The organism is Polycladidibacter stylochi, from assembly GCF_001562055.1.
Classification (GTDB): domain Bacteria; phylum Pseudomonadota; class Alphaproteobacteria; order Rhizobiales; family Stappiaceae; genus Pseudovibrio; species Pseudovibrio stylochi.
Genome location: NZ_LLWE01000019.1, coordinates 172,247 through 225,755, shown reverse-complemented (window position 1 = coordinate 225,755; position 53,509 = coordinate 172,247). Strand labels below are relative to the sequence as shown.

41 protein-coding genes and 1 pseudogene (1 of these 42 only partly in view) are annotated in these 53,509 nt (G+C 46.7%); 15 read left to right on the top strand and 27 right to left on the bottom strand.

Annotated elements, in window-relative coordinates; translation table 11 throughout:
• Window positions 1-358 precede the first annotated feature (358 nt).
• A complete protein-coding gene (locus AYK67_RS06135) occupies window positions 359-715 on the top strand; it encodes a hypothetical protein (RefSeq protein WP_068083758.1) in 357 nt (118 codons plus the stop codon).
• Between the two features lie 378 nt (window positions 716-1,093).
• Here AYK67_RS06135 and AYK67_RS06130 read toward each other — a convergent pair whose 3' ends face one another.
• The 11 genes and pseudogenes from AYK67_RS06130 to AYK67_RS06080 all read right to left on the bottom strand — a co-directional run bounded on the left by AYK67_RS06130 (window position 1,094) and on the right by AYK67_RS06080 (window position 19,364).
• Window positions 1,094-2,020, bottom strand: a complete 927-nt coding sequence (locus AYK67_RS06130) for an FAD:protein FMN transferase (RefSeq protein ID WP_068083753.1) — start codon at window positions 2,018-2,020, stop codon at window positions 1,094-1,096.
• The gene (locus tag AYK67_RS06125) at window positions 2,017-2,538 is read right to left on the bottom strand and encodes a nitrous oxide reductase accessory protein NosL (RefSeq protein ID WP_068083751.1); all 522 of its coding nucleotides are present in this window, start codon (window positions 2,536-2,538) and stop codon (window positions 2,017-2,019) included. The genes AYK67_RS06130 and AYK67_RS06125 overlap by 4 nt, the downstream gene beginning before the upstream one ends.
• Complete coding sequence (locus AYK67_RS06120; protein ID WP_068083749.1) at window positions 2,535-3,356, bottom strand: ABC transporter permease; 822 nt, start codon at window positions 3,354-3,356, stop codon at window positions 2,535-2,537. The genes AYK67_RS06125 and AYK67_RS06120 overlap by 4 nt, the downstream gene beginning before the upstream one ends.
• Window positions 3,353-4,240 carry an ABC transporter ATP-binding protein gene (locus tag AYK67_RS06115; RefSeq protein ID WP_068083747.1) on the bottom strand — a complete coding sequence of 296 codons (888 nt, stop codon included), beginning with the start codon at window positions 4,238-4,240 and terminating at the stop codon, window positions 3,353-3,355. The genes AYK67_RS06120 and AYK67_RS06115 overlap by 4 nt, the downstream gene beginning before the upstream one ends.
• Entirely contained in the window at window positions 4,237-5,490 is a 1,254-nt protein-coding gene (locus AYK67_RS06110) for a nitrous oxide reductase family maturation protein NosD (protein WP_156453069.1), read from the bottom strand. Before AYK67_RS06110 ends, AYK67_RS06115 begins: the two co-directional genes overlap by 4 nt.
• Window positions 5,491-5,493: 3 nt before the next feature.
• Window positions 5,494-7,422 (bottom strand): TAT-dependent nitrous-oxide reductase, encoded by a 1,929-nt coding sequence (gene nosZ / locus AYK67_RS06105; RefSeq protein ID WP_068083745.1) that lies wholly within the window; start codon window positions 7,420-7,422, stop codon window positions 5,494-5,496.
• 13 nt (window positions 7,423-7,435) lie between these two features.
• The gene (locus AYK67_RS06100) at window positions 7,436-9,631 is read right to left on the bottom strand and encodes a NosR/NirI family protein (protein ID WP_068083743.1); all 2,196 of its coding nucleotides are present in this window, start codon (window positions 9,629-9,631) and stop codon (window positions 7,436-7,438) included.
• 895 nt (window positions 9,632-10,526) lie between these two features.
• Entirely contained in the window at window positions 10,527-11,867 is a 1,341-nt protein-coding gene (locus tag AYK67_RS06095; RefSeq protein ID WP_082735668.1) for an HlyD family type I secretion periplasmic adaptor subunit, read from the bottom strand.
• Window positions 11,868-11,886: 19 nt separating this feature from the next.
• Window positions 11,887-13,608: pseudogene (locus AYK67_RS06090) on the bottom strand (type I secretion system permease/ATPase); the annotation flags it as partial.
• Between the two features lie 184 nt (window positions 13,609-13,792).
• Window positions 13,793-15,703, bottom strand: coding sequence for a hypothetical protein (locus AYK67_RS06085; protein WP_068083741.1), 1,911 nt, complete (start codon window positions 15,701-15,703; stop codon window positions 13,793-13,795).
• 67 nt (window positions 15,704-15,770) lie between these two features.
• Window positions 15,771-19,364 (bottom strand): beta strand repeat-containing protein, encoded by a 3,594-nt coding sequence (locus AYK67_RS06080; protein ID WP_068083738.1) that lies wholly within the window; start codon window positions 19,362-19,364, stop codon window positions 15,771-15,773.
• 731 nt (window positions 19,365-20,095) lie between these two features.
• Here AYK67_RS06080 and AYK67_RS06075 point away from each other — a divergent pair.
• Complete coding sequence (locus AYK67_RS06075; protein WP_068083737.1) at window positions 20,096-20,647, top strand: hypothetical protein; 552 nt, start codon at window positions 20,096-20,098, stop codon at window positions 20,645-20,647.
• A 49-nt stretch (window positions 20,648-20,696) separates the two neighbouring features.
• Here AYK67_RS06075 and AYK67_RS06070 read toward each other — a convergent pair whose 3' ends face one another.
• The 6 genes from AYK67_RS06070 to fucU all read right to left on the bottom strand — a co-directional run bounded on the left by AYK67_RS06070 (window position 20,697) and on the right by fucU (window position 26,636).
• The gene (locus AYK67_RS06070; RefSeq protein ID WP_068083816.1) at window positions 20,697-21,476 is read right to left on the bottom strand and encodes a DeoR/GlpR family DNA-binding transcription regulator; all 780 of its coding nucleotides are present in this window, start codon (window positions 21,474-21,476) and stop codon (window positions 20,697-20,699) included.
• A gap of 109 nt (window positions 21,477-21,585) precedes the next feature.
• Entirely contained in the window at window positions 21,586-22,608 is a 1,023-nt protein-coding gene (locus tag AYK67_RS06065; RefSeq protein ID WP_068083736.1) for an aldo/keto reductase family protein, read from the bottom strand.
• A 67-nt stretch (window positions 22,609-22,675) separates the two neighbouring features.
• Window positions 22,676-23,620 (bottom strand): ABC transporter substrate-binding protein, encoded by a 945-nt coding sequence (locus tag AYK67_RS06060; RefSeq protein WP_068083734.1) that lies wholly within the window; start codon window positions 23,618-23,620, stop codon window positions 22,676-22,678.
• Window positions 23,621-23,632: 12 nt separating this feature from the next.
• Window positions 23,633-24,664: an ABC transporter permease gene (locus AYK67_RS06055; RefSeq protein ID WP_068083733.1), complete on the bottom strand. Its 1,032-nt coding sequence runs from the start codon at window positions 24,662-24,664 to the stop codon at window positions 23,633-23,635.
• Complete coding sequence (locus AYK67_RS06050; RefSeq protein WP_068083731.1) at window positions 24,665-26,188, bottom strand: sugar ABC transporter ATP-binding protein; 1,524 nt, start codon at window positions 26,186-26,188, stop codon at window positions 24,665-24,667. It abuts the gene before it with no gap.
• 22 nt (window positions 26,189-26,210) lie between these two features.
• On the bottom strand, window positions 26,211-26,636 hold the full coding sequence (gene fucU / locus AYK67_RS06045) for an L-fucose mutarotase (RefSeq protein ID WP_068083728.1): 426 nt from the start codon (window positions 26,634-26,636) through the stop codon (window positions 26,211-26,213).
• A 660-nt stretch (window positions 26,637-27,296) separates the two neighbouring features.
• On the opposite strand from fucU, the gene AYK67_RS06040 reads away from it, so the two are divergent.
• From AYK67_RS06040 to AYK67_RS06015, 6 genes are all read left to right on the top strand, one after another.
• Window positions 27,297-28,817 carry a DEAD/DEAH box helicase gene (locus tag AYK67_RS06040; RefSeq protein WP_068083814.1) on the top strand — a complete coding sequence of 507 codons (1,521 nt, stop codon included), beginning with the start codon at window positions 27,297-27,299 and terminating at the stop codon, window positions 28,815-28,817.
• A 160-nt stretch (window positions 28,818-28,977) separates the two neighbouring features.
• On the top strand, window positions 28,978-30,813 hold the full coding sequence (locus tag AYK67_RS06035; protein ID WP_156453068.1) for a sensor histidine kinase: 1,836 nt from the start codon (window positions 28,978-28,980) through the stop codon (window positions 30,811-30,813).
• Window positions 30,813-32,192 carry a sigma-54-dependent transcriptional regulator gene (locus AYK67_RS06030; protein ID WP_068083723.1) on the top strand — a complete coding sequence of 460 codons (1,380 nt, stop codon included), beginning with the start codon at window positions 30,813-30,815 and terminating at the stop codon, window positions 32,190-32,192. The genes AYK67_RS06035 and AYK67_RS06030 overlap by 1 nt, the downstream gene beginning before the upstream one ends.
• A gap of 207 nt (window positions 32,193-32,399) precedes the next feature.
• Entirely contained in the window at window positions 32,400-33,401 is a 1,002-nt protein-coding gene (locus AYK67_RS06025) for a DctP family TRAP transporter solute-binding subunit (RefSeq protein ID WP_068083721.1), read from the top strand.
• 88 nt (window positions 33,402-33,489) lie between these two features.
• Window positions 33,490-34,122, top strand: coding sequence for a TRAP transporter small permease (locus AYK67_RS06020; RefSeq protein WP_068083715.1), 633 nt, complete (start codon window positions 33,490-33,492; stop codon window positions 34,120-34,122).
• A gap of 5 nt (window positions 34,123-34,127) precedes the next feature.
• Window positions 34,128-35,528 (top strand): TRAP transporter large permease, encoded by a 1,401-nt coding sequence (locus AYK67_RS06015; RefSeq protein ID WP_068083712.1) that lies wholly within the window; start codon window positions 34,128-34,130, stop codon window positions 35,526-35,528.
• A 70-nt stretch (window positions 35,529-35,598) separates the two neighbouring features.
• Here AYK67_RS06015 and speB read toward each other — a convergent pair whose 3' ends face one another.
• From speB to AYK67_RS05990, 5 genes are all read right to left on the bottom strand, one after another.
• Window positions 35,599-36,456: an agmatinase gene (gene speB, locus AYK67_RS06010; protein WP_068083708.1), complete on the bottom strand. Its 858-nt coding sequence runs from the start codon at window positions 36,454-36,456 to the stop codon at window positions 35,599-35,601.
• Window positions 36,457-36,501: 45 nt separating this feature from the next.
• On the bottom strand, window positions 36,502-37,677 hold the full coding sequence (gene nspC, locus AYK67_RS06005) for a carboxynorspermidine decarboxylase (protein WP_068083705.1): 1,176 nt from the start codon (window positions 37,675-37,677) through the stop codon (window positions 36,502-36,504).
• Window positions 37,678-37,680: 3 nt separating this feature from the next.
• The gene (locus AYK67_RS06000) at window positions 37,681-38,892 is read right to left on the bottom strand and encodes a saccharopine dehydrogenase family protein (RefSeq protein ID WP_068083703.1); all 1,212 of its coding nucleotides are present in this window, start codon (window positions 38,890-38,892) and stop codon (window positions 37,681-37,683) included.
• 21 nt (window positions 38,893-38,913) lie between these two features.
• A complete protein-coding gene (gene speA, locus AYK67_RS05995; RefSeq protein ID WP_068083812.1) occupies window positions 38,914-40,803 on the bottom strand; it encodes a biosynthetic arginine decarboxylase in 1,890 nt (629 codons plus the stop codon).
• Between the two features lie 365 nt (window positions 40,804-41,168).
• Entirely contained in the window at window positions 41,169-42,269 is a 1,101-nt protein-coding gene (locus AYK67_RS05990) for an Acg family FMN-binding oxidoreductase (RefSeq protein ID WP_068083701.1), read from the bottom strand.
• 303 nt (window positions 42,270-42,572) lie between these two features.
• On the opposite strand from AYK67_RS05990, the gene AYK67_RS05985 reads away from it, so the two are divergent.
• Window positions 42,573-43,058: a MarR family winged helix-turn-helix transcriptional regulator gene (locus AYK67_RS05985; protein WP_068083698.1), complete on the top strand. Its 486-nt coding sequence runs from the start codon at window positions 42,573-42,575 to the stop codon at window positions 43,056-43,058.
• Window positions 43,059-43,070: 12 nt separating this feature from the next.
• Here AYK67_RS05985 and AYK67_RS05980 read toward each other — a convergent pair whose 3' ends face one another.
• Window positions 43,071-44,051, bottom strand: coding sequence for a hypothetical protein (locus AYK67_RS05980; RefSeq protein ID WP_208976224.1), 981 nt, complete (start codon window positions 44,049-44,051; stop codon window positions 43,071-43,073).
• Between the two features lie 692 nt (window positions 44,052-44,743).
• Window positions 44,744-45,706: an arginase gene (gene rocF, locus AYK67_RS05975; RefSeq protein ID WP_068083806.1), complete on the bottom strand. Its 963-nt coding sequence runs from the start codon at window positions 45,704-45,706 to the stop codon at window positions 44,744-44,746.
• Between the two features lie 121 nt (window positions 45,707-45,827).
• On the opposite strand from rocF, the gene AYK67_RS05970 reads away from it, so the two are divergent.
• Window positions 45,828-46,265 carry an Lrp/AsnC family transcriptional regulator gene (locus tag AYK67_RS05970; RefSeq protein ID WP_068083696.1) on the top strand — a complete coding sequence of 146 codons (438 nt, stop codon included), beginning with the start codon at window positions 45,828-45,830 and terminating at the stop codon, window positions 46,263-46,265.
• Window positions 46,266-46,287: 22 nt separating this feature from the next.
• Here the strand turns inward: AYK67_RS05970 and AYK67_RS05965 are convergent, their stop codons facing one another.
• The 3 genes from AYK67_RS05965 to AYK67_RS05955 form a co-directional block, all read right to left on the bottom strand.
• Window positions 46,288-47,565 (bottom strand): glycerate kinase type-2 family protein, encoded by a 1,278-nt coding sequence (locus AYK67_RS05965; protein ID WP_068083693.1) that lies wholly within the window; start codon window positions 47,563-47,565, stop codon window positions 46,288-46,290.
• A gap of 145 nt (window positions 47,566-47,710) precedes the next feature.
• Window positions 47,711-48,355 carry a maleylacetoacetate isomerase gene (gene maiA / locus AYK67_RS05960; protein ID WP_068083691.1) on the bottom strand — a complete coding sequence of 215 codons (645 nt, stop codon included), beginning with the start codon at window positions 48,353-48,355 and terminating at the stop codon, window positions 47,711-47,713.
• 31 nt (window positions 48,356-48,386) lie between these two features.
• Window positions 48,387-48,842 (bottom strand): MarR family winged helix-turn-helix transcriptional regulator, encoded by a 456-nt coding sequence (locus AYK67_RS05955; RefSeq protein WP_068083688.1) that lies wholly within the window; start codon window positions 48,840-48,842, stop codon window positions 48,387-48,389.
• Between the two features lie 310 nt (window positions 48,843-49,152).
• Between AYK67_RS05955 and fahA the strand changes: the two genes are divergently transcribed.
• The 5 genes in view from fahA to AYK67_RS05930 are tightly spaced (at most 29 nt apart) and all read left to right on the top strand, a layout consistent with a single transcriptional unit that may run on beyond the window.
• Window positions 49,153-50,445, top strand: coding sequence for a fumarylacetoacetase (gene fahA / locus AYK67_RS05950; protein ID WP_068083685.1), 1,293 nt, complete (start codon window positions 49,153-49,155; stop codon window positions 50,443-50,445).
• Window positions 50,446-50,448: 3 nt separating this feature from the next.
• The gene (locus AYK67_RS05945) at window positions 50,449-51,399 is read left to right on the top strand and encodes an MBL fold metallo-hydrolase (RefSeq protein ID WP_068083681.1); all 951 of its coding nucleotides are present in this window, start codon (window positions 50,449-50,451) and stop codon (window positions 51,397-51,399) included.
• Window positions 51,400-51,428: 29 nt separating this feature from the next.
• Window positions 51,429-53,060 carry an FAD-dependent oxidoreductase gene (locus tag AYK67_RS05940; protein WP_068083678.1) on the top strand — a complete coding sequence of 544 codons (1,632 nt, stop codon included), beginning with the start codon at window positions 51,429-51,431 and terminating at the stop codon, window positions 53,058-53,060.
• A complete protein-coding gene (locus tag AYK67_RS05935; RefSeq protein WP_068083674.1) occupies window positions 53,057-53,269 on the top strand; it encodes a DUF2783 domain-containing protein in 213 nt (70 codons plus the stop codon). Before AYK67_RS05940 ends, AYK67_RS05935 begins: the two co-directional genes overlap by 4 nt.
• A 12-nt stretch (window positions 53,270-53,281) precedes the next feature.
• A protein-coding gene (locus AYK67_RS05930; RefSeq protein WP_068083673.1) for a VOC family protein crosses the window boundary here: on the top strand, window positions 53,282-53,509 show its 5' portion. 315 nt of this gene lie beyond the right edge of the window; 228 of the gene's 543 nt are visible here — the first part of the coding sequence; the start codon lies at window positions 53,282-53,284; the stop codon falls past the right edge of the window.

The following is a 53,509-nucleotide window of genomic DNA, read 5'->3' as shown; positions in this document are numbered from 1 at the left end:
TGATGAAATCGGAATACGCATCCAGCCCGTGTTCCTGATTTGGTCCAGAAATCTCTACCTCCCGACCGGGGGAAAATTGGGGAGCACATCAGTTAGGTAGAAGCCTATCATAAACTGGAGGAGATTATGGGGGGCAGGTCAACCGCATTCGTCTTTGGACAACCTAACCCCAGCCGAATTTGCGCGGCAAAACCGACTGGAAAAAATGGCCGCATGAGGCTTAAATAGAAAACAAGGATCCTCTCAAAACTTGGAGGGAACTTGGGGAGACGCAGTCCAGTTGAGAATAGGCAAGCAGAGTTCGTCTTTCCGCAATACTTATCCTAATGGCTCGCCTTTCACAGGATCTATAGATTAAATGGACGAACAGTTACTAAATGCCTCTGAGACACCTGCATGGTTCAACTATCCGAAAGATTTTTTAAGGGTAGTTGATCAAGGATTATTGGATTTTGATCCGTGGATTATCTTACAGTATGAGCAGCTCAGGGTTAGACTCAATGGTTTAGAGGAGCGTTATCCAACGCGCTCCCTAGTTCCGTTTGCCCGCCGAGAAGATAATGATGATGTTGCATGTTGGGAAAAAGATAGACCAGGAGTCGTTATAATACATGACTTTGCTAGTCCTGGTTATGAAGATAAGCAAGCAGAAGTCAATTTTTGGGATTGGCTAAGAAGTGCTTTAGAGACAACAATAGAGTATGATGGCGAATAAGAGGTTGCGGCGTTGATGGTTTGGATGCCCCACCCCGGCGGCATCAGAATGTGCCAGAATGGTGAGATCTGATCTCACGGACAAAGGGAGAGGCATCCAAACCATCAACGCCCATCGTAATTGCTCACACTTTTAATAGATAATTGAGTATTCATTTGCCCTATAACAAAGCGGGTCTGATACTTAAGTGTATCGGGCCCTGCTTATTGTGGGTATTTGTTATGGTTAGCGCAATTATATCGGGCATTTTAAGTTGGGCTGGCCAATGTTGTGACCACTCAAAATTATCCTTTCCTTTTAATGGGGTGTCTAAAGCACAATGGTATTTCATTGAAGCACACAAAAGGCATGTGGCCCGCAACGGGCCACAGCTATGAGTTAGGATTGCACGACCAGTCGGGCATTTGGGAAGTGCTCTAGAGCTTTTTGAGTACTTTGCTCATCCATTAAACAGAGGGCTGTCGAAAGTGCATCGGCAATTGCTGCCGAACTGTCTGTAACACTGATTAATTGCCACTTATCACCAGGCATACAATTTTGCGGATTAAGTATATGACCGGCGCCTGCTTGTTCAGAAAACAGTGTTGCATTGGGTGAAGAGGTGGCAACGGCTTGATTACTCAGGGCAATGGTCTCTACAGGCTTTGCGCCACCATTACTTATACCCACACGCCATGGCTTGGAGCCTGCTTTGTGACCGAGAGCATAAATTTCACCGGTTTCAATAAGGGCATTTTCTAATCCCTCTTCCACCAGTAGTTTTTTCACTTTATCTGCAATAAAGCCCTGGGCGATACCATTAAACGTAAGAGCCATTCCCGGTTTTTGAAAGGCAACGCGTTGGGCATTGAATTCAACACTTTCAAAACCTACAAGGTTGTGTACAGCAGATATTTCTTCTGATGTTGGTCGACGGCCTTGCATGGCCCGCTGCGCATATAGCTGCCATACGGGCTGAATTGTTGGGTCAAAATACCCATTCGTTGCGTTATGGACTTGCTGGGCTAATGAAAGCAATTCTAGCAACTCAAAGGGCACCTCTTCCACGTAGCCCTTACGATTTAGTTGGCTTATGACACTGGTATTAAGATAAAGGCTAAAAGTCTTTTCTAATCGGAGAATTTCATTATGCGCCAGCTTGATAAGACGGGAGGCATCAGGGTGATCGATATAAAGCGATGCTTTGGCACCCAATGCAACCCCATGCCATTGGTTGCTGTTTTGAGTACTAGCAAAAGCAAGGCTCGGTAACGCACAGCAGGCAGTGGCACTTGCCATTATTTTTATAAATCTTCTGCGCTTCATTGCTCATTCTCCTGAAAAAGATTAATTCCGCCTAAAACTGCCTCACTCGGAATTTCTTTAAGGGTCATCACGCGTCCACCTTTTCTAGCGGCATATAAATTGGCCTTTTCTAGGCTACCGAATGGCACCACCTCCGGGGCCCCCATACCACCAGCTTGATGAGCGCCAACAACAAACATTGCATTTTGCGCTAATATCCAGTTGTGGATGCCTGGGTGTTCCCAACTCTTTGCCTTGCCCATGTCAGAAACGTAAACAGCAACAACTTCACCTGGACGTTCTTCTGACTTAAGAAAGGCGATTGCATCGCGAACTTGCGCAAAAAACAAAGGTGCTGGTGCATCAGCAATATGTATTTGCGCCTTGGGTCCTGGATGCTCCAGTACATTCATTTGGCAGTAGTGGCTTACTGCATCAGCAGTGAGTGCAACGGCACCAGGTCGTTTTGTAGACTTTTCGCCATCGCTACTACAAGCTGTCAACAAGAGGCACAGAAGAGGTAATACGAACTTTTTCACGGCTCCACCCTCTGTATTGCTGTCCATGCGAGTACTAGGGTGAATACGGGCCATATTACTAAAGAGAGTAAAGGAGCCAACCCCACAGCATTAGCGGATGTTACGAAGCCCGAAGCCAATTCGGCTGCTTGCCCGCTGGGTAATGTTACCAAGCGAAATGCATCGGCTGGGTTGGCGATTAATAACCAGGGAAAGAATTCTTTCGTAAAAATGCCATCGCTGGCATCCACCATCAAACCAGCCAGTAAGCCAATATCGTAAAGCACCACAAAGACCAACCATACGCCAATGACATAACCAGCTGCCGCACCAGCACTTCGTGACCAAGCTGACAATGCATAACCGAGTCCTAAAAAGGCAGCTCCGAGCAATACAGCACCAAAAAGTAGCTTGAGCATAATCAGCAAACCAGCCACATTCACAGCGCCCATAAACATGGTAACAACTATCGCAGCGCCATAGCCCAAAACCAATGCCACAGCCAAAGAAAGTAAATGAGCAAATAACTTGCCAATGATGAGAGAAAAGCGAGGCGCTGGATATGTGAGAACAAGGGCGAGCGTGCCACGCTCTACTTCACCCGCTATCGCGTCAAAAGACAATAACAGCGCAATCAGGGGAACAATATAGACAGAAAGCGTTGCAAGGCTAGCGCTTGAAGCTGTGAGCATATCCACCCCTAGCGTACCTGTTGCACCAGAGCCTAATAGGGTTAAGGCGCAGGAGAACAGTACCATGATGACCACAGAAGCGCGTAGCAGATTATTGCGGCGGGATATTCTAAATTCACTTGCGGCAATTGCTAAAATGGCTCTCATTGTTGCTCCTCCGCGCTGAAATAACGATACAAGTCATCAAGGTGCGGTGGAATGATATCCACATCAAGAACCTTAGAGCCAAGTGATGTAATTTGAGAAAGCACTGCCAGTTTTTGCTCTGGTAAACAGCTTAATTCTATTTGTTGGCCATTAACCCGTTGTCCGCCCAGAGTAGTGGCAAATTCATCGGCGGCTTCAACAGTTGTTCGTATATGGAATCTAATGGGTAAGCCTGCCTCAGCTCGCAGCGCTGATAGGCTATCGCTTACAACAAGTTCTCCATGACGCAATACTGTTATCCGGTCTGTTTTGGCTTCGAGCTCGGTTAACGCATGCGAAGAAATGAGTACAGCGCAGCCTTTTTGGGCCAGTCCATCAACCAAGCGATAAAAATCACTACGTGAAATAGGATCAAGGCCGCTTGTTGGTTCATCTAGAATTGCCAGTTTTGGGTTTGCCAGTAAAACTTGGGCCAACCCAAGCCGTTGTCGCATACCCTTGGAATAGGTACCAACTCTTCGCTCTGCTGCTTCGTGTAATCCTACTATATCCAACAGATCGCGAATATTATCGTCAGCACCCTTGAGGGCTGCCAGCATAGAAAGAACTTCAATACCGCTTAGAGCAGGATGGAAACTGACATTTTCAGGCAGGTATGCCGTTGCTTCACGTGCTGCTGTTCCACCTGGTTTATCGCCGAGTACGCTTATGCTCCCAGAAAATAGGGGAAGTAAGCCCAGGCAAGCTTTCATGAGTGTGGTTTTACCAGCACCATTATGGCCAATAAGGGCAACTCTTTCGCCTGCCTTTATGTCAAATGATACGTTTTTTAACGTCTCCAATTTCCCGCGCCGTACACTGGCACCTTGAATTGATAGTGTCATTGTACAGCCTCCATGGCCTTTGGCTTGAAAGGTTTTATCAAAGGGTGCCGGTCAATAACACCACCTGGAAGGGTCGCAGGAAAGGCTTTTTGTCCCCAGCGAACCAGCTGCACAGCCGGGCTGCCCAGTAATAATTTTGCAGCGGGCTGCGTCCATAAAATATGATCCATTGTATCGTTTGGTCGATAAGGAGCATCGGCAAAGCCGTCGTTATTCATGTCATAGGCCGCATGATCCGACCAGTAATTACCTGTCCCCGATGCGCTCCAGTCTACCCATTTACTTCCGACATACTTAACCTGCTGTCTATTATTGATAAAAGCATTGCCAAAAATAGTATTGCCTTCGGAGCCGGCAGTAAAATGAATGCCAATTTCGCTATTTTCAAAACGATTTCCGGATATTACGTTTTTGTGGGCATTATATATAAAGAGCGAACGCCCTTTAATGCCACTGACATAATTGCCTTTAATTGTACCATTATTAGCATAATTCAACATTATGCCTTGGTCACGATCATGAAGTGAAACGTTGTCTTCCACTTTCACTCCTTTAGAAAACATAATCGCATAACCTAAGTGATTACCGATGGATATATTATGAGAAACGGTAGAGTTTTGTGTGTACATGTAATGCACAGCAAATCGTAAATCTTGAAAATGGTTATGTGTAAACAAGTTACGCTTGGAGGTATTTGTAAAAATACCATCGCGTCCAAAACGAATATTATTGTATGACACTTCTGCACCAGGTGCATTCCATACATAAACACCGTTACCACGGCTGTTCATGCGGTGGTTCTGACGGCCAATAATTGTATTGCCAATTACTTTTGCATCTGCCGCACCATGCACATCAATGCCGTATAAATTCCCTTCTAGTCTATTATTTTCAATTACAGCACCTTTGGCTGCTTTGCTTAATTGTACGCCAGAATCAATGGTGTCATGGCTGCTTCCAGAGCCGCTTATATGGCAACCACGCACAACGACACCTTCGCTATCAACGGATATAACAGAGCCCTTTTCTGTCCCCTTTATCGAAGCACCTTTCGAGCAGATAATCTTAACGGGGCGCGTTATACGGACAGGGCCATTATATTCGCCGGCGGCGAGACGTAATGTCCCGCCACTCGGTGTTTTTTCGATAAGCTTTGCAAGATCCTGACCTGTTGCTGGCAGCTCTTGGGCATGAAGAGCCGAAAATGGGCTGCTTAAAGCAAAAAGAACTGCCAGAAAACGTTGGATCATGAATTAGGCTCCTACTGGCTCAACCAACATGCGGCCGCGCATTTCCATGTGCAGAGCATGACAGAACCATTGGCAGTAATACCAGTGAACACCAGGGCGATCCGCAGTAAAGGTTACTGATGCAGTCGCTTGCGGTGCAAGTTCCATAGCAACACCGTAGTTACCCAATGTGAAGCCGTGGGTAAGGTCGTCGATATCATCGATGTTCGTCACATATACTGTGACTTCATCACCCTGTTTGACCGTGAACTTTTCCAAGCCAAAAACAGGTGCCATAGATGTCATGTAAACGCGAACCTTGTTACCATCGCGGATGACAACACTATCAGCTTCAAGATCAACTCCATCCGCTTTTGCCTGTGCAACGGCATCGGCGAACATCGGATCATCACGTTTCCACGCATTATCTGGGTTTACAATGTCACGGCGCACCAAGATAACATCATGTGGCTCCGCAAATGTTGGCCCATCATGAACCACTTTCATATCATCGGTTGAAATGTCGATGACCTGTTCATTTTCAGGCTTCAAAGGTCCAACATTGATAAAGCGGTCCTTAGAGAATTTGTTAAGTGAAATTAACCACTCACCGTCGGCCTCTTTGGTCTCACCCATTGTTGAGTGGTTGTGGCCTGGTTGATAATGCACATCAACCTTGGAAACGATAGGATCGACATCTTCGCCGGCATATTTGCGAATTGCTTTATCAATGTTCCATTTAACCATTTGGCTATCAAGGAACAGTGTAGTGTAAGCAAAGCCTTTACCATCGAAAGCTGTGTGGAGAGGACCAAGGCCCAATTCTGGTTCGGCCACAACAGCGGAACGTGGATCCACATCACTTTCAAACAATGCATCGAATTTAGTCACATCCAAGACAGAGCAAGTTGGCGATAGCTTACCGTTCACAACAACGTGTTTTTGGTCTGGTGCGGTGTTGATGCCGTGCGGGCTATTGGGAATAGGAATGTAGCGGGTATACTTTTTATTGGAGCCTTTACGGCCATCAATAACAGGAATTCCGTTCAGTTCCTTATAATCACCTTCTTTTACGGCACGTTCGATTTCAGCAATGTTGAATACGACTACATGGTCCATTTCAGATGCAGTCATTTCAGCCAGGTTCATACCCATCTCTGAGTTATAGCTGGTTGAGAATGCATACTTACCTTGGTAGTCACAATCTGTATTATCCAAGTTACCGGAAACCATTACCTGCCAGGCAACTTTCATTGTGTCGCCGTCAAGTGCTGTGAAAATATTCACATATTGTTTAGGATCATCCAGAATCTTACCGTCATTTACCAGTGGTGCTTCATGCTCGCCATTCGCGAATACGTAGCCGGTACGTGGGTATTTTTGCGGGCGTAACCCGTGGATGTCGTGGGCATTAGGGATTTCGGTAATCTTGTCACATTTCATGACATCGCAGCGTACACGGGCGACACGTGTATTCGCCTTGTCGTTCATAAACAAGTAACGGCCATCATACGTGCCGTCTGTGAATGACATGTGCGGGTGGTGTAAATCACCGTTTTCGTAAGCTTTTTTTCCCTGCTTTGCTAGAAACTCTTTGGTTTCCGGTAACATACCTTCAGTTAATACTTTAAGGCTTTCATTTGTCATACCCCAACCAGTTGCTGAGCAACGGTTGAAAACAGGCACACGCATTAATTCGCGCATGGAAGGAAAGCCTAAAATCCGTAGCTCGCCAGTTTGTCCAGACGACCAGAAGCCGTAGTAAGGGTCCAGCTCGCCAGGGGCCAGCTCTACCTTGCGGCCACCTGCTGTGGCAGCTTTAGCCGAGCTCATCGTGCCGCCGAGACCGCCAGCAGCACCAAGCAGAGCCAAGCTCCCGCCAGCGGCAGAAGCGCCTAGCATTTGACGGCGATTTAAGCCTTCTTGTTTGACCTTATTCACTTTGTCACCCATAGTTATTCCCCTTTTATGATTTGGAAGGTGCTGTTGATATGTGCACCGAAGGTTTCGAAGTTGACGCAGCAAGATGCGTACGTCGCTTCATTTTGCGTATGACGACAGGGCACTTCGTCTCGCAATTATAAAGTACTTGACAGTGGAGGCAGTTAACGCATTCGTTCGGATTAATCTCACCTGTTGGGTGTATGGCCTGAACGGGGCATTCGTTGCCACAAGTCTGGCATGGACGTCCGCACTCTGGGTAGCGTTTGAGCCAATCAAACATGCGCATTCTAGCAGGTATTGCGAGTGCGCCCCCAAGTGGGCACAAGTAGCGGCAATAAAACCGCTCAATAAACAAACCAGGTGCCAATACGGCAAGCGCAAACAGCACAAATGGCCAACTGCGATCAAACTTTAAAATTATTGCGGTTTTGAATGGCTCAACTTCCGCAAAGCGCTCAGCCCATGGCATTGAAGCAAGTGAGATACCAAATAGAACTAAGAAGATTACGTATTTTAGTGCCCACAACCGCTCATTAAGCCCGAAAGGAAGCGTCCACTGCGGTAGCTTGCAAAGCTTGGCCAAGCGGTTCAGGAGCTCTTGTAATGCACCAAATGGGCAGAGCCAGCCACAGTAGGCCCCGCGGCCCCAAAAAATAATTGCGGCAGCTACTGAGAACCAAAGAATGAAAGTGAGCGGCTCCATTAGGAAGGCATCCCAACTGAACCCTGAGGTTAAGGTGCCTGCAAGTGCCATGAGGTTGACAACAGATAGCTGTGCATTGGCATACCAGCCGAGGAAGAAAAGCGTTACCGTTAAATAGCTGATACGGAACCAAAACGTTACCCGAGCTGATTTTGCCAAGTATCCTTGGAAAAAGAATGCAGTTGTTAAAACAGCAAGCATTGTTACAAGGCCAGCTATCTCAAAACGTTTTTGCCACCAAATACGTTTCCAAAGCGCTTGTTTTGCTGCCCGTTCATCTTCTAGGGCTACATTGTTTGCTTGGTTTGTCGCTTGCGTTGCTTGGGGCTGGTTTACAGGACGTGTGTATTTTTTTGGTAATTGGTAACCAAGATCGAACGAAACAAACGCCTTATCAATTGCGCCGACACGCCGCTGAACCAATAATTGTAAACGCCATGGCTTGGTGGGATCAAAGTTAGAACCTGCCTTGATCTTAAACAGATCCATTTCTTTAAACGAAGGTGCTCCACTTGCGCCTATGGAACCAACACGACGATGTACTTTATCGCGAAAGCGATAGCTGTCATCCCCTTGCACCAGCTGAATGCGGTCGAAGATGCCACCACGTACATAACCTGAGCCCTTGAAGGAGTAACGTCCACGCCCAACAACGAGAAATGCGTGTTCGCCAGGTTTAAGCCATTGTTGCATTGCTTCGTATTCGTTGGGGTCGAGCAGTGCCTTGCCAATGGCAGGAATACTTACCGGAGCGACAGCCATATCGATAAAGCTATCGGATTTGGGCCCTTTTTCTGGACGTTTGATGGCGCGCTTATCCCCGCTTTCGGCAAATGCTTGGTTTACCTGCGAGACATCTAGTGCGAGGCGTCGAACTGTGCCATCGCCGGTAAGCTCCCCCCAGCTTGTAAAAGCTGTTGCATTTTCATCGACCTCAAAACGCTTTTCTTTATGTTCTTGGTGTAGACCACCAAGCCCTAAAGCTCTGGCAACTTTCAAACCAGAGCGAATAATAGAATCGTCAATGACGATGATTGTTACAGTTGCTCCTGAAATAATATCAACATCATGGGATTCGCCGCCTGTCTCGGCTTCCTTGACAAGATTAACCCCCACATAGGAGCGTGTTAACGCTTTGATTTTTTCATTTGGAATACCAACCAGAACAATAGGTTCGGAGTGTTCAATCAGGTCTGCCCCGAGGATGACAGCATTATCATCAATAGCAACCATTGTATGAATGGGCTTGCCAGAATAGCCCGTGGTTCCAACAAAATCTGAAGTAACGTAAGCCCACCCAATGCGCTTTGAGTTTTTCAGTATCGGAGCGATAGGATAATCCGAACGTATAGCACCAAAACTGTCAGCGCCTGCAACCAATTCGGCTGGCGGCACTGTTTGTATAAAGCGCTTGAGGACAGGGGCGGCGAACGCACCCTGCGAAATACAAAGAATTATTAGTATGCTGCATATAGCACGTATCCATTCGTGTGTATGCATCAAACGCTTGATCATCCCATAGGCTCCAGTAAAGGAATGCTCATAAATGAGCTACATTAATTAATATATACTCATTAATCCCACTTGGTGACCGGTAGTCTTTGATTAAGCGCAAGTAAATCATAGATTGAAGCGCTCAAATATACACTTAATTAACGTCTAGTTTGATTTTATGCATCATAATTAAATAATATATATTGGTAAATATTTAGAAAAACCTAGATTTTCTAATAGGAATTGCAATATTAATTTTTCACTTTGAGAATAGGGCGGGAAATTAATGTATGCATTAAGTGGATATTGTAAAAAAATGTAATAAGAGTGATAATTTATTTTTCTGAATGTATAAATATTTATTACCATCGTTAATTTACTTAAAGGAATTTGTTTAGCGACACTTTGACTAATAATTAATACCGATGGTGATGAAGCGTAATCTCGTAATTCTTACCTTGTTTATTGTTGGGGATAAAATAATAACAAATTATGCAGATGAATATTATTTGCATGTCCCAACCTTAAAGTTGAAAATGGCTATTAATACTCGAAAAATCACTCCCTCTCTAACGCTAATAATTCAAAGTGACTAGTCTGCGTATTGAACTGCTCCGATATGCATTAGTATGAAGTAATAGTAAAATATGGTCGATATGGAGGTTAAGGTTTGTCTTGATAAGTGCAGACCTATTTAAAAACATGAATACTCGTGTAATTGGGTTTCTGGCCGTATTGACGATACAGATTAAACATATGTAATTATGTATCGTGAATACCAATTAGGTTTATGTAATCTAATGTCGTAGGTCCTTTATCGATAACAGGGTAGAAAACGACAATATGCTGATCGTTAGGCCATTCGAGAACAATAGGGCGGTTGAAAAAACAGAGCTCTTTTTATGCAATTCAGATTTTATGGCTCTCTAAATGCACGTGCCATACTATCTTGAAGGGGCTCAGTTAAGTAATCAATAAAGGTGCGGTCTCTTGTTGTAATGTAGACTTCTGCTGGCATGCCTGGAGTTGTTTTGATGTCCAATCCGTTGGGTATTTTTTCCTTCAATATTTTGATGCGTGCCCGATAGATGTCACCAGTAAACTGATTAGATGGATCACTTTTTAAAGCATCTGCAGAAACGTAGATGACTTGCGCCGGTAACATAGGTGTCGTGCGTTGATTGAGTGCCGTTAAGCGAACCATAGCACTTTGACCTTTCTCCACATGATCGATATTCGCCGGCTGAATTGCAACTTCAATAATCAACTCGTCTTGCAGGGGCAGTATTTCCATTAGGTTTTTGCCGCTCTCAATAACACCGCCGGCAGTATGATAACGCATATCTACAACAGCGCCGCGAACAGGTGCGATAACGTCAACCCTTTCTAGAACCTTTCTTGCCGCGTGTATCTGTTCGCTCACATCATCTAAATCAGCTTTTGCTGTTTGTAGTTCAGCGACAGCCTGCTGAGATGCTTCTGTTTTCGCACGAGAAATTTGCGCTTCGGTACGTGCTATCCGCTCTGTAGAGTCGCCAATTTCAGCAAGTATGCGGCCGCGCTCTCCTGTCAGGTTGGCAACTGCACGTTGAGTGCGTAAAACGTCTGATTTTTTGATTAACCCTTGTCCAAGAATTTTATTTTTACTTGCAAGTTCTTCTTTTAAAAGTTTGATTTGCTCCTCAACGGCAACAAGTTGTGCCTGGCCACCGCTAATTCGCTCGTTAAGTGCTAGAATTCCTTTTTGTAAAATTCTAACTTCGCTATCTAGGTTTCGATTTTTTGCTTTAAATGTGAGAACTTGGCTAAGGACAATTTCATTCATCTTATCCTGTTTGGCCTGCATCATAAGCTGGCTTGGAAATATGAGGTCTTTTTTACCGCGTGCCTCCGCTTCAAGCCGAGCTGTCATGGCTTGTAAGCGTAATTGCCGAATGATGAGGCGGTCAAGATTTGCCCGTGCAGCGGTTTCATCAAGGCGAAGCAACACCTGCCCTTGTTCAACAATATCTCCTTCTTTCACAAGGATGTCTTTTATTATACCTCCTTCATAATGCTGAACAATTTTGTTTTGTCCTGTAGCTACAAAACTGCCATTGGCTACCACTGCACCGGCCAATGGTGCGGTACTTGCCCAATAACCAAACCCAAAAAAAGTAATTACTATAACAAGTAGGCTTGCAACTTTAGGAAGCAAGGTCCCGCTTGGAACATCTTGAGACCAAGACTTATCGAGTATAAGTGCACGCGTAGACATATGAGCTCCAGAGTAAACCTTAAGCAGATTGATTGTGGGTGGCTTGCTGGGGGCGAGCGATTTGCTTTTTATTCGTCCCTAATATTTGGGGTAAGATATCATCACGTGAGCCCAATGCCTGTACCGTACCCTCCCGTAGAATTAAAATTGAATCGACACAGCGAAGTAGTGCTGGCCTTTGTGTTATGGCAACAACGGCCATTTTCTTTTGTCGCGCACGTTCAATGGAAAGAGCTAATGCGGTTTCTCCTTCAGCATCCAAGTTAGAGTTGGGTTCGTCTAATACGAGTAGTTTAGGGTTGCCAAAGAATGCGCGAGCCAAACCAATACGTTGACGCTGACCACCAGAAAGCGGTGCGCCATCCATACCGACTTGCGTTTCGTAGCCCTGTGAGAATGATGAAATCATAGAGTGCACACCAGCCAAATCGGCGGCCAGGAAGATATCTTCGTCCGAAACATTCGGTTTCATACGTGCGATGTTTTCTTTGATTGTACCGGGGAAAAGTTGGACGTCCTGTGGTAAGTACCCAATACTTTCCCCGAGTTGTCGCGAGTCCCAGTTTCGAAGGTCCATCATATCCAGGCGCACATTTCCTGCAGTTGGTAAAATGGAACCTACGAGCATTTTCGCAAGTGTTGTTTTGCCCGAACCGGATGAACCGACAACAGCCATAGCTTGGCCGGGTGAAAGGTGGAAGGAAACGCCGTTCAAAATGACCTTTTTATCCGGTGGGGGGACAAAAAGCACTCTTTCTACAGACAGTTGGCCTTTAGGACTAGGCAATTGCAATCGATGAACATTTAATGGGGTGGTTTGTAAAAGGTTTTTTATCCGCGCGTATGAAGCGCGTGCACTTACAAACGATTTCCAACCATCAATAGTTCCTTCAACAGGTGCCAGTGCACGCCCCCCAATTATCGAAGCTGCGATTATCATGCCGCCAGTCATTTCATCGGATAAAGCTAAATAAGCGCCCCAGCCTAACATGGTGATTTGGGTTGAAAGCCGAATAAACTTAGAAACGCCGGAAACTATTATATTGCGGTCTTGCCCGGTAATTTGTGCACGAAGCGAAAGCGCTGTGTTACGGCCCCAAAAAAGCACAGATTCTGGAATCATTCCCATGGCGTTGATGACTTGCGCATTGCGAGCCATCGCTTCTGTTTGCAGGTTTGCTTTAGAGCTATGCAAATTGGCTTGCCCAAAGGGAATAGCTGTTATTTTTTGGTTTATCTTTGCAAGTAACAATAGAATTAGTATTGTTACACTTACTATAAGGCCCAGATGGGGATGCACCATATAAACAACAAGCAAATAAACAGGAGCTACGGGTGCATCCATCATAGTTAGTAATACGGGACCTGTAATGAAACTGCGTACTTGCTGTAAATCATTTAAAGCCTGAAATTCGCGACTTGTTCCATGGCATGAAGCTTTTGCGGCAGCACTTAACACAGGTGCTCCTAAATTTACCTCCATGTTAACAGCTACTCGCATGAGTAAATGACGGCGAAAAATATCTAGTAAAACATGAGCAAGAATTAAACCAATAACGATAGCGGTAAGCATTATCAGCGTATCTGAACTGCGGCTGGTTAAAACACGATCAGATATTTGAAATAGGTATATTGGTACAGCAAGGACTAATATGCTTGAAAATAAAGAAAAAATAACAGCTGTTGCGAGGTTCAATTTTGCTTGATTGAGGACCTTATTTAATACAATGCGAAAATCTACGTTAGCATCTTCCTGCTGTTTTTTTAGTTTCACTTTTTTGAAGGTTAAACTACTAAATTTACCTAGTTTTTTTCTCAGGCCAGTAAAATTTGGCAGAGAAATGGCGTAGTTTCTTCTGCCATTTCTAGCCCCATACTGGTGATCTGCAGTACTGTTATAAACCATCGGAACCTGCGATTAAGAGCTATGCTAAATTGTCGGAAATGAAGTCAGAGTAAGGTGCTGCCTGCTGGATACCAGAGGAGTAATCATTATTGGTGGCCACATCATCATTCGTGAAAGCAACAACTTCGGTGGCGAGTTGAGTTTTGCCTGAAACCTGCTGATTTTGAGGAGTGCAATCAACATCATTTAATTGAATGATGACTTCTTCCTCTGAATAGCTGCCGCCTAGATATTGGAATTCTGACTGGCTGTCGTAATCAACGATAACTGCTTTGTTCGTGGCGCTATTATTGGATGTTGAATAATAATTAGCCTTCGCATTTGGGTCATCATTCGCAAAGTGCCTCTTATAGGTACCAGCCATTTGTTTGGCTGTTACTATGCGTCCTTGATCAGCATCAGAAATGATATTCACTTGGTTAATTGAGTTAACTTGATAGTAGTCGCCGCTAACCACGAGTACTCTTAAGCTTGTTGTGCCAATTTGTGGCAGCCCTCCATTGTAGTCATGTACATCAAAGTCTATCGATTTTTTAAGGTTGAACAGGTCATTGGCTAAATTATTTATACTTGAATTGACTGGGCGAAATTGGTCGTTACCGCCAATTTCTGTAATAGTGGCATCATTGTACATGCTATTACTGCCGCTATTCACTGCCTGACTTTCATTGGCCACATAATCACGATCTAACAGGTAATTCTTCTGGTTAATCTGATTGAGGTCATAATAGTTGCCAGCAATAAACACCATGTCATATGTGTGAACCATATCAATAATCTGGGCGGCATTGACCTGCGTGTTATCTCCCAGGTTAATATAATAGCCAGAGGATTGAACTTCATAACAGATGCGGTCGTTATCGCTCAGGTAATTCACTTGATTAATACAGTTTACATCGAAAAAATCTCCCTTTACGACATCTACATGAAAAGTATAATCAGGGTTATGAACGCTAATTTTGGCTGGGATGCGAACCTCTCCCTCGGACTTTATTTGAGCTTTATTCTCAATTGTTAGAGGCGACTGTGGCGCTTTATTACTGGTTCTAACGTTATTGTTTCCGGCAAAATAATTAGCCTGCAAAATAACGTTACTTGAATAGTAATTACCCATTACAGCTAGAGAGCAATATGCTTCTGAACTATCAACAATAGCAGCTGCATTCGTGGCCTCATTATTCCCAAGCTCGATAACATTTGTTTTATCAAGATCCGGTATTTGCGAGTCTGGCTTTCGCCAATGACCAATATTCTCACCACTTGTAATGTTTACAATCTGTGTTTCGCCAGATTCAAGCCGAGAAACGACAAGATCGCTATAATCTTGCAGATCAGCTTGATTGGAAAAGTCGGTGTTACCAATATATTCATTGGTGGTATCGGAAGAGGCCTTTTCCAAGAGTGTTTCAAGCATGACTTGTGGAGTAGGGGCGTCACTATCCGGTGACCACACAATATGGTCTTGAACTAAAATATCGTCATCAGTGAGTACATTTGCCTGATGCTGTGAAATAACGATATCTGGGTCATCTATACTACGATACATGGCTTCAATGCGAAAATCAGGGTCAATGAAGTTTGCATCTGGTGTGCTTGTCGCTGAGATGTCGTCTACTTGAGGCGTAAATTGAATGATTTGATTTTGAGGACCTTCTTGAACGCTTATCAGTTCTTTAGTGGTAAGCTCTGTACTACTGGTCCCTTTTGGAGGCTTTAACTCACTTAATTGTGGCGTATGTAGGCTATTAACTTCGGCAGTATCTGTTTGCTGGGAAATGACGGGATCTTGATCATTAAACTCACCAATTGCTACAGATACTTGATCACTCGTAGCCCCAGAATAAATAGTTTTGTGAGAAACCGCGAATTTTTGTAGTTTTAAGTATCCAAGAAAATGCCAAGTCAGGTCGTTAATTGCTTGTGAAAGCATTTGAAAACTCCGGTGCCGCATTAAAAAAACCTGCGCAGGTTATCTGCGCAGGCTATTGACACAAAGACTAAGCTAAATCGTCTTCACCAATTACATTCACAGTAGAGGAGCCGCCAACAACGGAGACATCAACTGTGTTTGCCTGTACATTGGCACCCATAACGATTGTTTGGTTGAAGGCATTGGCAACGCCCAGTGCATCAGCTGTAGCTGCTGTAGAGGCATCAATGCTCATATCATCACCAACTTGGTAATTCATAATGCCTTCAGCATCATGGATACCATCATGTGCAATCGCTTCGCCGCCAACTGCAGACACGCTTTGAACAAGAGAGCCGTTATTAACGACAGTCGGGTTGGTTATAATATCTTGGTCATGAAGACTGTTGACTTGTTCGATACTAAATGTCGTATCTGTGACCTCAGGCATACCCATAGTGCTTGCTGACAAGTCACTACTTGGGGTAACCGAAAGTGCTTGCGGTGAAAGACTGTCATCTTCTCCCGAGAACAAGTAGGTGTCATTATGGCCAATTACATCTGCCTTCGCAGTGTTCACCTGCGCATTACCACCAGTTGCCAATGTTTGGTTGAAGGCAGAAACGTTTGCTGTCGCGTCAGCTGAGGCAATAGTTTTTGCTGTGATAGCATAGTCATCGCCTACAGAGTTTTCAGGAGTAATAAACTTACTCCCCCAAACATCTTGAATGCCATTGTCAGCAGTAGCGTCTTTACCGTTTGCTTTTGCAACTTGGTTTAGTGTGGCCTCGTTGCGCACCACCGGCTTGTAGATATCGTCATTATCCATGAGCCAGTTGCTCTGCGAAGCAGCAAGTGTGCTGTCCACATTGCCAGCGGATAAACCGGCAGCCAGGGTACTTGTGCCCTGTGTGTCTTCACCAATGAGAACAGAAGCTTCATTGTTGCCCACAACTTCAAGCGAGGTTTTGTTCACCTGAATATTGGCACCAGTTGCAATGCTTTGGTTAAAGGCTGATGCTTTTGCAACAGCATCCGCACTTGCACTACTTAAAGCATCAATACTGCTATCATCAACAACGTGTTTGGTTCCATTAAAGCTATCAATGTCAATTCCAGCACCGCTTTTAGCCGTACCACCATCAGCTTGCACAACTTGAGTAACGCTACCCTCATTAACGACACGAGCATAGTTTACATCATCGCTGTCATTCAACTCGTTCTGCTGATTTATGCAAACCCCAGTTGTGACAGGGGTACCCAAAGAAACCGAAACCCCGTTTGCCCCCATATTGTTTGGTGTATGGTCATCTTCTCCTGTTGCCACAACATCGTTATTACCACCGGTAATATCAATGTCTGAGGAGTTGCTTTGCTTGTTACCAGCCGTGTTCGTCATCTGGTTCATAGTTGAAGCAGCTGCTTCAGCGTTTGCGCTGGCTTGGGTACTACCTTTTATAACAGCATCGTCGCCAACATTATCTTCAGCAAAGTGCGTCTTAACGGCATCAGAGCTAATGCCTTCATGAGAAGTCGCAGTGCCACCAGTTGCAATGGCTTTTTGTGTTACTGTACCATCATTAATTGTTTCAGGTGTGCAAATGACGTCTTCGTCACCCAAAACGTTTTCTTGCATCGCACCTTCTAAGGTTAATGCACCCGCGTCCATTGTGACCGAGCTTGCAGCCGCTTGCCCGTTAGAGGCATCATTTTCGTCAGCTATAGCGCTAGAATAGTTACCAGCGGTAATTTCGCTTTCTAGCGCATTGACTTGAATATTACCACCGCTACTGATGTTTTGAGAGAAGCTGGTGGCCGAAGCAACCGCGTTGGCGTTAGCTGAAGCCTCGCCAGCATAGGTGCTGTCGCCATCAATAGTACGCTGCATTGTTTGAGAGGCGACTTTCGCCTGGTCAATCCCGCTGCCAGCCGTTGCAGTTTTACCTTCAGCAACGGCCGTTTGTGTGGCTGTTGCTCCGACAGCATTATAAACATCAGGGCCTGTTATGGCGTCATTTTCTTTAAGCGTATTGAGTTGCTTATTAATGACCATAGAGCCGGTTGCATTCATGCCAACTGTTGTTGAGCCGCCAAGATCGGCATGGTTCTCGCCAGCATGAACTGTTGTGTGGTCTCCACCAGTTAGGCTGAGGTTTGAGCTGTTTTGCTGCCCGTTGCCACCGGTATTGATTGTCTGGTTGAAGCTGCTGGCTATTGCAGTAGCATTCGCATTGGCGCTGGTGCTACCAGTTATTGAGCTGTCATCACCAACATGTGCCGAACCAAGGCCGCCCTGGTCTGTATTAGACCAAGAATTTTCTATACCTGTAATACCAGTGCCTGAGGAGGCGTTTCCGCTTACAGCCTTGACATATTGATTGAGGCTATCATTGTTTTCAATATTAGCGTTGCTGATATGATCTTTGTCATTTGCCCAGTTACGTTGTACTTCACCAACAAGAGAAAGAGTTCCGGTTGCACCAACACTTAAAGCTGGTACTTGCATGTCGGCACCATTTTCACCAACATCAACACTATTAAGGTTGCCCCCAACGATAGTCGCCTGACCGGTATTTACCTGCTTGTTGTCACCAGAAACCAACTCCTGATTCATACTCGCAGCGAAAGCGGTCGCGTTTGCACTGGCTGCACTGGTTCCTGAGATTGTGCTGTCACCACCATCTTCAACTGTTGAGCCAATTTTGCCCCAGTTATGAATGCCATCTTGTGCTGAAGCTTCACCTGATTCAGCAATAACCGACTGCTTTACCTCAGCATTATTCGTGACCTCTGGGTTATCAACTTTGTTGTCGCCCTTTTCCTGATCTCGCAACATGTTATATTGTGAGTTGGTAAGAGTGACTTGGTCAAGGGGCAATAACGAGCTGTTGCTGTCGATAGCAGCGCCACTTCCACCAGCGGAAACAGTGTCAACATCCTCGCCCACGAGCGTATAGTCCGAGCTGTTTTTTTGCTCGTTTCCGCCTGTTTTGATTGACTGGTTAAAGCTGCGGGCAACGGCAATAGCGTCGGCTTGTGCTGCTGTGCTGCCTTTTATTGATAAATCATCACCAACACTTCCACCGCCAGTGGCCTGCCAGTTGTCTTCACTAACAATACCGTGTCCTGCAGTCGCATGACCACCATTGACACGAAGAGTTTGGCTAACATTACTATTGTTAATAGTAGAGGCTTGGCTAACGCTATCTTGATCTTGCAACATATTGGTCATGTTGCCATCAAGAACACTATCAGTTAGCTGAGGACCAGTGGAGCTGCCTTGTGCTGCCCCATAACTAGAACTATCACCCCCAGCTTCAATAATGCTGGCATCACCCCCGGTGATTTCACCCGTAACTTCGTTAGCTTGCTGATTGCCACCGGTTTTTACCGATTGATTAAAGCCTTGGGCATAACCTTTGCCAGTGCTTGATGCATAACTGCTCGCATCAATGCTTAAATCATCGCCAGTTGAGATAGCGTGGTTAATATCTTCAATACCATCACCTGCAGTTGCTAATGCAACATCACCATTTATGGCATTGACCATAACAGTCTGCGTCAGACTGCTATTATTTGTTGTTTCGGGAGTACCCAACTCATCTTTGTCAAATAGAGAATTATTGGAATTCACCTTGATGTCACTTAAAGTGCCATGGTCATTCGTGTTCGTCGTACTCATCAATTAACTCCAATTGGAGAATGGTATCCCACAGAACACTATCTATTACGTAGTCGTTACTGTGTGCCCATTCGTTTTTTATAGTGAAGATCTTATCTTCAGTCTGGAGAACGAAGTACAATTTAATAAACGAATAGTATATATCCGATTATTCTGTAAATAATAACTACTAAAATTTATTATATGAAAAAATATTCATATAATAACTGGAATGTTATTATTTTTACATCGTTCGCCGCCAATTGACGCTCGAAATTACTTATGAGCAACTCTTGAGAACTAATGCTATTAAAATGTACAGGTAAGAAATTATATTATTTAGTTGAAAATAATTTCATTTTCTTTTGTGATTGTTCATAATTTGGTAATTTTTAATCGTTTTGGAAAACTATTAACAAAGGTATTTATGGGGGAATTGTTACTAGGCATTGTTTATTTATTTTTAACTGATGTTCTGGATGAACTAAATAATTGATTTTATTATAACTCGGAACTCTATGATTAATGATAATAATGACTGGGAATATTCCAACTTGTTTTGCTTAATTACTTAGGTATTGACAGTGAGAATGTATTTATAGCCTCGATCATCTTCATTATGATATTGGGCAAAATAAACTACCTAAAAATAAGGGGATTCTTGTAGCGCTCGTATAGCTTTAGTCTAGAGATGTAGAATCTGTAAAAATACACCAATCAGAGAATAGAATTTGATAGGTTAGGAGCACTCTGTGAATAATCAAAAAGCTATAGAACCAGATTTTGATGAGCTTGACAGAGTTGCGCCTTCCAAGGCAGGACGCCGTAATTTACTATTCGGACTTATTGGTAATATTAGTTACAGTTGGTCAAATAATGAATCTATGTTTATTTATATATTACAGTATCTTATGAGAACTGATGAGATCACTGCCACTATTGTTTTTGGCACTCTAAACACCACACGTGCGCGCTTGGAGCTTGTTGAACGTCTTGCCAATGCCAAACTGAATGATCCGGCAACTGCAAAAGAACTCAGACGTATTATTCGTCTTTTCAACCAAAGTACAAAAATGCGTAACGAGTTTAACCATTCTATGTTCCGATTGAACGAGGAAGGCGACATAACCCATACGCACTCTATGCGGATCCAGCGTAAAAATGGTGAGCTCTCTTTAGGAGAGGTGAAAGCAATTGATGATGCCCGTATCCATGGAATGGCGAAGGCGATAGAGCAAATGGTTCAGCTTAATAGAGAAATCTGGAAGTTTTTGCCTAAGCTAAAAAGAGCGATGATAACCTGAGGCAAACAAGTGGGTTGAAAAGAGGAGAGGGCACAGGCTGTATAGGTGCTTAAACCATTACAACTTCAACACCTTGCTTTTGAAATGCCTCCATATATTCGGCTGTAATATCGCTATCGGTGATCAAAATATCAATCACATGAGTGCTCAGTACCTTGTTGAAACCAACGCGGCCAATTTTTGTTGAATCGACAACAGCAATAATTTTATGTGCGCATTCTGCCATCACAGCACTAATGGCATAGCCCGTATTAAAGGTAGTTATTCCTTTTTGCGGGTCAATTCCATCGGCCCCAATAAACAGTATATCGGCAGACACGCCTTCAAGACATTGTTCAGCTTTTGGACCATGTAAAGATTTTGTTTTGCTTCTATACACGCCGCCACAAATAACCAACGTCGTGTCCGGGCTTTCGGCAAGTGCGTCTGCAGCAGGCAAATTGTTTGTAATCGCGATAATCGCCCCTTGTGGTGCCAATGCCTGGGCTATGAGGTGCGTTGTGCTACCGCTATCCAGTATTACTGAATTTCCAGGTGCAACGTAACTAACTGCCCGCTGGGCAATTCTCTCTTTCGCGCTCGCATTTATCCCATAACGTCGCTCAAGAGTGACCTCATTTTCGGTTGCTCTTACCGAAGTGCCAGCTTTATCTAGAGTCTGTGCTCCACCATGAAAACGTTTAAGTAGATTTTCATGTTCAAGCTTTCGCAGATCGGCACGAATTGTCACTTCGGAAGTTTCGAAAATATCAACCAGCTCTTTAACCTCAACGCGTCCTTTGGCATTGAGCATCGCCAATATCTTTTTGCGTCGGTCATAGGCACTCATTTTTTTCTCCGAAAGTGTCTGGCCTGGTTGCATGTAAAACATAAACGAAAATCAGTTAGTTTCCCCTGCGTTGTTGCAGGGGAAACTTATCTTCGACTTAAAGTATTTTTTATGCTTTCGCAATGGTTCCATCGAGATCCCAAAGGTCTTCCCAACCTTTTGCGCTCTCCCAAAGGAAAACTTGGCCTTTAATCAGGCGGCAATCACGATCAATTTTCGAAATTGCTGTCATTTCTTCATCTGTCAGCGGGTTTTCGGTAATACACTTTAAGTTTGAAGTGTATTCAACTTCGTGAACGGAGAATGGAATCGGCACATGACCACGTTGTACAGCCCACTTAATACAAACAACAGCAGGGTGGACACCAAGGCGCTTAGCCGCCGCAACGATGACAGGATCTTCGATATCGACAGTATCGTTTTCGGTTTTATCGCGGTCAGGGCGGGTAGGAGAGCCAATTGGACAAAAGCCGATAGGTAGTACACCGTTTTCCATAAGGAATTGATAGAGTTCTTCCTGCTGGAAGTGGGGGTGGCACTCCATTTCATTCACAACTGGTTTAATCTTGGCGTCGCGCAGCAGCAATTCCATTTTTGCAACTGTCATATTGGAAGTACCGATGGAACGCACCAGTCCCATTTCAACCAATTGCTCCATTTGCTCCCAAGTCTTCATGAAATTTTCATGGATATAAGGCACAGCATCTGGACTGCGGGAATCGCCATCACAACCGGGAGCGTGATAGTTCGGGAAAGGCCAGTGTGTTAAATACAAATCCAGATAATCAAGCTGCAAGTCTTTCAAAGTCTTTTTACAAGACTCAATTACATTGTCGTGCTGGTCATTCCAAACTTTTGAATCTACAAAAAGCTCTTCGCGAGGGATAACAGTTTGAATATCTTTTAAAATTTCGCCAATCTGAGCTTCATTTTCATAAACAGATGCGCAATCGAAGAAACGAAAACCAACAGCAGCCGCACCCTTTACAGCATTTGCAATATCATCAGATGTAAAGCGGTCAGATCCAAATGTTCCCATGCCAATAGCGGGCATTTTGTAGCCGTTGGAAAGTGTTTTTGTTGGGATTACAGCTTGATCTACTGCGTTTTCACTTAATTTAAAAGTAGACATGAGATTTCCTTGCAGCTGGGGTTACCGCTAATTGCAGTAACCCCTATTTATTATTCAGCTCAATTTATTAGTAGAGAACTGCTTTTGCTTCTTCGGAGTCGATGTTGTCTTTGGTTACAAATACAACACCTGTATCGATGAATTTTTCGACCTTTTTACCATCAAGAACTGCTTTAACGGTTTTAACACCTTTGTAGCCCATGGCGTAAGAAGACTGAACAACGATACCTTGCAGTGTGCCGTCACGAACAAATGACTGCAGATCAGCGTTACCATCGAAACCAACAGCAACCACTTTACCGGCATAGCCTTGTTGTTTCAAAGCACGGCCCATACCAACAGCTGTTGGTTCGTTAGAGCCGAACAGAGCAACCAAGTCTTGGTTAGAAGCCAATACGTCAATTGTCTGGTTCAATGCTGTAACCATGTCGGCTTGTGAGTAGAATGGGCCAACAACGGTTGCACCAGCTGCTTCAACGGCATCTTTAAAGCCGCCATCACGGTCAATCGCAGAGCCAGCACCAGGGGTGAATGACATCATTGCAACTTTACCAACTGGCTTTTTCACTTGCTCAAGCAGTTTACCTGCAGCCAATGCGCCGGCTTTACGGTTATCGGTGGAGAGGAACGACTGATAGTACTTGCCGTCACTCTTCAGGCTGGAGTCAATCAAGATGACCGGAATACCAGCTTCCCATGCCTTTTTAACTGAAGGAACCAGAGCAACAGGGTCGGAAGGTGCCAACACAATACCAGCAACACCGCGATTTACGGCGTTTTGAACCATATCAACCTGTTTCGCAACTGCGGTTTCAGCTTCAGGACCTTGGAAAGTAATCTTGTAATCTTTCAGCTCTTCTTCAGCTGCAACAGCACCACCGCGCACATTTTGCCAGAAGTTGGAGTTGGATGTTTTAACGATCACTGCAATTTCATTTGACTTTGCGTATGCAATAGGAGCAGTCATCATAGCAGTCAGACCAACCATTGCGGCAATTGCTAGTTTTTTCATAATTCGCCCTCCCTATTTAGGCGCTTTTGTGGTTTTAGACACAGGTTTTGGTTTGGAAGTTTTCTTCTGTTGGCGCAGCTGATCAAAGGCAACGGTCGCAATAATCACACCGCCGATGATAATCTGCTGAACAAAGAAGGAAGTTCCGTTCATATTCAGGCCGTTACGAAGAACGCCCATGATAAACGCACCGATCAAAGTGCCCGGAATGGTGCCAACACCACCCGTGAGTGAGGTGCCTCCAACAACCGCACTCGCAATCGCATCAAGTTCGTACATCACACCACCATTTGGCTGTGCGGTTACAAGGCGAGAGGCCAGCACAACACCGGTCAAACCAGCGAGTGCACCACTGCACATGTAAGCAAAAACTTTCACACGATCAGTTTTAATACCCGAAAGACGGGCAGCTTCTTCGTTTGAGCCAATAGCGTAAAGGTAACGGCCAACACGAAGTTTCATCAACACGAAGGCAAAGGCCACCGCGAGAAATACCATAAGAATAACAGGGTAAGGGATGCCAGGGAATTTCACGATAGGAAAGCCGTTGGCACCAACTTCAACCACACGGAACAGCGCACCGTTGCCTAAAGTTGAAAATGATTCAGGCATGCCGGAAACCGGAGCGGCATTGGTGATATAAAGCGCAATACCGCGCGCAATCATCATCATACCCAATGTGGCAATAAATGGTGGCAAGCGCAGGCGCGTAATGAAGACGCCGTTCGTTGTGCCGCAAAGTGCGCCAACAAGGACACCAAACATCATACCAATCGGAACAGGCGCTCCGGCATTGACCAGCATTGCAGCGGCAACGCCAGCCAGAGCAACAACTGAGCCGATGGAAAGATCAATACCGCCGGTCAAAATCGGCAGGGTCACACCAATACCAATAAAGGCAATTGTTGATGTCTGCAGACCAATGGTCATCAGGTTGTTAACGGTAAAAAAGTACTCGTTAGAAATGGCGAAAGCGATGAAAAGACAGACCAGTCCCGCCAACGCTGCAAGCTTTTGCAGCATTTGTTTTTGTTTCTCAGACATTTAAGCGACCTCCCGCTGTCCCTTGTACATATTTTTAACGCCAGTGGCGTAATGCATAATTTCTTCTTGGTCAGTTTTTTTGCAATCAAGCATTCCGGTCAGTTCGCCTTCTTTCATCACCAAAATGCGATCTGACATACCCAGAACCTCTGGCAATTCAGAGGAGATCATGATGACACCAACCCCTTGTGCCGCCAGCTCATCAAGAAGTTGATAAATGGCGTATTTTGCACCCACATCAATGCCGCGGGTCGGTTCATCAAAAATCATGATTTTGGCATCACGGAAGAGCCATTTGCCAATCACCACTTTTTGTTGGTTACCGCCGGAAAGATTGCTGACCAACTGCTCAATGGTGGGCGTTTTGATTTCCATTTTTTTGATGTAGGTGTCACAAGCAGCCTTTTCGGCAGCATAGGAAATAACACCTGCAGCGTTGGAAACCTTATCGGTTGACGGCATGGTCATGTTTTCACGAATGCTCATGCTCACGGCAATACCGTTGAGTTTGCGATCCTCTGAGAGGTAGGCAATACCACCGGCAATACCGTCCGCTGGAGAGCTGGCTTTCACCTGTTTGGTGCCGACAATAACTTGGCCTTCATCCAGACGGTCAGCGCCGAAAATAGCACGGGCAAGCTCGGTTCTTTTGGCCCCAACAAGACCGGTTATTCCGAGAATTTCACCCCTTTTGAGGTCAAAGCTAATTGGGTCGAATACGCCATATCGACAAGCACTCTTCACCGACATCAAAACTTCATCTGTAACAACCGAAGTTTTTTCGGGGAAGTGGTTGTCCAAAGAGCGGCCAACCATTTTGGCGATTATCTCGTCCATGGTTATGTCGCTAAGTTTATGGTCGGATACGTATGTGCCATCACGGAAGATCGTAATGTGGTCACATATGCGTTTGAGCTCGTTCATGCGGTGCGAAATGTAAACAATACATACGCCCTTTGCTTTTAGTTTCTCAACCAGCTCGAACAGCTTATCAATTTCGCGTTCTGTTAAGGCTGAGGTTGGCTCATCCATAATCAGAACCTCAACATCAAATGAAAGAGCTTTGAAAATCTCAACCATTTGCTGCTGTGCTACCGAAAGTGTATTGACAATATCGGAGGGTTTTACACCAATATCGAACATTTCGAGTAAGCGGGCTGCTTCCGCTTCCATGCTGCGTTTGTCGATAATGCCGTTGACCAGCGGTTCACGGGCAAAAAAGATGTTTTCAGCAACAGAGAGGTGCGGAATAAGGTTGAGCTCTTGGAAAATCATAGAAATCCCGGCTTCCTGCGCATCAAGCACAGAGTCAAAGCAAACCTTTTCACCCTTATAAATAATTTCGCCAGTATCAGGCGTATGCACACCAATAAGAGTTTTCATCAACGTGGATTTACCCGCGCCGTTTTCTCCCATCAAAGCGTGCACTTCTCCTTTGCGTAGGGAAAACTGCACATCTTTAAGTGCTTGAACCCCAGCAAAGGCTTTGGAGATTCCTGTCATAGACAGCAAAGTCTCACTCATTGGTCACCTCCCGACCATTTAACTATTGAAAGTCAGGTGTCACACCCTTTTTAAGGATGATGTTTCCGTACTTTCGCGTTGTTCCGGTGACTACAACACAACTAGCGCTTTTCGCTCTTTCGTAAAACGCAAAACGATCAATGAAAGAAATTTCAGCACCATCTTGCAAGCATGAGGTGTACTCTTCGACAAGTCCCTCAGGCAAGGTGTCACCTTCCACGGCCTGCATCATGACCGCATTATCTGTAACGTATTGGTCCAGCTCTATTAGGGGGGTAATAGCTTTTAGGAGATCAGAGACTTCAGAGCCGTCTGCTCTCATAACCTTTTCATTACAGGAATAAGCTGGGAAGTGAGCATCGCTCAAAACGATCTCATCACCATGGCCCATCTTATGTAATTCACACAACAGTTCAGGCGATATAATTGGATTAATTCTTTTCAACATTAGCTCTACCTAAAGTTGTCGTCATTTTCGATACAGACAATTTACAAACCCAAAACGTGCAAATGAAAATAGCAAATAATACGTATTTGTCAAAAAAAAGAAAATTAAAACGAAAGTTACCTAACGATTTTAAGGTACTTAGGGTCTTTGAATAGATATGTCAGATTGTCGCGAAGCCGCTGAATATCTTTCGTATTGGCGTATTAGCAGTATTGTGGAGTTGTTTTGATTCCTTGATAGCAACTCGCAACTGCAAATGTTTGTTTTGAATTGCATTTGAAATGCAAAACGAAAGGTATTTGCCGTCAATTTTCGAATTGATATTTCGAAAGGTGTTCATATATTAATCTTAATTAGAAAAACCGTATTTGGTTTTTCTTGGATCATTGGAAGAACCTAGCCGTTAAAACGATCCGTTGCCGGGGATTTGTAAAAACTGTATTCCTTGGCGGCAAGAAAATGGAATGGAGTTTCGGGCGTATAAGTTCGCTTTGCATCGAACCAATAATTGCTTTTTAAAGGAACTCCATCTTATAAAGCAAAAATACACATTGGCGAACAATCAGAACAGAGTGGGTTTCAAACTCTGAAATTGCGTAATCGCTTAGGTTATAGCCATGTGCGGTGTATGAAAGCGTCAAATACAAGAAAGTTAAAAGCTTGAAAGCATTTACCGAAGCAGGTTTAGCTACTCCGATTTTGCGTGCTGTAACAGAGCAGGGCTATCAAAAGCCAACGCCAATTCAACAGCATGTCATTCCGGCCCTTTTAGAAAACAAAGATATCTTAGGGATTGCCCAAACCGGCACAGGCAAAACCGCCGCTTTTGTGTTGCCAATACTACAAAAGCTGGTGGTAAGTGGAGAGGTGCCAGAGGCAAAGCATTGTAGCGCACTCATTCTTGTACCAACGCGCGAACTCGCCAATCAAGTTAAAGAGAATATAGATAACTATAGCAAGTATCTTGAAATCAGCTCGACAGTAATCTTAGGTGGCGTGAAACCTAATCCGCAAATTCGCGCTATGGCGCCAGGGCTGGATATAATCATTGCAACACCAGGTCGTTTGGAAGACCACATGCGCAATGAAGCGGTGAGCCTTGCAAAAACAAGTATGGTTGTGCTTGATGAGGCGGATCAAATGCTTGATCTCGGTTTTGCTCCTGCCATTCGTCGGATTTTAAAAGCTGTGGCCCCAGAGCGGCAGACAATTTTATTGTCTGCGACCATGCCCACACAAATACGCCGCCTAGCGAAAGAGTTTTTAAGTCAACCAGAAGAAATTTCTGTTGCTCCTGCCTCCAAGCCTATCGAGCGCATAGAGCAGTCGGTTGCAATGGTAAACAGCTCAGGTAAGCGGCAGAAGCTCGTTGAAATTCTAAAAGATTTGACTATAGAGCGTGCTATCGTTTTCACCCGAACCAAACGGGGCGCAGATAGGGTTTCCCAACAATTGGTGAAAGCCGGTTTTGATGCTGCAGCAATACACGGCAATAAAAGTCAACGCCAACGTGAGAATGTTTTAAATGCATTTCGTGGTGAAGGGTGCAACATTCTTGTTGCAACGGATGTGGCAGCCCGAGGCATTGATATTCCGGGTGTTTCACATGTTATCAACTACGAGTTGCCCAATGTGCCTGAGGCCTATGTTCACCGTATTGGCCGTACTGCACGAGCTGGCAAAAGCGGGGTAGCAATTTCGCTCTGTGACCCGAGCGAGCACGAATACCTTCGGGATATTGAAAAGTTAATCGGCCAAAAGCTGAAATCGGGGGTTTATGATGACTGCGAGCCGCTTCCGGGTGGGGCATTCGATCCGGTAACCGCAGCCTCAAGGGGGAAAAATAATGCGACGCGACGAGCGCGGCAAAGCCCAAGTGGCTCAAAGCCATCTTCGGGTCGAAGCTATAAAAAAGCACCGGTAAAATCTAACAGCCCTCAAGAGAAACAGGCGAGTACATCAAAGACGACGCAAGGCCGAAAACCGTCATTCAAACAGGCTGGAAAGACTGCTGGAAATAGCAACAATAATAGTGCGAACAAAAGCAAGACCAATGCAGATACTGGCGTGAAAGCGAAGACGTCGAGAGCTACAAGGAATAAAGTCGAAAGACCTGCAAAAGGTACCCGACGAGCGAGCTCCTCAAGGCGTGCAACCGGTAACAGGCAGCGACGCCCATAACGTAGATCTATGTATGAGGCGAAGAAGTGCGTTAGTTCTTTGCCTCAATCCATTGTATCTCTATTACGATTTTCTTTAAAAAGCAGTTTCATTCGTTGATCGTGATCTGATATACCAATGTTGGGCATTCAGGTAATGTGAGCTTAAAGGGTAGGCTTTTTTGCAGGTAGGCAAATCACGAATAAGGTGGGCAGGATCACTAAGCTACCGGTTACTGTTGGCCGTTTGTAGTGCTCTATTGCTTGTAATGGGCACTCTGGCGACCTACCACATTGCTTGGCAAGCAAATATCAATGCGCATATTGAGAGGAAGGCCGCAACGCTTTCACTGCAATTATCCAACCTAGAAAATCATTTGGATAAATACCGATTACTGGCACCCTTACTTGCGCGTCGGGCAGACATTATAGAGCTCATACAAAACCGCAATCACAATCAAGCGGTCAAAGTATCGAAAAGAATTGCCGGTATGTCAGGGGCGCAGGAAGTCGTTTTTACTGACTTGAATGGTGATTTTTTTAGCTCCAATTTACCCGGCTTCAGCTTAGGTTCGCATTCACGCCAAATATTCAATCGCAATAGTAGTGCGTTCAAATCGGCGCAACAGGGCCGTTTAGGGCGTGATACATTCATTTCACCTGTTGATAATGCCGTGAGTTATTTGTTTGTTGCACCCGTTCGAAGCCAACAGCAGATTATTGGCATGGTTGCCCTACGTCTTTCGCTAAACGAAGTCGAGCAGGATTGGGCTTTAACGTCCGACGCGCTGGCAGCCATAACCCCAAAAAGAATTGTCGCTATAACCAACCGCAGTTCATGGCGTGGCAAACCTGTTCCCAAGATTATTCTCTCGCAAGAGGAAAACCTAAATACTGTGACGTTAGATCAGTTAACGGGGCCGGTGGAAACCGTATCATTGGCTTCACTTGAGAAACGAGAAAAAGGTGTAAGCCAAGAGTTTTTATATTTATCAAAGCAGCTACCGGTTTTGGGCTGGCAACTATTTATTCTCAGCAGCATTGAAGAGGTTAAAAAGCAAACGCTGCGAACTTCTGTTATTTCAGCTCTACTCCAGCTTTTGGCCCTTTGTTTGCTTATGTATACGCTAGACCGCCGCTGGCGTTTATTAGAGCGTATAGAAATGAATAGCCGTACCGCTGAGGAGTTGGAGCAAAGAGTAGAAGAGCGTACCGCAGCACTCTTTGAGGCCAACCAACGTCTAGAGCGTGAAGTGACAAAGCATAAGCTTACAGAAAGTGAGTTGCAACAAACACAAGCAGGCTTGATCCAATCGGCAAAGCTGGCAACGCTGGGCGAAATGTCTGCTGCCCTTTCCCACGAATTCAGCCAACCGCTGGGTGCTATTCGCATGCATGCTGAAAATGCCTTGCTATGGCAAAAACAAAATAAATCCGACAAGTTAGAAAAAAATCTACAACGTGTCATAGCAATGGTTGACCGCATGGCGGCTATTAGCCAGACTTTAAAAGGTTTTTCACGTAAGGCCGGTAGTGAAATCAGACAAGTCGATATTTTGCCTGTCATCGATGAAGCACTGTTACTTGCAGGGCCGCGCCTAAAACAACAGGGCATTGAACTAGAGTACCAACGCCTATCATCCTCGATTTTTGTCAATGCCTGTCAGGTTCGATTGACGCAAGTACTTATGAACCTCATTAGCAATGCAGTGGATGCGATGAAATTTGCAGATTCACCAAAGCTAACCATATGTGTTACCGATGATACGGATTTTACCGAAATATCCATAATAGATAACGGGGGCGGGGTGTCCCCGCAGACTGCAAGCCAGATTTTCGATCCATTTTTTACAACCAAGGATGTTGGTGAGGGTTTGGGGCTCGGCCTCGCAATTGCCTATAAAATAATGCGCGACATGGGCGGCTCACTCAGTTATAGCCCCTCTCCAACGGGTGGAGCATGCTTTTGTGTCCGCCTGAAAAAACAAGGCCATGCTCAGGAGCTGTTAGAGATATAATGAACAAAGCAACCATATTACTCGTCGATGATGATCAGGATATGCGTGAGGCTCTTGCCGAAGGTCTTGAGCTTGCTGGCTTCACAGTTGTTGCTTTGGACCGCCCGGAAAAAGCCCTCGATTATATATCCTACGAGTTTGACGGGGTATTGGTGAGCGATATACGCATGCCGAAAATGGATGGTTTTGAGCTCATGCGTGCAGCTTTTGAAATTGATGCCGCACTACCTGTTGTTTTAATGACAGGACATGGTGATGTGCCTTTAGCGGTTGAGGCTATGCGTAAAGGTGCCTATGATTTTCAAGAAAAGCCATTTTCTATCAATAATTTGAGTGCAATCGTCAAGCGGGCGTTGGAAAAACGTCGTCTTACATTGGAAAATCGTGTCCTGCGCGAAGAACTGGGGGATCATTCCGGACTGGAACAGCGATTGGTTGGCAAGTCCCCGGCTATCGAGCATTTGCGTGATATGATCCGTACATTGGCAGATACCGATGCCGATGTTTTGATACTGGGAGAAACCGGAGCGGGTAAAGAGGTGGTTGCCAGAGCCTTACATGATGAGGGTATGCGCAAGGATAAACCGTTCGTGGCACTGAATTGTGGCGCACTTCCAGCTGAAATAATTGAATCAGAGCTGTTCGGCCATGAGCGCGGCGCTTTTACCGGCGCAAGTAACCAGCGTATTGGAAAACTAGAGCATGCGCACGGCGGTACGGTGTTTTTAGACGAAATTGAATCCATGCCCCTTGAGTTGCAAGTCAAGCTACTGCGTGTCATTGAAAACCGTTCTATAGAGCGCCTGGGTTCCAATAGGGCTATTGAGCTGGATCTGCGCTTTATTGCGGCCACGAAAGACGACCTATCGGCTATGAGCGATCAGGGGCTATTTCGCAAAGACTTATATTACCGCCTCAATGTCATTACCCTGTCTTTACCGCCGTTAAGAGAGCGGCGAGAAGATATCCCTTTGTTGTTCTTGCACTTGGCACGAAGTGCTCGCGCGAGATACCGGCGTGACTTACCAGAGGTTACGGCTCAATTTATGCAAGAATTAATGCAAAAAGAGTGGCCAGGTAATGTGAGGGAGCTGCGCAATGTGGCCGACCGTTTTGTATTAGGTTTAGAAGGGGCGTTGAAACCCGGCGAGAAGGGAGAAGGGCAGCAGAGTTCAGCAATGCCATGCTCTAAACCTCTTGCCGAACAAATCGCCGATTACGAGCGCCACTTGATCGTTCAAAGTTTGCAGCAAAATGAAGGCAAGCTTAAGCCAACTTATGAAGCGCTCCAGCTTTCCAGAAAATCGCTCTATGAAAAAATGAAGAAATACGGGCTTTCCGTTGATAAAGAAGAATCTTCCGTTGAGATATCACCCTAAAGTATGACACGAAAGTGACACATGCGGAAAATACGTATGTACCTATTTGGAAACATTTCGGTGAGGAGTTTGAATTGCGACGTAATGTCTGAGCGTGGAAACCCTTAGATATCTAAGTTTTTTATAATTTTTATAATTTGGCACAGGAATTGCTGAATGGTTGCTATCGGGTCTGGGAGGACCCAGCGACTAATCGGGAGCAATTCTATGAAAAAGCAAATCTTAGCTGCAACAGCGGCCCTATCCTTCGCCCTTTCCATTCCTGCTCAAGCGGCAGAAGAATGTAATGATGGTGAAATGGTTATCAAGTTTAGCCATGTTGTTTCTGCAAAAGGCCACCCGAAAGGTGAAATGGCCAACGCATTGGCAGCACGCATCAACAAAGAAATGGATGGCATTGCATGTATGCAGGTCTTTCCAAGTTCACAATTGTTTGATGATGACAAAGTCATGGAAGCGCTTCTTTTAGGTGACGTGCAATTGGCAGCACCTTCACTGGCAAAGTTTGAAGCTTACTCTTTGAAGTACCGTTTGTTTGACTTGCCATTCCTGTTTAAAGACATGGATGCGGTGAACACCTTCACTAAAGGTGAAAAAGGGCAAGAGCTTTTGCTCGCTATGTCTGACATGGGCTTCACCGGTGTTGGTTATGTTTTCAATGGTTTGAAGAGCTTTTCAGCCAATAAGCCATTGCTGGTACCATCAGATGCTGAAGGCTTGAAGTTCCGTGTTCAAACCTCCGATGTTGCTGTAGCAATGATCGAGGCTATGGGCGGCAACGCGCAAAAGCTGGCCTTTAAAGAGGTATACGGCGCGCTGCAAACCGGTGTTGTCGATGGTCAGGAGAATACTTGGTCCAACATCTACACCAAGAAGTTCTTTGAAGTACAAGATGGTATTACAGAAACCAACCACCAGCTTCTCACATACCTTGCTGTAACCTCTACTGAATGGCTGGAAAGCTTAAAGCCAGATGTTCGTGAGCAGTTCTTGAAAATCTTTAATGAAGTGGCAGACGAGTATAACGCGCGTTCCACTGCAATTAACGAAGAGAACAAGCAAAAAGTAATTGAAGCCGGCACTGTTGTACGTGAACTGACACCTGAACAGCGTCAACAATGGGTTGATACCATGAAGCCTGTATGGGGCAAGTTTGCTGACGACATTGGTCAAGACTACATCGACGCGGCTGTCGCATCCAATAAATAATTACTAATGGCAGCCCCGGGCATCTATGCTTCGGGGCTACCCAATAAGATGTTGCCGTGTATAGCCGGATGCATCAGGGGGAAACACATTGTCAAAACTAAAAAGCTTTATTGATGGGTTGGAAGAAAACCTTATTGCCTTCCTGCTGGCAGTGATGACACTGACAACCTTTTCGCAAGTAGTTGCACGCTACGGCTTTAACTCGGGTTGGGGTGGCGCACTTGAATTCACGCGTGTTTGCTTTGCCTGGCTTATCCTGTTTGGAATGAGCTACGGCATTAAAATCAGCTCGCATCTGGGGGTTGATGCCCTTACAGGCCTGTTCCCCAAGCCTATCTACCGTTTGTTTGCTATGCTCGGTGCACTGGCAACACTCCTTTATGCTGTTTTGCTCATCGATGCCTCATGGGTTGCGCACTTACTCAACCTGGAAAACCGTGGCGCAAGTGGAGGTGCTTGGGCATATGTTGCTAAATTCTACAAGCTACCTATCGGCATGGTTGACCTTCGCTTCCCTGAATGGGCCCAAGAATTTTTTGGTGTTAAAGAACGCATCCCGCGCTGGACATCGTATGTCATGCTGCCACTCGGCCTTGGCTTGCTTGCTTTTCGTTCTATCCAAGCATTTTGGCAAATCATGCTTGGCAAAAGACATGCCCTAATTGCTGCCCATGAAGCTGAAGAGCTGGTGGAAGATAATAAAGACGTATTAAAGGACTAGCCCCGATGGAAACCGCTTTTTTGTTCATTATGGTGCTGGTCTTGCTATTGATCGGCGCACCTATTGCCATTGCTCTTGGCTTATCGGCCGTGCTCTATACACTGTTTTTCTCCCATGACAGTATGAGCGCTGTAGCTGTACAGTTGTTCAATGCCTCACAAAACTTCACATTGCTGGCAATCCCATTCTTTATTCTGGCCTCCAGTTTCATGTCTACCGGTGGCGTTGCCCGTCGTATCGTGAACTTTGCCATTGATACCGTGGGTTGGATTCGCGGCGGTCTCGCCATTGCAGCAGTTTTCGCCTGTATGATCTTTGCGGCCCTTTCCGGCTCTTCACCTGCAACGGTTGTAGCTATAGGAACGATCTCTATCGCGGCCATGCAGCGTGCAGGTTATTCGAAAGACTTTGCAGCCGGTATTGTGGCTAATGCTGGGACTTTGGGCATACTTATTCCCCCTTCTATCGTCATGGTGGTGTACGCAGCTGCGACCAATGTGTCGGTTGGCCGTATGTTCCTTGCCGGTGTTATTCCAGGCACCGTGGCAGGCCTTATGCTTATGGGCACGATTTATCTGATCGCTCGCAAAAAAAATATGCCAGCCCAACCATTTCCGAAGATTTCCCAGTTGTGGCACTCTTTCTCAGAGGCTGCCTTTGGTATGTTCCTAATGGTCATCATTTTGGGTGGTATTTATCTAGGTGTGTTCACACCAACGGAAGCAGCTGCCGTTGCAGCCGTTTATGCAGCACTCATTGCGCTGTTTGTCTACCGTGATATGGGCCCATTGGCAGGTGAAGTATGGCGTCGTCCTGGCGAAAGCATGGGCGATGCCGTCATTCGCAATACTTGGCTGATTATTACCCGTTTCTTTCCGGCGTTTTTCCACCGCGATACCAAAAAGGTATTTGTTGAATCCGCCAAGACCACGGTGATGTTGATGTTTATCATCGTCAACGCCATGTTGTTTGCCCACACGCTCACCGCCGAACGGATTCCGCAGGTCATTACAGACTGGATGGTAGATGCTGGCTTTAACTGGTTCACATTCCTGATTGCCGTCAATATCCTGCTGCTCATTGGTGGCCAGTTTATGGAACCGTCCGGCCTGCTGCTCATTGTGGCACCGGTTGTCTTCCCGATTGCCATCGAGCTGGGTGTTGACCCAATTCACTTGGGCATCATTATGGTTGTGAACATGGAAATTGGCATGATCACCCCGCCAATTGGTCTCAACTTGTTCGTGACCTCGGGGATTACAGGCATGAGTTTGGTGCAGGTGGTACGTGCTGCAACGCCGTTCGTACTCGTTCTGCTGCTTTTCCTCGTGCTGGTAACTTACGTTCCTTGGCTCTCAACTTTCTTGCCCACAACAATTATGGGGCCAGAAATCATAACCAATTAAAAATTGAAAACGGCCCGGAAGTTCTAGCTTCCGGGCCGTTTTCTATATTGTCGGTGTCTTGATGGATAAACTAAAGCGTTGCGGCCATCAGGCGATAAACGATTTGCGCTGTCGTGAAATCCCAAGCGGGATCGCCATTCGGGGCCAGCTCGACAATATCCATTCCTACGCAGCGCCGCCCTTTCAGGCTATTCTCCACCAAATGCAGCGCTTGATAGTAGCTAAGACCACCGGGCACCGGCGTCCCTGTTGCTGGCATTTGCGATGGGTCAATGCCGTCTACATCGAATGAGATGTAAACATTTTGCGGAAAATCCTCGGGCAGCGCTACATCAAAAACGTTACCAGTCACCAGCTCTTCCGCATCCTTGTAAAACACCCCGAATTTCTCGCGTGATTGCACCTCTTGTTCGCATAGGGCGCGTACGCCAAATTGCGCCAGCTTAACGCCATCTTCTACCAGAAGATTCATAACTGAAGCGTGCGAATGTGGCTCTCCTTGGTAGGCAATGCGCAAGTCCGCGTGGGCATCAATCTGCACAATCCCAATCGGCCCTTCGCCTTGCTGCGCCAAAGCCCGCGCAACGCCGCTTACCGCGCCAAAGCTGAGGGAATGCTCGCCGCCCAATGTCACCGGCAACTGCCCCGCCAAGACAGCCGCTTCAGTGCACTTTGCCAGCCGCTCCATCACGTCAGGCAAGGGTCCATCACACGCCACAACCGGTTGGGTGAAAATGCCAGCTTCGCAAGGAAACTTGCCCTGGCATAACCGCTCCAGCTCATTACTGGCATTGATAATGGCTTCAGGCCCCGAAGCCGTGCCCGAACCGTAGGAAACTGTACGCTCGAGCGGCATGGGAATAACCTGAAACCGGCTCTCGGTGTTGCGCTCATCCGCGCTTAACTCACTATCGAGAAAAACTGTCATCTGTTGTGTCCTTAAGGTCGCTAGAAAGCCATCGCGGCTTGATGCTCAAGACAGGCGCCCTAAAAAATCCTCATAGGAGAATTGCCTGATCATGGCTAGCGCGTCGGTATCCGAGTTCCAAAGCGCAATACTTGGCAGCGGTACCCCGTTGAAACTATTGGTTTTCACCATGGAATAATGCGCTTGATCAAGAAAGGCGAACCGTTGTCCCACTTGCAAAGGTGCATCAAAGCTGTAATCGCCGATCACGTCTCCGGCCAAGCAAGATGGGCCGCCAAAACGATAACAATGCCCCTCACTTACTTCGCCCAGCATGGCAGGGCGATAAGGCGCTTCGATAACATCTGGCATATGGCAAGTTGCGGAGATATCGCAGATTGCAAGGTTCATGGTGTTCTTGGGCAAATCGAGGATTTCGCCTACCAGTATGCCCGTATCAAGTGCGACAGCCTCGCCCGGCTCCAGATAAATTTCAAGTCCGGTGCGTACCTTCAAATCCTTAATAAACGCTATGAGCGCCTCGCGGTCGTAATCGGCGCGGGTAATGTGATGACCGCCCCCAAAGTTAAGCCATTTCAGCTGCGGTAAGTACGGAGCCAGCTTGGGCTCAACCGCCGCCCATGTGCGGGCCAGTGGCTCAAAACCTTGCTCGCACAGCGTATGCATGTGTAGCCCGTCTATGCCCGCCATCACCTCTGGCGTAAGCTGGGAGACCGGCGTGCCAAGCCGCGAACACGGTGCGCAAGGATCATACTTGGCAATCTCGCCCTCGGAGTGCTCGGGATTGATCCGCAAGCCCACACTTACGGGGTGGTCTGCCTTCGCAACCAGCGGCAGCAGGGCTTGTTTCTGGCTGGCACTATTGAAAATCACATGGTCTGAATAAGAGAGGATCTGCTCAAACTCACTGGCCTTGTAGCCAGCACAGAAAGTGGCAACCTCACCGCCATATTTCTCCCGTCCCAGCTTGGCCTCATAGAGGCCAGAGGCACAGGTGCCTTGCAAATACCGGCGCACCAGCGGCGCGACAGCAAACATGGAAAACGCTTTCAGCGCAGCCAAAATATGAGCGCCGGAGCGATCTCCCACATCCGCAAGGATCTTGAGGTTCCGCTCCAGCGTCGCTTCATCCACCACAAAACAAGGGGAGGGAACGCGGCTCAGATCGAACCGCTTAAATGCCCCGGCATCCCCTGCCTGTGTTTGCATCATTTCAGCCATGATTTAAAAATCAACCGGGCCGTTGAGTTCATGCACCTGCCAAGGCAAGCCTTGAGTGTTGAGCATCTCCATGAAGCCATCCGGGTCCAGTTGCTCCATGTTCCATACGCCCGGCTCGTTCCAGATACCCTTCAGCACCATGGCCGCGCCAATCATGGCCGGTACACCGGTGGTGTAGGAAACCGCCTGCGAGCCTACTTCGGCGTAACACTCTTCGTGATCGCAGATGTTGTAGATGTAATAGGTCTTCTCGCCCGAACCATCTTTGGCATCACCGGTGATGATATCACCGATACAGGTTTTGCCCTTGGTCAGCTCGCCCAGTCCGCTTGGGTCGGGCAATACTGATTTCAGGAATTGTAGCGGAATAATCTCGTGCCCTTCGTGCATGACAGGCTCGATGGAGGTCATGCCAATGCCTTCAAGCACTTTCACGTGGTTGATATAGGCATCGCCAAAGGTCATCCAGAAGCGGGCGCGGTTGATTTCCGGGAAGTGGGTTTTCAGGCTTTCCAGCTCCTCATGGTACATAAGGTACATGTTCTTTTCGCCCACACCGGGGAAATCGAAAGCCACTTTGTGGCTCATCGCCGGGGTGGTAACCCAGTCGCCTTTTTCCCAGTGACGTGCCTCGGCGGTCACTTCACGAATGTTGATTTCCGGGTTAAAATTGGTGGCGAAGGCTTTGCCATTATCGCCGCCGTTGCAATCGAGAATGTCGATCTGGCGTATGCTGTCCAGCTTGTGCTTTTTGATCCATGTAGCAAAAACTGATGTCACACCGGGATCAAAGCCGGAGCCGAGAATAGCGGTCAGACCCTTTTCCTTAAAACGCTCCTGATAAGCCCACTGCCAGTGGTATTCAAACTTGGCTTCGTCCTCAGGCTCGTAATTGGCGGTATCAAGATAATGGATTTCCGCCTCAAGGCAGGCATCCATCAGCTTCAAATCCTGATAGGGCAGGGCAAGGTTCACCAGTAGTTGTGCGCCGCTCTGCTTGATCAGCGCAACAACGGCGGCCACATCCATGGCGTCCACTTCGGCAGTCTCGATTACAACGCCGGTTTTCTCTTTCACGCTGGCCGCAATATCATCGCATTTAAACTTACGACGCGAGGCGAGAGTAATTTTCCCAAAAATGTCGGCGTTCATCGCCATTTTGTGAACAGCGGCAGACGATACGCCGCCCGCTCCAATGACTAGAGTACTACTCATTCGTCTATATCCTTCTTTGCTTTATTCGTAATAGGTGTAGCCGTTGATGCTGTCACGATAAGCGTTCAGCAGTACACGGCGATCTGCTGTTTTGACCCGCCCCTCGGAAATCGCGCGGTCGATGATTTTTCTAAAGGCATCCACGCAGTCACGCGGGTCATACTCCACATAGGAAAGAACCTGCGAAATGGTATCGCCTTCCACTTCCTGCAGCAAATCAAAGCCACCATCGGCTCGCAGGTCAATCGTGGCGACATTGGTATCGCCAAACAGGTTATGTAAATCACCTAGCGTTTCTTGATAGGCCCCGACAAAGAATACGCCCAGGTAATAGGGGCGGTCTTCTGGCAGGCTATGAACGGGTAGGGAAGGATGTACACCATCTGCTAGAATGAACTGATCGATCTTGCCATCCGAATCACAGGTAATGTCAGAAAGAACAGCACGCCGATCTGGCGGTGTGTTCAAGTCTTGCAGCGGTACAACCGGGTGCAGCTGGTCAATGGCCCAAACATCTGGTAGCGATTGGAACAACGAGAAATTGCAGTGGTAGATATCAACGAGGGTTTCCAAGTGCGCCTGCACTTCCTCGTGGTCCTCACTCACCCGCGCCACATCTTTTATCTGCGCCATCAAGTGCAAATAAATCCGCTCGGCCCGTCCCATCTGGCGCAGGTCAATATAGCCGCGGCGGAATAAATCGCGCAGCTCATTGCGGTAATAGGTGGCATCGTTGATACACTCTTGCAGACGTTTGCTGGAAAGATATCCACCTACGGCGGCAAGGTCGGAAACGAGGTGGTGGTCGTTGCTTTCCACATTCGGTGCCGCATCTGCATCAAATAGTGTTGCTTCCAGTACATCGAAGATGAGCATGGAAGAAGTGGCCACAGTCGCCCGCCCACTCTCGGTTATGAGGGTTGGGTGTGTTAGTTTGGCCGCATCCATTGCATAGGCCACGGTCTCGACGATGTTGTGAGCGTATTCTTCAACCGAATAGTTGACCGAGTTAACGGTTGCCCGCTTCTCGCCGGTATAGTCCACACCAAGGCCACCACCCAAATCCAGATAGGTCAGCGGAGCACCTTCGCCCGAGAGTTCGGTAAAGTAGCGGCAGGCTTCACCCACAGCGCGGCGCACGTCGTTCACGTCCGGCACCTGCGAGCCCAAATGCGAGTGCTGCAGCTTAAGGCAATGCAGCAAATCAACCTCGCGCAGTCGGTCGATAACACTTACCAGCTGGTCGGTGTTCATGCCGAATGTCGAGCGGTCGCCCGAGCTTTTCGCCCAGTTGCCGGAAATCTCGTTGGTTAGTTTAACGCGGACGCCAAGTAGCGGCTCTTCGCCCAGCTCGTTCACCACATCAATAACGGTATCCAGCTCTTTCGGGCTTTCCAGCACAATAATGGTGTTAAAGCCCAGCTTGCGAGAGAGAATGGCAAGACGAATAAATTCTTCGTCCTTCACACCATTACAAACGATAAGCGCATCTTTTTCTAGGTTATGCGCAAGGGCTATCACCAGCTCCGGCTTGGAGCCCGCTTCAAGACCAAACGAATAGGGGCGGCCATATTCGACAATACGGTCCACCACTTGGGCTTGCTGGTTTACCTTGATCGGGAACACGCCGCGATACACGCCGCCATAACCGATCCGCTCAATCGCATCGCCAAAGCTACGATTGATCTTGGTGATCTCGTGTTCAAGAAACGAACCGACCCGCAGCAGCAAGGGGGCGTGAATGCCGCGCTGCTTCAAATCCTCAACGATTTCGGGAAGGCTGATTTTTGGTGCTTCGGGAAGAAGCGGATTGCTCAGGCCAATATCGCCATTGGGGAGCACGGAAACAAGCCCCTTGCCCCAACGATCCAGACCATAAACGGAGTGAGGAGCATCAACATGCTGGCGCAACCGTTTATCCTTTTCATATCTTCTTGGCGCGGTCGGAGAAAATAGCACCGCAAACCAAGCGACCGAATTATGAAGCCTGCAAAAACAGTGCCCCAGATGATCTTGCAGCACCCAAACATCTGCTAGAGCTATAAGCCCCCCTGATGGTGGGTGAGGGATGCATGCGAAATTCAAATTCACAGCATCGAACTGCGTAATCTCTCTAAGGGCGTAGCAAAGTCAATAATTTTATGAAAAGCGGTGAATAATAATATGTATAAACCCAGTGCCGCCAAAATGCGCAGATAAGGTCCGTTTGATAATCGGGCAAATCTTGGCAGTAATGTGGGCAGAGCAAGTACTGTCACTGCCCTGCCTTTTATCATTTATGCGCTGATGATGACATCCTCAACAGGACGGCGTAATGAAAAGGGCATCTCGGGAGCATATCCATAACGGATTAGCAAAGCCGGGTGTTGTCCGCGTACTCCAAGCCATGTGGCAAGTGCTTCACGTACCCCTTCCACTTCAATCGCGGGGTTAATGAGCGAGGTCTTTATGCCAAGCCGTGTTGCTTCCAATGCAAAGCGTTGGTAAGCGCGGCCAACGGCAACGTAGTTTTCTGGTTTTTCGTCTTCAGCGACCAAAATTGCCAGACCTGCGGCGGAACGTATTTGCTCGGTGTATTTTTTGTTTTCACCATCGACGGTGAAGAACATATCAAACATCAGTTTGCCCATAAACTCGGGCATTGTTGGATTTCCGGAGCATGCTGCGTACAAGCCATCACTTGTTTTGATTGCCCGCCCTTTGCTAAAGCGTATCCAGTCCTTCAGCTCCTCTTTATAGGCTTCGTCTTTAACTTGTACCGAGTTGGCGCTAATGGTGAATTCAAGAGCGGTCTCAATTCGTTTCTTCTCGGTAATAAAGTGCAACTGGCAGCCTTCTATGGCGGCGGCGGCCTCGATTAGCTCGAGTTCGGAATTTGGCACCTCATTACCGTCATATAGGCTGCGTGTGCTTTGTCGCTTGGTGATGGCATCAAACAAGGGGTCTTTGTGCCCTGTGCCCTGGTCGCCTAAATCGACAACAACTTTGCCGCTCCGTTGGTCCCCGACAAACTGGATTTTACTGGCAATTTTATTTGCTCCCGCGGCAAGTGCCAGATTCTCGGCAGCGCAACCAAGTGATGCGTATAAATGGTTTGCGCGTGGGTCCACAATAGGTGTTGCGCGTTCAAAGTCTGGTAATATTTCAACACTAGGGCCACGACGTTGAAAAAGCCAACTTTGGGTGTTGTGGTTGTTTGCAGCCAGCGTCGCATAATGGACAAGGTATTCTATATCGTGGTTCTCTGCGGCCTTTCGCTCTGCCCAGAGCTCTTTAGTCTTGAGGGTAAAGCTATCACTCATTGCGCAACCTGAAATTGTGGTGGTGCTTGCCACCGCGGCAGCACCGGTAAAAATAAAACGGCGTCTGTTAATCATTTTGAGCCTCATACAAAGACATCAGTGGGGGAATTCCGCCTGATAGAACTAAAATATTAGGTTATCCTAATTATAAATTGAGGCCGGTTGGAATAATAAATCAAAGAAAAGAAGAAATAAATCTCCATCATAAATTTACTGTTGAATATATTTATATAATAAATTTTTATTATAATGTAGTGTCAGTAGCATAACAAAAGAGTTTAATTTTGATGAATTAATGATGATAATCTATTTGAGGGGTATCTTCTCCATTTTTGACAATAAACTTGTCATAGTATTGAAAGGACTAGGGCATTTTAAATGAATAAAACATTATTTAATTTAGGTGATTCTACTCGTGATGAATTGAGCAAAAGGCTCCTTGGTGAGGTCACAACACTTTATTTTTTTCTCAATAGGTTAAGCGCCAGTTTAATGAATAAAAATGGCCTGACGCCATTTATGCGTTCGCTTTTACTACACATAGAGAATGAAGGGCCGCAAACTGTACCACAAATTGCACAGCAAAAGCGGGTTAGCCGACAGAATATTCAAGTGCCTATCGATCAGTTACGCGATAAAGGCTTGATAGATGCAATCGCGAACGAGGCACATAAGCGCTCCAAGAAGTACCAGTTGACAGATAAGGGCAAGGATTTAACCGCAAAGGTGATAGAGCAAGAAGTGGCGCTCATGGCGCCGGTGATCAATGAGCTCGGCAGTGGCAAGCTTTTGCAGGCTATTCACACATTACAACATACACGGCAAATCCTTGAACAACTGACAACTGAAGCAGATAAAGGCTAGTTTATGTCACTTTCATGCTTTGGCCTGCTGCTTTTGCGGGCGATAAAAAAGCCGGAAGAATGTTTTTTCCGATATCAGATTTAATGCTCTGCTTAGTAGGGCGATTACGAGTACGCAAAAAACAAATCGTCCCACCAGAACACCGCTCCAGTGACCACCAAATGCCATCATAAACAGAGGGTCTTCTATCAGACCGTGGCATATGCCCATAAATGACAGGGAAAGGACGACATCTTTAGGGGCGATGCGTCCCTCTCTGGCTTCTTTTATAATGAGCCCGCCGCCATAAGAAAGACCAAGTAAAACGCCAACCATCGTTATTGATGTTGCTTGCGGACTGATGCCCATGACAGAAAGTATGGGTGAGAATAACCGAGCTAAAAAATCGGTAATTTTCAAGTATTCAAGCATGCGCAGCAAAACCACAAGTGCTAGAATAACCCAAAATAATGAAAACAGCATGGAGACACTGGAAACAGCCCAGTCAAACCAAGTTTGCTCGCTGGTTGTTTGGAGCGGTGTCATCCAGGAAAGGTCAACGGGAGTGCTTAAAACATCAAATCCTGAGTAAACATAGTACAGTATCAAACCGTAGGTAATACCCGTAACAAAGCGCAGTCCGCTGGAAAAAACAAAGCTCAATCCGGCTTTCCGGCTGATACCCTGTTCAAGTGGCAAAGCGTGAGCAATCATCACCATAGAAAGCAGTACAGTGACTTCTGCAATACTTAATGGGGTGAATGGAAGTATAGTTAAAAGAGCGGCACAGGCTGCGTAAGTATTTACCAGTAGTCCAGAGGCGAAAACGAGTGCAGTGGCTGCGGGTAAGCCGACAACAGCCATAATCGGTGTAAGCACAAAAGCAAGACTGTCGAGTAATCCAAATACAATCGCCAGCTTTACTAGTATCATGGTCGGGACCATTGCCTTTAGCAGTACGAAATACATTGCGCATGTATTTTTCAAAAACTGGGGTATTTTGGGAATTTGCATTGATCGTTCGCACCTTGGGAGGTCTTGAGTTATCGTTTTGCTACTGCCTTAACAGAATGCTCCGTAAAGTAAATTGATATACCCTAAATATTTTTTGTCCCGATTAAAAAAGAATTATGTAAAATTTTATCTTGTAATTTGTGTCGATATGATGCAACTTATACGTGTTGATTTGCAAAGCCATAAGCAAATACATTTAGGGAATGCGGCGGCCCTGCTGTTATTAGGGGTAAATCAGAGGCGGGGCGCCTCTAAGGCGGCACAGCAGGGCCAACAACTATTATGGTGTTGTAATAGCTGTATGCAACTATAAGTAAGTATTGAAAGTTGTGTGAGGCTTGCGCTTTGCAATTTTATTAGTGTGGTGTGGCGTTATTCTTGGTTTTATTATGGTTTCTCTTAGGTTTGCTGCTTGCGAACTTGTATGTATAAAGCGCAGATTTCCGCCAAAAAAAAGCCGTAATTAAATAGATACAAAATTAATTTAGGCTCTAACAAATAAATCTAAATAATAACGGGATATTTCTCATCTATACACGCATTAAGTGTTTATATTCCTCAAAATATTACAGTAATAACCTGGTAAGTGTGTGCTGGTGTTAATTGACTTAGATATGCAGTTGTCATCCATGTGCCCACTGTCACATATTGGCAGTTAGGTGAGCAGGCAAATATGCCTGCTCAAGTAATCTTTAGGAAACCATTGCATAGCCCATCATCGGCCCATGCGAAGCTGTCGTTACACGATCGAGAACACGGCGACCAAACAAGCTGGCGATAAAATCAACCATGAGGCTGGCGGTTTTACCGCGCTCGTCTAAAAACGGGTTCAACTCCACCAAATCAACCGATGTAACCAGGTTGCTGTCTGCAAGAATTTCCATAATCAAATGCGCTTCACGGAAAGTGGCACCGCCCGGAACTGTTGTGCCCACAGCGGGGGCGATATCGGGCTCAAGAAAATCCACATCAAAGCTTAAATGTAAACGGCCATTGGCTTGTTTAACCTTTTGTAAAAAACTTTGTAGTGGCTGGGATATACCATGTTCATCTATATAGCGCATATCATAGGCGAGCACTCCATCATGCATCAGCGCGTCGCGTTCGGCTTGGTCAACAGATCGCAGGCCGAGCATGCAGATGTTTTCAGGCTTAATCGGGTTTGCAACCTCTTGAAAATATGGCGTAAAGCCAGAGCGCCCAGTAAAGTAAGCGGCCGGTGTGCCATGTAAGTTGCCGCTCATTGTGGTGCTTAATCCATGGTAATCAGGGTGAGCATCCAGCCAGAGTACAAATTGTTCTTGTCCTGCTTGTGCAGCCGACTCGCTAATGCCGCTAACCGTTCCCATTGCCATACTATGATCGCCGCCAATAAAAACAGGTAGGGCACCGCTGTGCATGGCCTTAACCGCCACCTCAAAGAGTGTTTGTGTCCAGCCAATTGTTTCGGCAAGGTGGTGAATTGCGCCATTTGCATGTGTTTGTGTGGCAATAGGTTTGGGCGCTTGGTTTCCCCAGTCTTCCACTTCTAGACCAAGACTTTGTAAAGTTTCGACAAGTTTGGCACAGCGAAAGGCGTCAGGCCCCATACGACAGCCGCTAATGTGAGTGCCGGTTTCAATCGGTGCGCCAATGAGCACCACTTTCTTATTCATAAAAAACTCCGTAATTCTACGATTGCTCATAAACTACCGCAATCAATGACACAAAATGAAGCATTCAAAGCTAACCAATTGGACACTATTATATCCGTTTTGGATAGTTTATGTATCCATTATGGATAATGTTGATCAAAAAATTCTTGCGGCCCTGCGCTTGAATGCGCGCATGAGTCTTACCAAACTTGCCGCGCATTTGGGCATGACACGTGCAACGGTTCGTGCAAGAATACAGCGTCTGGAACGGTCAGGGGCCATATTGGGTTACACGTTAGTAACCGTGCAAGACCAAGAACCCGCGCCGGTTCGGGCCGTTTGCATGATCCGTGTTGAGGGTATGGGGGCAGAAGATGTTCTTGAAGAACTGCTACAACTTTCTGAACTTGGCGAAATTCATACGACCAATGGCAATTGGGATTTAATTGCCACAATTAATGTTATCAGCCTCACGGATCTTGATCAGGCCTTAACGCGGCTTAGGCGTATCAAGGGTATTGAGGCCACAGAAACCAGCCTGTTACTCTCAACTAGGCGAGCACAACATACACTTGGCTAAAAGCGGTAGGGTTGCAGTAAGTCTACCTTTCCCAACCAATGAGCAAGGCTCGGAAATCATTGACATTGGTTCGCGTCGGGCCCGTGATAATTTGGTCTCCCAGTGCCTCAAAAAAACTATGCCCGTCATTTCGCTTTAAAAACTCAAGGGGGTTCAGTCCCATTGCCTTGGCTCTTTTAAAACTATCGGGTCCAAACACAGCTCCGGCAATTTCTTCCAAGCCGTCAACGCCGTCAGTATCGGCTGCAAGAGCATAAATATTACTGCCTGCCTCGCATGCCAGCAAACACGAAAGCAAAAACTCCACATTGCGCCCGCCGCGCCCGTTTCCCTTAACCGTAACGCTGGTCTCACCGCCTGAGAGCAAGACGCAGGGGCTGGAAAATGGTTGCTGATGGTTTAGTACTTGTGCTGCAATACCGGCATGCACACGCCCAACGTCCCGCGCTTCCCCCTCAAGTGAATCACCAAGAATATGTGCGCTGACACCCATGGATTGAGCGGCATTGGCAGCAGCTTCAAGTGAAAGCTGTGTGCGGGCAATCACGTGAGTGTGTATTGATTGGGTATCAAGTATTTCAGGAGAAACAGTTTCGAACTGGCCAGAGGTCAAACCGGCGCGAATGCGACTGGAAATGGCGATACGGTATCTTTCTAAAATCTCCAGCGCATCCGCACAGGTTGTTGCGTCCCCCACTAAAGGGCCAGAGGCAATCGTAGAGGGGGCATCGCCGGGTACGTCGGAGATTAAGAGATTCACGATTCTTGCTGGCGCACATGCTTTGGCCAGGTGCCCGCCTTTTATTTGCGAGAGGTGACGGCGTACGCAGTTCATTTCACCGATACTGGCACCGCTTAACAACAGGGCGCGGTTTATCTGCTGCTTTTCATTGAGGCTAATATCGTCTTGCGGCATGGGTAAAAGGGCCGATCCGCCACCAGAAAACAGGCCAATAACAAGGTCGTTCTCGCCAAGGTCTTTCACCAGTTCCAGTATTGTTTGTGCAGCCTTAGCGCCGGTTTCATCCGGTAGGGGGTGGCCTGCTTCAACTATTTCTATGTGCTTGCAATCCGCGCCATGCCCGTAACGGGTAACAACAAGGCCGGTGAGCGGGCCGTGCCAACATGCTTCCAACTCTTGTGCCATCGCGGCGCTGGCTTTACCGGCGCCAATAACCACAACACGACCGCCCTCGGGTGGTGGACTTGGTAAATAAGCTCTTATTTTGTTTTTGGGCAAGGCCGCTTCAACAGCCTCATAAAACAAATGGCGTAAAAATGCTTTTGGGTCTTGTTGCATATGGGCCTCATGAGTGGCATGGCCCGGTAATGGGCGCAGAATAAAAGCAACGTTCAAACAATAAGGTAAGTTTAGCTATAATTCTGCGCAACAAGCAAGTCGTGTGATGTAAAACCTTTAAAATCACCGGTATCTTACAGGTGGGCTATGGTGCCTTTGCCGGGTCAGTTGGGTAAGCCTGTTTTACAGCTTCCAAATTGTTTGCCCGCTCGACGATACCGCTTATTAAAGGTAAGTCGTCCCGCTTCGCCCCCCAGCGGTCGGCATTATAAACCTGTGGCAATAGGCAAATGTCGGCCAGTCCAATCTGGTCGCCATGGCAAAAACGCCCGGTATCCGGGTGTTGCAGCATTTTTTCAAAGGCCAGTAACCCTTTACGAATAATGGTTTGCATCCATTGTTGTTTGATTTCGGGTTTGGCATCTGTCATGGCCATAAACTGGTCCACCACACCAATATTGCAAACAGGGTGTATTTCCATAGCTATGGCATAAGCTAGTGCGCGTACCCTTGCCCGCTCCCGTGCCGTTGCCGGTAAAAAAGCGGGTTCCGGGTGCAATTCGTCAAGGTACTCGATTATCGCCAATGATTGGGTGAGTATATCACCATTTAAGTCGAGTGAGGGCACAAGTCCCTGGGCATTGCGAGCCAGGTTAGCTACCGATTTTTGCTCAGCCGACAATAAGTCAACGGCTTCACACTCATAACGAATGCCCTTAAGGTTTAAAGCAATGCGAAGGCGGTAACTGGCCGACGAGCGCCAATAATCATATAAAGTAACTGTGTCCACGTGTGCTCTCTCCCAAATACACGTTTAATTCTTAAGTGGGGTTCTGGTCTTTCAAAATTTGCTTGGCTTGTTGCTGTACTTTTTGCATCAAAACCGTGAGCTGATGTTTTTCGTCACTACTCAAAGTAGCGGTTAGCTGTTTGTCAGCATCAATAACCAGCGGTACAATCTTGTTGTAAATATCGCGCCCTTCTTGTGTCAGCCGCAGTACAGATTTTCTACGGTCTGCGCCATCAATGTCGCGCTTGACCAAATTGCGCTTGCGCAGCGATTGAACGGCGCGGCTTACATTGACCTTGTCCATACTTGAGCGGGCAACCACTTCATTGGCCGAAAGCCCGTCAGCGCTTCCCAAAATAGAAAGAGCACGCCACTCCGAAACACTTAAGCCGTATTCCTTGGTATATACATGTGCCACCACATCACCCACGCGACTGGCAAACAGCCGAACTTGATATGGAAAAAAGTCTACAAGATCAAAGTGCATACAGGCGTGCTTCTCTTTGGCAAAGTGTTACCCTCATTGAGGTGTTGAAGATAAATCTATACATAAAATATAAAAGTAACAAATGCAACTAAATGGTAAATCAGTAAAATATTACAAATATTAATAATTAAGCTACTGATATTATACGATAAAAATAATGTGTTAAACGAATGGACTAGTCGGTTTCGCCCTTATTACTTGCTATTGTCATTGACAAAGTTGCAAATGAAACTAATTTAAATACTCAAATATATCGCAGCCTTGTTCAGGCAAGCTGCCATCGCCTCAATTTTCAATTTGGGTATTATCTATGAAAAGCTGGGTCCAGTCCGCCAACGATCATCTAAGCCATTTTCCTATTCAAAACTTGCCCTATGGGGTATTTGCACGGGTAGGGGAGACACCGCGTTGCGGTGCCGCATTGGGCGATCAAATTATCGATCTTGCACTGCTCGAAAAAGAGGGGCTTATTGATGCTGGCAATTCTGTGCCTGTGTTCAATCAGCCAGCACTCAATAGCTTTATGGAGCTGGGCAAAAGTGCTTGGGATAGTGTGCGTGTCCGCCTACAAGAACTGTTCAAAGAAGGTGGTGTTGACGCGCTGCAAGGCAATGCAGAGCTTACTGCCAGAGTACTGGTGCCCATGAGCGAGGCAGAGCTGTATCTGCCTTTCAAAGTTGCCGAATACACCGATTTTTATGCGGGCAAACAGCACGCCATGAATATTGGCACAATTTTACGTGGGGCTGAAAATGCTTTGCCGCCCAACTGGCTTCATATTCCGATTGGTTATAATGGCCGCGCTTCCACTGTTGTTGTTAGCGGTACCGATGTTGTGCGCCCGCTTGGGCAAACCAAAGCGCCAACCGCGCAAGTGCCAAGCTTTAAACCCTGTGCCCGCTTGGATATCGAGCTGGAAATGGGCGCGGTTGTCGGTACGCCGAGCAAAATGGGCGAGCCGATTACTGTGCAACAAGCCGACGATATGATCTTCGGTTATGTATTGCTAAACGATTGGTCCGCCAGAGATATTCAAGGCTGGGAGTATCAACCCCTCGGGCCGTTTCAGGCCAAGGCATTTGCCACCTCCATCAGCCCGTGGGTGGTCACAAAAGCCGCATTGGAAGAATTCCGCACGAGCACGCCGCCCCGCGAAAAAGAGTTATTGCCGTATCTCGATGAACCGGGGCCAATGATTTACGATATCGAGCTACAGGCACATATGCAGCCTAAAGGTGCAGCAACACCAACACTGCTGTGCCACACCAATTATAACCGCATGTATTATTCTGCAGCCCAGCAGCTCACCCACCACGCCATTGGCGGTTGTAAAATGAATACCGGTGACCTGCTAGGTTCGGGCACGATTTCAGGTGCCGAAAAATCCGAGTTCGGTTCGCTAATGGAACTCACATGGGGTGGTAAGGAGCCGATTACTCTTGAGGGCGGCGAGCAGCGCACCTTTATCGAAGATGGCGATACACTTTCATTAACAGGATGGGCGCAGGGCGATGGCTATCGCGTTGGATTTGGTAGCTGCGTTGGTACCGTTTTGCCAGCACCTGCCTTTACCCCTGCATTATCAGAAAAACAAGGAGCCTGAATTATGGCGAAAGCATTTGCCTCGACTGGCGATATGGAAGCAAAAAACATTTCTTTCACCGAAGTGGGTCGCGATTTATACGCCTTCACTGCAGAAGGTGACCCAAACACCGGTGTGATTATTGGAGATGACAGCGTTATGGTCATCGATGCCCAAGCAACGCCAATTATGGCGCAGATGGTCATCGAAAAAGTCCGTGAAGTGACAGATAAACCCATTAAATACGTCACGCTGAGCCATTACCACGCTGTTCGTGTACTCGGAGCCTCCGCCTATGGTGCCTCAGAGATTATTGCCTCCGACAAATGCGAGGCGATGATTTACGAGCGCGGTCAGGAAGATTGGGATTCAGAGTATGGCCGCTTTCCACGTTTGTTTCAGGCAGCCGATAGCATTCCCGGCCTCACATGGCCCACAATGACCTTTCAAAACCGCATGACCATTAATATGGGCAAGCGCAAGGTTGAGCTGATGCACTTGGGCCGCGCACATACGGCAGGTGATATTGTGGCATGGGTGCCAGATGAAGGCGTGATGTTTACGGGCGATATCGTTGAGTTCCATTCTGCCTGTTATTGTGGTGATGGCCATTTTAAAGACTGGAGCACAACGCTTGATGCTATCAAGGCCTATCAGCCAAAAGCGATTGCGCCAGGGCGTGGTGATGCGCTGGTTGGTACAGAAATGGTCAATAAAGCCATTGAAAATACCCGTGACTTTGTCATGTCTACCTATACGCCGGTTGCGCAGGTTGCCGCCCGTGGTGGTACGTTGAAAGAGGCGTGGGACGCCTGCCGCGCCGAGTGCGATCCAAAATTCCAAGATTACGCCATCTATGAGCATTGCCTGCCGTTTAATGTGGCCCGCGCTTTTGACGAAGCACGCGGCATTGATACCCCGCGTATCTGGACCGCCGAGCGTGACCGCGAAATGTGGGCTGCACTTCAAGGTTAATTGGCACTTTGATTGTTGGGAGGCAATCCATGTCTAAAAAGATATTTGAAGTACCGCTGTATCCTTATGTCCGTTCGGCAGATCAAGACGCACCTAAAGCGGTGCGCCATAAAGTGGTTGTGGTAGGAGCAGGCCCAATTGGGCTTGCTGCAGCCATTGAACTGGCGATGAATGACATTCCAGTCGTGGTGGTTGATGATAACGACAAGGTGAGCTGGGGCTCACGCGCTGTGTGTTACGCCAAGCGTCCGCTGGAAATCTTGGATCGTATCGGTTGTGGCGACCAGTTCGTCGATAAGGGTGTTCAGTGGAATGTGGGCAAGGTGTTTTTCGATGAGCGCCAAGTCTATCAGTTCGACCTGTTGCCCGAAGATGGCCATAAGCGACCGGCCTTTATCAATCTACAGCAATACTATTTCGAAGAGTATTTGGTTGATCGGGTTAAAGAGCTGCAAGCGCAGGGTAAACCCATTGAAATACGTGGCAACAACAAGGTTGTCGCGCTTGATCAGGGCGAAGACTATGCCAGTGTTCAATTGGAAACACCGGAGGGTACCTACACTATTGAAGCCGATTGGGTGATTGCCTGTGATGGGGCTGCTTCGCCAATCCGTTCCATGCTCGGGCTGGACTTTGTCGGCCGCGTGTTTGAGGACAACTTCCTCATTGCCGATGTGATTATGGATGCAAGCTTCCCAACAGAGCGCTGGTTCTGGTTCGATCCGCCTTTCAATCGTGGCCAATCGGCACTGTTACACAAGCAGCCCGACAATGTTTGGCGCATTGATTTGCAATTGGGCTGGGATATCGACAAGGAAGAAGAGAAAAAGGAAGAAAACGTCATTCCGCGCCTCAAAGCCATGCTGGGCGAGGATGTGAATTTCGAGTTGGAATGGGTTTCAATCTACACCTTCCAGTGTCGACGTATGGAGCAGTTCCGCAAAGGGCGGGTCATTTTTGCAGGTGATAGTGCTCATCAGGTGTCGCCATTTGGTGCACGCGGTGCCAACTCGGGTCTGCAAGATACCGACAACCTCATTTGGAAACTCAAGCTGGTCATGGAGAATAAAGCGCCATTGAGTTTGCTTGATACCTATGATGAAGAGCGCATTTATGCGGCGGACGAGAACATTCTCAACTCCTCCCGTTCTACGGACTTTATCACGCCCAAGTCCAATATGAGCCGCATCTTCCGTAATGCGGTGCTGGACTTGGCCGAGAAAGCTGCATTTGCCCGCCCACTTGTTAATTCGGGCCGCTTGTCTGTTCCAGCTGTTTACGATGGTTCTTCCTTGAATGGGGCAGATGTGCCGCATATGCCAAAGCGCACCCGTCCCGGTGCGCCGGCCAGTGATGCCCCGCTTGAAAAGGGGTATTTGCTGGAGCAATTAGGCAACAAGTTCCAGTTATTGGCTATTAACTGTGATGTACCGGTTAGCTTGGATGTGGATGGCATCACAATTGAATCGCTTTCCATTAACACCGCGCAATTGCCCGATAAAAGCCTGCAAGAGCGCTATTTGGGAGAGGCGCGATCTGCCATTTACCTGTTGCGCCCGGACCAGCATATCGCTGCCCGCTTTGTGAGCTATGACGAAGCCTCGGTTCAAGAGGCCATGCGCATCGCCACTGGAAATCTAACGCAGGAGGTTACCGCATGAGCCAGCTTGTAGAGCAACCCAATCTCAATGATCCCGATGGCTTTTATCAAGAGCTGATTGATAGCCACACGGGCCTGAGTGATGCGCAAAGTACCAGCATGAACGCGCGGCTTGTGCTTATTCTCGCCAATCATATTGGTGATCGCGCGGTGCTGGCCGAGGCTTTGGCCCTGGCAAAAGAAACCATGCCCACGACCGAGCGCAGTTGAGGAGGAAAGACCATGAAGATCGAGCAAATTCACCACGTTGCCTACCGGTGTAAGGACGCCAAGGAAACCGTTGAGTGGTACACGAAAAATCTCAATATGGATTTTATTCTGGCTATTGCCGAGGATAAAGTGCCTTCCACGCATGAGCCAGACCCCTACATGCATTTGTTTCTAGATGCTGGGAATGGCAATGTTCTTGCCTTTTTCGAGCTGCCAACCAAGCCGGAAATGGGTCGCGAT

Bases quoted from the DNA above. Each gene is read 5' to 3' on its own strand.
- AYK67_RS06015 (WP_068083712.1), top strand. From the start codon at position 34,128: ATGGAAACCGCTTTTTTGTTCATTATGGTGCTGGTCTTGCTATTGATC.
- AYK67_RS06115 (WP_068083747.1), bottom strand. From the start codon at position 4,240: ATGACACTATCAATTCAAGGTGCCAGTGTACGGCGCGGGAAATTGGAG.
- AYK67_RS06110 (WP_156453069.1), bottom strand. From the start codon at position 5,490: ATGATCCAACGTTTTCTGGCAGTTCTTTTTGCTTTAAGCAGCCCATTT.
- AYK67_RS05940 (WP_068083678.1), top strand. From the start codon at position 51,429: ATGTCTAAAAAGATATTTGAAGTACCGCTGTATCCTTATGTCCGTTCG.
- rocF (WP_068083806.1), bottom strand. From the start codon at position 45,706: ATGAATAAGAAAGTGGTGCTCATTGGCGCACCGATTGAAACCGGCACT.
- AYK67_RS06135 (WP_068083758.1), top strand. From the start codon at position 359: ATGGACGAACAGTTACTAAATGCCTCTGAGACACCTGCATGGTTCAAC.
- fucU (WP_068083728.1), bottom strand. From the start codon at position 26,636: ATGTTGAAAAGAATTAATCCAATTATATCGCCTGAACTGTTGTGTGAA.
- AYK67_RS06130 (WP_068083753.1), bottom strand. From the start codon at position 2,020: ATGAAGCGCAGAAGATTTATAAAAATAATGGCAAGTGCCACTGCCTGC.
- AYK67_RS06120 (WP_068083749.1), bottom strand. From the start codon at position 3,356: ATGAGAGCCATTTTAGCAATTGCCGCAAGTGAATTTAGAATATCCCGC.
- AYK67_RS06055 (WP_068083733.1), bottom strand. From the start codon at position 24,664: ATGTCTGAGAAACAAAAACAAATGCTGCAAAAGCTTGCAGCGTTGGCG.
- AYK67_RS05980 (WP_208976224.1), bottom strand. From the start codon at position 44,051: ATGCAAATTCCCAAAATACCCCAGTTTTTGAAAAATACATGCGCAATG.
- AYK67_RS05955 (WP_068083688.1), bottom strand. From the start codon at position 48,842: ATGCACTTTGATCTTGTAGACTTTTTTCCATATCAAGTTCGGCTGTTT.
- AYK67_RS06100 (WP_068083743.1), bottom strand. From the start codon at position 9,631: ATGATCAAGCGTTTGATGCATACACACGAATGGATACGTGCTATATGC.
- AYK67_RS06065 (WP_068083736.1), bottom strand. From the start codon at position 22,608: ATGTCTACTTTTAAATTAAGTGAAAACGCAGTAGATCAAGCTGTAATC.
- nspC (WP_068083705.1), bottom strand. From the start codon at position 37,677: ATGGCTGAAATGATGCAAACACAGGCAGGGGATGCCGGGGCATTTAAG.
- fahA (WP_068083685.1), top strand. From the start codon at position 49,153: ATGAAAAGCTGGGTCCAGTCCGCCAACGATCATCTAAGCCATTTTCCT.
- AYK67_RS06050 (WP_068083731.1), bottom strand. From the start codon at position 26,188: ATGAGTGAGACTTTGCTGTCTATGACAGGAATCTCCAAAGCCTTTGCT.
- AYK67_RS05985 (WP_068083698.1), top strand. From the start codon at position 42,573: ATGAATAAAACATTATTTAATTTAGGTGATTCTACTCGTGATGAATTG.
- AYK67_RS06000 (WP_068083703.1), bottom strand. From the start codon at position 38,892: ATGAGTAGTACTCTAGTCATTGGAGCGGGCGGCGTATCGTCTGCCGCT.
- AYK67_RS06095 (WP_082735668.1), bottom strand. From the start codon at position 11,867: ATGTCTACGCGTGCACTTATACTCGATAAGTCTTGGTCTCAAGATGTT.
- nosZ (WP_068083745.1), bottom strand. From the start codon at position 7,422: ATGGGTGACAAAGTGAATAAGGTCAAACAAGAAGGCTTAAATCGCCGT.
- AYK67_RS05970 (WP_068083696.1), top strand. From the start codon at position 45,828: ATGGATAATGTTGATCAAAAAATTCTTGCGGCCCTGCGCTTGAATGCG.
- AYK67_RS05945 (WP_068083681.1), top strand. From the start codon at position 50,449: ATGGCGAAAGCATTTGCCTCGACTGGCGATATGGAAGCAAAAAACATT.
- AYK67_RS05935 (WP_068083674.1), top strand. From the start codon at position 53,057: ATGAGCCAGCTTGTAGAGCAACCCAATCTCAATGATCCCGATGGCTTT.
- speB (WP_068083708.1), bottom strand. From the start codon at position 36,456: ATGACAGTTTTTCTCGATAGTGAGTTAAGCGCGGATGAGCGCAACACC.
- AYK67_RS06080 (WP_068083738.1), bottom strand. From the start codon at position 19,364: ATGAGTACGACGAACACGAATGACCATGGCACTTTAAGTGACATCAAG.
- AYK67_RS06070 (WP_068083816.1), bottom strand. From the start codon at position 21,476: ATGAGTGCCTATGACCGACGCAAAAAGATATTGGCGATGCTCAATGCC.
- AYK67_RS06030 (WP_068083723.1), top strand. From the start codon at position 30,813: ATGAACAAAGCAACCATATTACTCGTCGATGATGATCAGGATATGCGT.
- AYK67_RS06060 (WP_068083734.1), bottom strand. From the start codon at position 23,620: ATGAAAAAACTAGCAATTGCCGCAATGGTTGGTCTGACTGCTATGATG.
- AYK67_RS06085 (WP_068083741.1), bottom strand. From the start codon at position 15,703: ATGCTTTCACAAGCAATTAACGACCTGACTTGGCATTTTCTTGGATAC.
- AYK67_RS05990 (WP_068083701.1), bottom strand. From the start codon at position 42,269: ATGATTAACAGACGCCGTTTTATTTTTACCGGTGCTGCCGCGGTGGCA.
- AYK67_RS05965 (WP_068083693.1), bottom strand. From the start codon at position 47,565: ATGCAACAAGACCCAAAAGCATTTTTACGCCATTTGTTTTATGAGGCT.
- AYK67_RS06025 (WP_068083721.1), top strand. From the start codon at position 32,400: ATGAAAAAGCAAATCTTAGCTGCAACAGCGGCCCTATCCTTCGCCCTT.